This is a genomic window from Bacillus sp. SRI_025, assembly GCF_057592095.1.
Genome location: NZ_JBYEGB010000001.1, coordinates 403,090 through 460,760, shown reverse-complemented (window position 1 = coordinate 460,760; position 57,671 = coordinate 403,090). Strand labels below are relative to the sequence as shown.

At 41.6% G+C, this 57,671-nt stretch carries 49 protein-coding genes (2 of these 49 only partly in view); 38 read left to right on the top strand and 11 right to left on the bottom strand.

Annotation, left to right across the window (positions count from 1 at the left end):
• The 5 genes from pgsB to AC20OE_RS02330 all read left to right on the top strand — a co-directional run.
• Positions 1-654, top strand: partial view of a poly-gamma-glutamate synthase PgsB gene (pgsB, locus tag AC20OE_RS02350; RefSeq protein WP_039181962.1) — the 3' portion only. It extends 528 nt beyond the left edge of the window; only the last 654 of its 1,182 coding nucleotides appear in the window; its start codon lies off the left edge, out of view; it ends in the stop codon at positions 652-654.
• A 15-nt stretch (positions 655-669) separates the two neighbouring features.
• On the top strand, positions 670-1,119 hold the full coding sequence (gene pgsC / locus AC20OE_RS02345; protein WP_007497520.1) for a poly-gamma-glutamate biosynthesis protein PgsC: 450 nt from the start codon (positions 670-672) through the stop codon (positions 1,117-1,119).
• A gap of 18 nt (positions 1,120-1,137) precedes the next feature.
• The gene (locus tag AC20OE_RS02340; protein WP_106025543.1) at positions 1,138-2,304 is read left to right on the top strand and encodes a CapA family protein; all 1,167 of its coding nucleotides are present in this window, start codon (positions 1,138-1,140) and stop codon (positions 2,302-2,304) included.
• Positions 2,301-2,471: an extrachromosomal elements maintenance protein EdmS gene (gene edmS, locus AC20OE_RS02335; protein ID WP_087976066.1), complete on the top strand. Its 171-nt coding sequence runs from the start codon at positions 2,301-2,303 to the stop codon at positions 2,469-2,471. Before AC20OE_RS02340 ends, edmS begins: the two co-directional genes overlap by 4 nt.
• Before the next feature lie 108 nt (positions 2,472-2,579).
• Positions 2,580-3,803, top strand: a complete 1,224-nt coding sequence (locus tag AC20OE_RS02330; protein ID WP_151284870.1) for a C40 family peptidase — start codon at positions 2,580-2,582, stop codon at positions 3,801-3,803.
• A gap of 56 nt (positions 3,804-3,859) precedes the next feature.
• Here AC20OE_RS02330 and AC20OE_RS02325 read toward each other — a convergent pair whose 3' ends face one another.
• Positions 3,860-4,741: a Cof-type HAD-IIB family hydrolase gene (locus AC20OE_RS02325; RefSeq protein ID WP_487268263.1), complete on the bottom strand. Its 882-nt coding sequence runs from the start codon at positions 4,739-4,741 to the stop codon at positions 3,860-3,862.
• A gap of 164 nt (positions 4,742-4,905) precedes the next feature.
• Complete coding sequence (locus AC20OE_RS02320) at positions 4,906-5,871, bottom strand: LCP family protein (RefSeq protein ID WP_151284868.1); 966 nt, start codon at positions 5,869-5,871, stop codon at positions 4,906-4,908.
• Positions 5,872-6,128: 257 nt separating this feature from the next.
• Between AC20OE_RS02320 and AC20OE_RS02315 the strand changes: the two genes are divergently transcribed.
• Together AC20OE_RS02315 and AC20OE_RS02310 are read left to right on the top strand one after the other, a co-directional pair.
• On the top strand, positions 6,129-7,493 hold the full coding sequence (locus AC20OE_RS02315; RefSeq protein ID WP_144489965.1) for a sugar porter family MFS transporter: 1,365 nt from the start codon (positions 6,129-6,131) through the stop codon (positions 7,491-7,493).
• Between the two features lie 136 nt (positions 7,494-7,629).
• A complete protein-coding gene (locus AC20OE_RS02310; protein ID WP_487268260.1) occupies positions 7,630-9,030 on the top strand; it encodes a glycosyltransferase in 1,401 nt (466 codons plus the stop codon).
• Between the two features lie 186 nt (positions 9,031-9,216).
• On the opposite strand, the gene AC20OE_RS02305 is transcribed toward AC20OE_RS02310, so the two are convergent.
• From AC20OE_RS02305 to kduI, 5 genes are all read right to left on the bottom strand, one after another.
• Positions 9,217-10,362 carry a Ger(x)C family spore germination protein gene (locus AC20OE_RS02305; RefSeq protein ID WP_047201907.1) on the bottom strand — a complete coding sequence of 382 codons (1,146 nt, stop codon included), beginning with the start codon at positions 10,360-10,362 and terminating at the stop codon, positions 9,217-9,219.
• The gene (locus tag AC20OE_RS02300) at positions 10,359-11,459 is read right to left on the bottom strand and encodes a GerAB/ArcD/ProY family transporter (RefSeq protein WP_106025548.1); all 1,101 of its coding nucleotides are present in this window, start codon (positions 11,457-11,459) and stop codon (positions 10,359-10,361) included. Before AC20OE_RS02300 ends, AC20OE_RS02305 begins: the two co-directional genes overlap by 4 nt.
• Before the next feature lie 3 nt (positions 11,460-11,462).
• Positions 11,463-12,929, bottom strand: coding sequence for a spore germination protein (locus AC20OE_RS02295; RefSeq protein WP_487268257.1), 1,467 nt, complete (start codon positions 12,927-12,929; stop codon positions 11,463-11,465).
• 102 nt (positions 12,930-13,031) lie between these two features.
• Positions 13,032-13,805, bottom strand: coding sequence for a 2-dehydro-3-deoxy-D-gluconate 5-dehydrogenase KduD (gene kduD / locus AC20OE_RS02290; RefSeq protein ID WP_487268255.1), 774 nt, complete (start codon positions 13,803-13,805; stop codon positions 13,032-13,034).
• Between the two features lie 5 nt (positions 13,806-13,810).
• Entirely contained in the window at positions 13,811-14,638 is an 828-nt protein-coding gene (kduI, locus tag AC20OE_RS02285; protein WP_041115552.1) for a 5-dehydro-4-deoxy-D-glucuronate isomerase, read from the bottom strand.
• 258 nt (positions 14,639-14,896) lie between these two features.
• Between kduI and AC20OE_RS02280 the strand changes: the two genes are divergently transcribed.
• From AC20OE_RS02280 to AC20OE_RS02225, 12 genes are all read left to right on the top strand, one after another.
• A complete protein-coding gene (locus tag AC20OE_RS02280) occupies positions 14,897-15,907 on the top strand; it encodes a LacI family DNA-binding transcriptional regulator (protein ID WP_487268253.1) in 1,011 nt (336 codons plus the stop codon).
• Positions 15,908-15,993: 86 nt separating this feature from the next.
• Positions 15,994-17,010 (top strand): sugar kinase, encoded by a 1,017-nt coding sequence (locus AC20OE_RS02275; RefSeq protein ID WP_487268251.1) that lies wholly within the window; start codon positions 15,994-15,996, stop codon positions 17,008-17,010.
• Entirely contained in the window at positions 16,982-17,581 is a 600-nt protein-coding gene (locus AC20OE_RS02270; RefSeq protein WP_487268249.1) for a bifunctional 4-hydroxy-2-oxoglutarate aldolase/2-dehydro-3-deoxy-phosphogluconate aldolase, read from the top strand. The genes AC20OE_RS02275 and AC20OE_RS02270 overlap by 29 nt, the downstream gene beginning before the upstream one ends.
• 120 nt (positions 17,582-17,701) lie before the next feature.
• Positions 17,702-18,157: a GNAT family N-acetyltransferase gene (locus tag AC20OE_RS02265; RefSeq protein WP_247543816.1), complete on the top strand. Its 456-nt coding sequence runs from the start codon at positions 17,702-17,704 to the stop codon at positions 18,155-18,157.
• Positions 18,158-18,225: 68 nt separating this feature from the next.
• The gene (locus AC20OE_RS02260) at positions 18,226-19,227 is read left to right on the top strand and encodes a sugar-binding protein (protein WP_047201902.1); all 1,002 of its coding nucleotides are present in this window, start codon (positions 18,226-18,228) and stop codon (positions 19,225-19,227) included.
• Positions 19,224-20,666, top strand: a complete 1,443-nt coding sequence (locus AC20OE_RS02255) for a sensor histidine kinase (RefSeq protein ID WP_487268246.1) — start codon at positions 19,224-19,226, stop codon at positions 20,664-20,666. The genes AC20OE_RS02260 and AC20OE_RS02255 overlap by 4 nt, the downstream gene beginning before the upstream one ends.
• The gene (locus AC20OE_RS02250) at positions 20,660-22,078 is read left to right on the top strand and encodes a response regulator (protein ID WP_487268244.1); all 1,419 of its coding nucleotides are present in this window, start codon (positions 20,660-20,662) and stop codon (positions 22,076-22,078) included. The genes AC20OE_RS02255 and AC20OE_RS02250 overlap by 7 nt, the downstream gene beginning before the upstream one ends.
• 102 nt (positions 22,079-22,180) lie before the next feature.
• Entirely contained in the window at positions 22,181-23,446 is a 1,266-nt protein-coding gene (locus AC20OE_RS02245; RefSeq protein WP_487268242.1) for an ABC transporter substrate-binding protein, read from the top strand.
• A 55-nt stretch (positions 23,447-23,501) separates the two neighbouring features.
• Positions 23,502-24,473, top strand: coding sequence for a carbohydrate ABC transporter permease (locus AC20OE_RS02240; protein WP_200885522.1), 972 nt, complete (start codon positions 23,502-23,504; stop codon positions 24,471-24,473).
• Positions 24,470-25,291 carry a carbohydrate ABC transporter permease gene (locus tag AC20OE_RS02235; protein WP_024426281.1) on the top strand — a complete coding sequence of 274 codons (822 nt, stop codon included), beginning with the start codon at positions 24,470-24,472 and terminating at the stop codon, positions 25,289-25,291. Before AC20OE_RS02240 ends, AC20OE_RS02235 begins: the two co-directional genes overlap by 4 nt.
• A gap of 147 nt (positions 25,292-25,438) precedes the next feature.
• Positions 25,439-26,389 carry a mannose-6-phosphate isomerase, class I gene (gene manA / locus AC20OE_RS02230; RefSeq protein ID WP_144494032.1) on the top strand — a complete coding sequence of 317 codons (951 nt, stop codon included), beginning with the start codon at positions 25,439-25,441 and terminating at the stop codon, positions 26,387-26,389.
• Positions 26,390-26,513: 124 nt separating this feature from the next.
• A complete protein-coding gene (locus AC20OE_RS02225; protein WP_144494034.1) occupies positions 26,514-29,144 on the top strand; it encodes an N-acetylglucosaminidase in 2,631 nt (876 codons plus the stop codon).
• 17 nt (positions 29,145-29,161) lie between these two features.
• Here AC20OE_RS02225 and AC20OE_RS02220 read toward each other — a convergent pair whose 3' ends face one another.
• Positions 29,162-30,352 (bottom strand): CDP-glycerol glycerophosphotransferase family protein, encoded by a 1,191-nt coding sequence (locus AC20OE_RS02220; protein WP_487268238.1) that lies wholly within the window; start codon positions 30,350-30,352, stop codon positions 29,162-29,164.
• 11 nt (positions 30,353-30,363) lie between these two features.
• Complete coding sequence (locus AC20OE_RS02215; RefSeq protein ID WP_039181899.1) at positions 30,364-31,134, bottom strand: WecB/TagA/CpsF family glycosyltransferase; 771 nt, start codon at positions 31,132-31,134, stop codon at positions 30,364-30,366.
• 359 nt (positions 31,135-31,493) lie between these two features.
• On the opposite strand from AC20OE_RS02215, the gene tagD reads away from it, so the two are divergent.
• The 6 genes from tagD (at position 31,494) to tagH (ending at position 40,935) form a co-directional block, all read left to right on the top strand.
• Positions 31,494-31,883: a glycerol-3-phosphate cytidylyltransferase gene (tagD, locus tag AC20OE_RS02210; RefSeq protein WP_008343212.1), complete on the top strand. Its 390-nt coding sequence runs from the start codon at positions 31,494-31,496 to the stop codon at positions 31,881-31,883.
• A 97-nt stretch (positions 31,884-31,980) separates the two neighbouring features.
• Positions 31,981-33,447 carry an alpha-glucosyltransferase N-terminal domain-containing protein gene (locus AC20OE_RS02205; RefSeq protein WP_487268235.1) on the top strand — a complete coding sequence of 489 codons (1,467 nt, stop codon included), beginning with the start codon at positions 31,981-31,983 and terminating at the stop codon, positions 33,445-33,447.
• A gap of 43 nt (positions 33,448-33,490) precedes the next feature.
• Positions 33,491-35,764, top strand: a complete 2,274-nt coding sequence (locus AC20OE_RS02200; protein WP_487268233.1) for a CDP-glycerol glycerophosphotransferase family protein — start codon at positions 33,491-33,493, stop codon at positions 35,762-35,764.
• 184 nt (positions 35,765-35,948) lie between these two features.
• Complete coding sequence (locus AC20OE_RS02195; protein WP_099663721.1) at positions 35,949-38,315, top strand: CDP-glycerol glycerophosphotransferase family protein; 2,367 nt, start codon at positions 35,949-35,951, stop codon at positions 38,313-38,315.
• 171 nt (positions 38,316-38,486) lie between these two features.
• Positions 38,487-39,314, top strand: a complete 828-nt coding sequence (locus AC20OE_RS02190; RefSeq protein ID WP_099663720.1) for an ABC transporter permease — start codon at positions 38,487-38,489, stop codon at positions 39,312-39,314.
• 19 nt (positions 39,315-39,333) lie between these two features.
• Entirely contained in the window at positions 39,334-40,935 is a 1,602-nt protein-coding gene (tagH, locus tag AC20OE_RS02185) for a teichoic acids export ABC transporter ATP-binding subunit TagH (RefSeq protein WP_487268230.1), read from the top strand.
• Between the two features lie 26 nt (positions 40,936-40,961).
• Here tagH and galU read toward each other — a convergent pair whose 3' ends face one another.
• The gene (gene galU, locus AC20OE_RS02180; protein ID WP_008343198.1) at positions 40,962-41,843 is read right to left on the bottom strand and encodes a UTP--glucose-1-phosphate uridylyltransferase GalU; all 882 of its coding nucleotides are present in this window, start codon (positions 41,841-41,843) and stop codon (positions 40,962-40,964) included.
• Between the two features lie 269 nt (positions 41,844-42,112).
• Between galU and wecB the strand changes: the two genes are divergently transcribed.
• A complete protein-coding gene (gene wecB, locus AC20OE_RS02175; RefSeq protein ID WP_268473669.1) occupies positions 42,113-43,252 on the top strand; it encodes a non-hydrolyzing UDP-N-acetylglucosamine 2-epimerase in 1,140 nt (379 codons plus the stop codon).
• Between the two features lie 33 nt (positions 43,253-43,285).
• On the opposite strand, the gene tagU is transcribed toward wecB, so the two are convergent.
• Positions 43,286-44,206 carry a polyisoprenyl-teichoic acid--peptidoglycan teichoic acid transferase TagU gene (tagU, locus tag AC20OE_RS02170; protein ID WP_041087989.1) on the bottom strand — a complete coding sequence of 307 codons (921 nt, stop codon included), beginning with the start codon at positions 44,204-44,206 and terminating at the stop codon, positions 43,286-43,288.
• A gap of 182 nt (positions 44,207-44,388) precedes the next feature.
• On the opposite strand from tagU, the gene AC20OE_RS02165 reads away from it, so the two are divergent.
• The 12 genes from AC20OE_RS02165 to tuaG form a co-directional block, all read left to right on the top strand.
• The gene (locus AC20OE_RS02165) at positions 44,389-44,712 is read left to right on the top strand and encodes a LytA (RefSeq protein ID WP_487268226.1); all 324 of its coding nucleotides are present in this window, start codon (positions 44,389-44,391) and stop codon (positions 44,710-44,712) included.
• 24 nt (positions 44,713-44,736) lie between these two features.
• On the top strand, positions 44,737-46,845 hold the full coding sequence (locus tag AC20OE_RS02160; protein ID WP_126682374.1) for a SpoIID/LytB domain-containing protein: 2,109 nt from the start codon (positions 44,737-44,739) through the stop codon (positions 46,843-46,845).
• A 23-nt stretch (positions 46,846-46,868) separates the two neighbouring features.
• Positions 46,869-48,359, top strand: a complete 1,491-nt coding sequence (locus tag AC20OE_RS02155) for an N-acetylmuramoyl-L-alanine amidase (protein WP_039181847.1) — start codon at positions 46,869-46,871, stop codon at positions 48,357-48,359.
• A gap of 202 nt (positions 48,360-48,561) precedes the next feature.
• Positions 48,562-49,161, top strand: coding sequence for a prolipoprotein diacylglyceryl transferase (locus AC20OE_RS02150; protein ID WP_228280141.1), 600 nt, complete (start codon positions 48,562-48,564; stop codon positions 49,159-49,161).
• 199 nt (positions 49,162-49,360) lie between these two features.
• A complete protein-coding gene (locus AC20OE_RS02145; protein WP_034281119.1) occupies positions 49,361-50,020 on the top strand; it encodes a sugar transferase in 660 nt (219 codons plus the stop codon).
• 18 nt (positions 50,021-50,038) lie between these two features.
• Positions 50,039-51,490, top strand: a complete 1,452-nt coding sequence (tuaB, locus tag AC20OE_RS02140) for a teichuronic acid biosynthesis protein TuaB (protein ID WP_126682372.1) — start codon at positions 50,039-50,041, stop codon at positions 51,488-51,490.
• The gene (tuaC, locus tag AC20OE_RS02135) at positions 51,487-52,671 is read left to right on the top strand and encodes a teichuronic acid biosynthesis protein TuaC (protein WP_126682371.1); all 1,185 of its coding nucleotides are present in this window, start codon (positions 51,487-51,489) and stop codon (positions 52,669-52,671) included. The genes tuaB and tuaC overlap by 4 nt, the downstream gene beginning before the upstream one ends.
• 79 nt (positions 52,672-52,750) lie before the next feature.
• Positions 52,751-54,088: a UDP-glucose 6-dehydrogenase TuaD gene (gene tuaD, locus AC20OE_RS02130; protein ID WP_126682370.1), complete on the top strand. Its 1,338-nt coding sequence runs from the start codon at positions 52,751-52,753 to the stop codon at positions 54,086-54,088.
• Between the two features lie 14 nt (positions 54,089-54,102).
• Entirely contained in the window at positions 54,103-55,032 is a 930-nt protein-coding gene (locus AC20OE_RS02125; RefSeq protein WP_487268222.1) for an NAD-dependent epimerase/dehydratase family protein, read from the top strand.
• A 39-nt stretch (positions 55,033-55,071) separates the two neighbouring features.
• On the top strand, positions 55,072-56,529 hold the full coding sequence (gene tuaE, locus AC20OE_RS02120; protein WP_039181830.1) for a teichuronic acid biosynthesis protein TuaE: 1,458 nt from the start codon (positions 55,072-55,074) through the stop codon (positions 56,527-56,529).
• A gap of 72 nt (positions 56,530-56,601) precedes the next feature.
• Positions 56,602-57,279 (top strand): teichuronic acid biosynthesis protein TuaF, encoded by a 678-nt coding sequence (gene tuaF / locus AC20OE_RS02115; RefSeq protein ID WP_058837533.1) that lies wholly within the window; start codon positions 56,602-56,604, stop codon positions 57,277-57,279.
• Positions 57,280-57,303: 24 nt separating this feature from the next.
• On the top strand, positions 57,304-57,671 hold the beginning of the coding sequence (gene tuaG / locus AC20OE_RS02110) for a teichuronic acid biosynthesis protein TuaG (RefSeq protein ID WP_058837534.1). The gene runs 388 nt beyond the window's last position; only the first 368 of its 756 coding nucleotides appear in the window; it begins with the start codon at positions 57,304-57,306; its stop codon lies off the right edge, out of view.

Genomic DNA, 57,671 nt, shown 5'->3' with positions numbered 1-57,671 from the left:
TTCTTTAAAGAGATTGCGAAAAAACGCAACACAGAAGTCATTGTTGCAGATAATTCCAAGATTTCCGATGAGTTTTTGCGGAAATTTGAGTACATGGTTTTCCCAGATAATGCTTCACTGGCACTCGGTGTTGCCCAAGCATTGGGGATTGATGAAGATACGGCATTCAGAGGAATGTTAAATGCGCCGCCTGATCCAGGAGCGATGAGAATTCTTCCATTAATGGACGCGAAAACACCTGGACACTTTGTAAATGGATTTGCGGCAAATGACGCATCCTCTACATTGAACATTTGGAAGCGTGTGAAAGAAATTGGATATCCAACAGATGAACCGATTATTATTATGAACTGCCGTGCAGATCGAGTAGATAGAACGATCCAGTTTGCGGAGGATGTACTTCCTTATATTGAAGCAAGTGACCTTGTCTTAATTGGTGAAACAACAGATCCAATTGTGAAGGCATATGAGGAAGGGAAAATTCCGGCTGACCACTTACACAACCTTGAATATCAATCTACAGAACAAATTATGAATATGCTTGAGAAAAAGCTTCATAATCGAGTGGTTTATGGAGTCGGCAATATCCATGGTGCCGCTGAACCGTTAATCGAAAAAATTCAAGAATACAAAATTAAGCAGCTTGTCAGCTAGGAGGAAATATAGAAAATGTTCGGATCAGATCTTTATATCTCGTTAATTTTAGGAGTTCTACTCAGTTTAATCTTTGCAGAAAAAACAGGAATCGTACCAGCTGGACTTGTTGTCCCAGGTTATCTAGCGCTCGTATTTAACCAGCCAGTCTTCATTTTAGTCGTCTTATCTGTCAGCTTGCTTACGTATGTGATCGTTCGTTTTGGCTTATCAAAATTCATGATTTTATACGGACGCAGAAAGTTTGCTGCGATGCTGATTACAGGGATTGCCTTAAAACTGATATTTGATTTCTTCTATCCAGTCGTCCCATTTGAAATAGCAGAATTCCGCGGAATTGGAATCATCGTTCCTGGATTGATTGCGAATACGATTCAAAAGCAAGGTCTTACAATTACCCTTGGAAGCACGTTACTTCTAAGTGGTGCAACATTTGCCATCATGTATGTTTACTATCTATTTTAAGATAAGGTGTGTCCAATGATGAATAAAAAATTGAGCTTTCAGGAAAAGCTGCTGAAAATCACAAAGAACCAAAAGAAAAAGACGAATAAACACGTACTCATTGCTTTACCGATCGTCATTGCTTGTACATTTCTATTTACGTTTATCGGGAAAGCACAAGTGCCCACTGTACAAAAGAATCCAGAAAACATCCTGACCGCTTCGTTTGTCGGTGACATTATGTTTGGAAGAAACGTAGAGAAAGTAACAGACCGCTATGGTAAAGAGCATCTCTTTCGCTATGCCAAGCCATATTTTGATGTGTCAGATTATGTGACAGGAAACTTTGAGCATCCAGTCGCAACAGATAAAGAACAGGCAGCCCAAAAGAACATTCATTTAAAAACAGATGAAGATTCTGTCCAAGCATTGAAGGATTTGAATTTCTCTGTCTTAAACTTTGCGAATAACCATGCGGCAGACTATGGTGAAAAAGGGCTGAACAATACAATCGATGCCTTTGAACAAACTGACATGGATTATACAGGCGCAGGTCGTAACCTCCAAGATGCGAAGCAGAACATTTCATACAAAGAAGTAAATGGTGTCAAAATTGCTACGCTTGGTTTTACAGATGTGTATGGGAAAGATTTCAAAGCAACGAATCGCCAGGCGGGTATTCTGCCAGCCGATCCATCTATCTTTATTCCGATGATTTCGCAGGCTGCTGAAAAGGCAGATATTGTCGTTGTTCATGCTCACTGGGGACAGGAGTACAACAATGAAGTAAACGACAGGCAAAGAGAATTGGCAAGAGCGATGTCTAAGGCCGGAGCTGATATCATTATCGGTGCTCACCCACACGTCCTTGAACCAATGGAAGTCTATAACGGAACGGCGATTTTCTATAGCCTAGGCAACTTTATTTTTGACCAAGGCTGGTCAAGAACACGTGATTCTGCACTTGTTCAGTATCATCTGAATGAAGATGGAAAAGCGACATTTGAAGTTGTCCCAATGTACATCAAAGAAGCAACACCTGCTCCAGTAAAAGCAGGATCTCTTGAATCAAAAGCGATTATCCGTATGCTGACCAATGGAACGAATGCGGATTGGAAAGAAAAAGACGGACACATTTTCTTTGAAGTAGATCACGCTGATAAAGTTAAAAACTTAAAAGAAAACGGAGGGAAAGAGAAGAAATGAAATTCCTAAAAGCAAGCTGGCCGTTTGTTGCGTTAATCTTAGTCTTTGTCTTTATGTCTGCTTTTAAATTTAGTGACAGTCTGACAGATCACGAAAAACAAAAGATTTCGGTTGAAATGCAGAAAATTGAACAGCAAAAGCAGTCAAAAGCGGAAGCAGGTAAATAACCTAAATAGGAGAAAGGGCACGCACATCGCGTGTTCTTTTTTTGTCGAAAAAGGGTGTAAAATGAATGGTGTCATGCCGAAACTATAGAAGATAGGAGGGAAAGGATCATGAAATGGAAAGGAATGTTGATCGGAGGGTGTGCGCTTGTAGGGCTGATGTTCATGTCTCAACCAGCGGTATCTGCTCAAACACCATCTCTTTTGGAGCAAGCGGAAAAGCTCATTGGAACACCTTATCATAAAGGAGGAACCGATCCAAAAACGGGCTTTGATGCATCTGGGTTTATTCAATATGTGTACAAGACATCCGAAACATTTGATTTGCCGCGGAAGGTAATTGACCAATATCAAATTGGAAAAAAGGTATCATGGGATAAAGCGCAGCCCGGTGACCTTGTGTATTTCCGAAGTCTTGAAGAAACGAAGGATATCCCAACACATGTGGCGTTGTACGCGGGGAACGATCAGGTCATCCATATCACGCTTAGTCAAGGTGTGGTGAAAACGGATGTCAGCAAAAGCAAATATTGGACTGATCGATTTTATGCGGTCAAACGCTTGCCCGGCACACAAGACATTTCTGATGACCCTCTTGTGAAAGATGCGATGACCTATTTGGGTATTCCTTATGTATTTGGAGGAACCGATCCAAAGACTGGATTCGACTGCTCAGGATTTTTACAGTATTTATTTGAAAAATCACTTGGTATTTATTTACCTCGAAGTGCTGAACAGCAGTGGACTGTTGGAGAAAAAGTAGCATTAGACGATATTCGCCCTGGGGATTTTGTCTTTTTTAGCAACACATATAAGCCAGGAATTTCTCATGTAGGTATGTATATTGGAGGCGATCGCTTTATTCATGCGAGCCGTTCTGAAAGTGTGACAATTTCTTATTTGTCTGAGTCGTATTGGCGCGAGAAATGGACAGGTGCGAAGCGATTAACAGATCTGGAGCTGTCGAAAGAGGATCCTATCGTATCAAAAGCCGCTACGTATATTGGCGAAGTCCCTTATGTCAAAGGCGGTACGAACCCAAAACAAGGATTTGATACAGCAGGGTTTACGCAGTACGTGTATCAAGAAGTGCTTGGCATTGAGCTGCCTCGCTATGCATCAGGTCAAGTCAAAGCAGGTACGCCTGTGAAACGTTCTGAGCTTCAGCCGGGAGATCTTGTCTTCTTCAGCGGGACATCATTGATGCCGGCAATTTATGCAGGATCAAATCAAGTCATTCATGTGACTGTCTCAAACGGTGTTGTCTTAACCAATATGAAAACAAGTACGTACTGGAAGGACAAATATGAAACGGCTGTTAGAATCAAAAAATAAAGAAAAAGCCCGATCAATACTTGGATCGGACTTCTGGACTTCTCTATAGGCGCTGATCAGACAAGCGTCTTTTTTTCATGGAATTGATTTTGTAAAAGAAGATCAATAAAATAAGCGACACCATCTTCATGATTCCCTTTTGTGATGTAAGTGCTCTTTTCTTTAATGACATCAACCGCATTCCCCATTGCAATGCGGTGGCCTGCTTCTTCGAACATAGAAAGGTCGTTTGGGCTGTCACCAATTGCATAAATATGTGAGCGGTCTACACCATAATGGGCTGCGAGTTTTTTCAGGGCATGTCCTTTTCCAGACTCTTTTGGCAGCACCTCAATAATATGTTTTCCAGACGAGGTCAATGAAAGCTCGGGCATGTCTGCCAGAAGATTTCGTGCTTCAGTCAGTTTGTTCATATCAAACGAGAAGCAGAGTAATTTATAGGTCGATTCATTCGACTCAAAAATCTGACGGATATCATCCACTGGTTTGATGCCAAATTGTTTAAATTGCGTCATGGCTCCCTCCCATAGATCAGCGAGATCCTCATTTGGGTTTGCGCTTTCGATCAGATCAAATTCTGCTTTCAGCTTCTCTTTTCCATCGTAAGGGGAGAGGAGAGCATCGTCTGTATAGACTTCAAAGTAAATGTTTCGTTCCACTAATGCCTTAGCAGCGCGCTTGCCCGCTTCTTGGTCCAATGTGATTCGGCTGAAGAGCTCGTATCCCTCTGTATGGACAGTCCCGCCGTTTGCCGCAATAATGGGGATGTCCAAATCGCCAAGCAGCTCCTTTACATCAAAAGTTGCCCGCCCTGTACAGATGGTCACAATATATCCAGCTTCCTTCGCACGAATCAATGCCTCTCGGTTTTGAGCGGATATTTCACTTTTTGTATTTAAAAGTGTACCGTCCAGATCAATCGCAATCATTTTTTTCATCGCTGTCAAATCCTCCTTCATTCATGCAATAGCCTCTTCAAAGTATGTACGATTTCCTTTATTCTCATAAAAAAAGGATGGTTGTTTCCTCACTATCAAGGCTAAACAAAAATGAGCGAATGATCAAGGAAATAAGAAAAAGCGCCCCAAAGGGACGCTTCTATTTATGATAATTCAAGCTGCTTTTTCAATTCAGTCTTCACTTCGTTCAGCTGGTTTTGATCCAATTGGTAATAATAAACCCCGTTTGGCTGGTAATCAGATCCTTTAAGCTGGATGGTATCAACCGATTTCAATGAAGTCAGAAGCGGGAAAAGACCGACTAACTCCTTCATAGAAAGGGTGGTTGACACATTATCACCGAGTGTATCAATGATATTATCGTATGACGGAATAGATGTTAAAGATTTTGATTTATCAAAAATGGCTTTTAACACTTCCATTTGACGCTGTCCACGCATTAAATCACTATCTGCTTTTCTTGTTCTCACATATGCGAGCGCTTGATCCCCATCTAGTGTATGAGTTCCAGTTTGAAGCACAACTTTGCCTTTTGTATCTTTTTTAATCTGTTTCACAAGGTAATCATCCTTGATGTTAATAGACACACCGTTTAATTCATTGACGATTTCTTTAAATGCTACAAAATTACTTTGGATGACAAAATCGACCGGAATATCTAGTAAATCTTCAACTGTACTCACTGTTAAATCTGCACCGCCAAATGCGTGTGCGTGAGTAATTTTATCAAAACCGTGGCCTGGAATATTAACGTATGAGTCCCTAGGAATGCTTAATAATTTAACGGTTTTATTTGTGCGGTTAATGGTAGCCAACACCATTGCATCGCTTCGTGCTTGTTTCACTGTTTCGCCCGGTCTGCTGTCAATTCCAAGCAGCAAGACAGAAAAGCTGTCTTTTCCTGGATCGAATGCTTCAATCCGTTTCACTGATTGTGCGCCGCGATCAAGAGATACTTGAGCCTTTTTGGCAGCATTTGTTATTTTGTAGTAGGCATAGCCTGTGACTGAAGCAGTTGTCAGTAAAAGAATACTAATGATAAAAATAGTGACTTTCACCCATGGTTTTAAACGCTTTTTTCCTTTGCGTTTACTTCGTGATTGATCCATATATTTTAAACCCTCGCTATGATTTTATAGTAAAGATGTCCTTCTTTATGCTTACAAACTAAAACAAATATACCTTAAAACGGGATATAGTGCGACATTTTTTTCACTAACGCTTAATTGACGTATCCTTCTCGTAAAAAGTTTCAAAGATATACAAATGAAATATATTTGTCATAAAACATCGAAATGTTTGAAATGACAGGAAGTGAGGAAAATGATTTTTCATAGAGTACAGAGACAAAAGTGGGGTTATGAACATGAAAAATCGGAATGGATGGCTTTATTTCTTCGGCGCCCTTGGCGGTGCTTTATATGGCTATGATACAGGTGTCATCTCCGGCGCCATCTTATTTATGAAAGAGGATTTAGGTTTAAATGCATTTACAGAGGGGCTTGTCGTCAGCTCGATTTTAATCGGGGCGATGCTCGGTTCCTCTCTTTCTGGAAAATTGACAGACCAATTTGGGCGGAAAAAAGCCATTATCGCCGCAGCGATTTTATTTATTATCGGCGGATTTGGTACAGCTCTTGCCCCGAATACGGAAGTGATGGTCTTATTCCGAATTGTACTAGGGCTCGCTGTCGGGTGCTCGACAACGATTGTTCCATTATATTTATCTGAACTTGCGCCAAAGGAATCACGGGGGGCACTATCCTCATTAAACCAACTCATGATCACATTTGGTATTCTTCTAGCCTATATTGTGAACTACGCTTTAGCGGATGCAGAGGCATGGCGCTTGATGCTTGGAATTGCGGTTGTTCCTTCTGTTCTTTTGTTATGTGGGATTTTGTTTATGCCGGAAAGTCCCCGCTGGTTGTTTGTCCACGGACAGGCTGATCGTGCGAAGGAAATATTATCTAAACTCAGAAAAAGTAAGCAAGAAGTGGAAGAAGAAATTTCAGATATTCAAAAGGCGGAAAGTGAAGAAAAAGGCGGTTTTAAGGAATTATTTGAGCCATGGGTACGCCCAGCATTGATTGCCGGTGTCGGCTTAGCCTTTTTGCAGCAGTTTATCGGTACAAATACGATCATCTACTATGCACCAAAAACATTCACAAGTGTTGGCTTTGGGAATTCTGCGGCGATTTTAGGCACTGTCGGAATTGGTGCAGTGAATGTCATCATGACGTTTGTTGCCATCAAAATCATTGACCGTGTAGGGCGTAAAGCGCTGCTCCTATTTGGGAATGCAGGAATGGTCCTTAGTTTAATTGTCCTGTCAGTGGTCAACCGATTTTTCGAAGGGTCAACAGCTGCAGGATGGACAACCGTTATTTGTTTAGGTCTCTTTATCGTCATCTTTGCTGTCAGCTGGGGGCCAGTCGTTTGGGTGATGCTTCCAGAGCTGTTCCCAGTACATGTCCGAGGAATCGGTACAGGCGTTTCAACTTTCCTTCTTCATACAGGAAATTTAATCATCTCGCTTACATTCCCAGCTTTATTAAGCGCGATTGGTATCAGTAATCTCTTCCTCATCTATGCGGTCATCGGCGTAGGCGCCTTCTTATTTGTGAGGTACTTGGTGACCGAAACGAAGGGGAAAAGTCTTGAAGAAATTGAAGAAGATTTAAAAAAGAGAAATCGTGCCGTCGCAGGTGACGAAGGGAAAACAGTGTGAACAATGACCAGCTGCCGTATGCAGCTGGTTTTTCTATGTTAAACAAACGTTTAATCAAGAAAGGACATTCCCTCATCTTCTGAACGTGCTTCCTATCACATACATATGGAACAGGCGGGCGAAAGGTGGAAATGAGATGAAAGGGAAAACAAGCATTGTCATGCTGACGTACAACGAACTGCATTTAACGAAAACATGTATCGAAAGCATTAAACAGCATACGAGCAGCGACCAATATGAACTCATCATCGTTGATAATGCGTCAACTGACGGCACGAAGGAATATGTAAGAGAGCTGGATGATGTGATTTTCATTGATAATGAAAAGAATGAAGGCTTTGCAAAGGGATGTAATCAAGGGGCAAAAGAAGCTTCAGGAGACAGCATTCTCTTTTTAAATAATGACACGATCGTGACGGAAAATTGGCTTCCTCCATTAAAAGAGGCGCTATTCGCATCAGAACAGATTGGGATGGTGGGGCCAGTCTCCAATTATGTGAGCGGACCCCAGATGGTCCAGCCGTCGTATACAGATGTGAAGGAGCTCCCAGCGTTTGCTAAGGAATATACGTCTAAGAGAAAAGATCAGAGAACTTATGTGCACCGGCTTGTAGGGTTTTGCTTGCTCGTGAAAAGAAAGTTGATCGAGGATGTGGGGTTATTTGATGAGCGGTTCGTATATGGATCATTTGAGGATGACGATCTTTGCTTACGTTCATTACTGAAAGGATATCAGCTGCAAATTGTGCATGATTCCTTTGTGCATCATCATGGTCATGCTACCTTCAATGCCAATCAAGAAACGAACATCTCTACACTGTTTACTGAAAACAGACTTCGATTTTTAGATAAGTGGGGCATAGATCTAAATTTGATCACCCCTCATCCGTATTTTGCGGAATTACTCCCTGAGGACGCTGCATGTGTGCTGGATGTTGGGTGCGGCGCAGGGGCAACCGGGCTTGAATTGATGAACCGGCAGTCTGTAACCATGTACGGGGTAGAGGAGGATGCATTAAAAGCAGCGGTCGCAAAGGCGTATTACGAAGAAGTGATTGAGGCAAATGCAGATGAATACCCATGGTCAGAGAAAGAGGCCTTTTTTGATGCGGTCATTTTTTCAGATGTTTTAGAGCATGTGTCAGACCCTTGGCACATCATTGAGCAAGCACACGCATCTTTAAAGCCAGGCGGTGTCATCATTTGCTGCCTGCCTAACATGATGCATGCAGAGGTGCTTCTTCCTTTGATGACAGGGGACTTTACGTATCAAGATGTAGGAATTTTAGATCGAACCCATATGCGGTTCTTCACACCAAACACCATGCGTGCGCTTTTCCCAGACCAATTGTTTGAACGTGTGATCGAGCAGCGGGTCAATGTACAGATTGATCAAAACGTTCAATTGTTTTTTGATGAGGTGGCAAGAATAGGAACATCACTTGGCTTTCAAACAAAATCGTTGTCTGACCAAGTGACTTTGTATCAGCTTCTCATTGTCGTACGTAAAAAAGGCGGCTCCCCCCCATCGGGATAACCGCTTCAGCGTGTAGCCAAACCCTCGCATTCGGTGTCAGGTCTGCGCTCCGGTGCTCGTCCTTCCTAGGGCTGCAAAGGTTTTCTATCACGCTGAAAAGAAGACAAAGGGCTAAAATCAAGATCATTTTAGCCCTTTGTCAACAGTATGAGGGCGGCCCCCCACCGGGATAACCGCCTTTTGGCATTACCATTTAAAGCTTTTTGTTGCGCCTTCTGCACCAAAGTTCAAAATGCTGACTTTGACATCGTAATCGATGGCTGCTTCTTGGAATAGCCTATCCCACTCGGTACCGTGCTGATCCCAATAGTCGGGATATTTCATACGGAACTGCTGGTTTAAAAATATGGGATCAACGCCGACTTCTTTTTGCACATGATTTACTGCTTTTTGAATGCGTTCTTTAATTTTATGAGCAAAGATACGCTCAAATCGTTTGATGTACTGCTCATCGAATGAGTTTTCAGGAGGATATTGATCCTCAGACAATTTTCCATTTGTTTGTATGCTAATTTTAAAGGATACCTTTCCGTCTTTCAGATAGGGCTTGACCTTAGTTTTTGCTTTTTTTATTTCATACGTGATCGGATAACCTTTGTAGGTGGCAGGTACAACGCCGCCAGTGATACGGCCCATTACCCAGTTTAAAGATTGGACATCTTTTGCTGGGATAAAACCAATCAGCTTTCTCGTTTTCCCATGTATGATTCCTGCCCCATCATAAATAATTTCACTGTTGATCACATCTACACTTTGTACGAGGAAGCTAACGCCCATCTGAAAGTAATCAGACGACCGGCCTATACGTGTTGGCGGTGCGATCTTCCCGTTAAAGCTTCGGTTTTTGGATGTTTCAAAGATATGCTCAACCGGTACCTTCTGTTGAGACTTTAACTTTTGATTGATGACTTTTGACGCATCTCCTCGTGACACGAGGAGATAGCTGCTGCGCCGAACCTCATCATCTCGAATAAAATGATTAAGTGTTCCTTGAATATCGTGATGCTCTGCTTGATTTCTGCCAAACAAGAAGATTTTCATGTGATCACTATAGATCGGCGGGTCCTTCAAGGCGACATTACTGACAGCCTCAAGCACATTTTTTCCTTTGGAGACAACATTCACATAGCCGGGAGAATCGGCTTCTTGTGTTCCACTTGATTTCGGTACAAGGTTTTGGTAGGTCAGCTTAACTCCATTGTCATCTTCCTCATCAATACCAACCCCGCGTACAAACGATAGTTTTTCAATATCCTTTAAGTCCCAGCAGCCTGCTGATAGAAGGAAAAGACAGCAGGAAAAAAAGAATAACAGTATACGCCTGCCTCTCATGTAGAACGACCTCCCCATTTTTTGCGTATCATCAGCAGGATAGCAGTAATAAAAGGAATGGCTAAAACCGCAAACAATGCGTAGCCGAGTAAAGTAGAGTAGTAAAAGACTTCATTGATATTTCTAGGGAAAAGTGAGAGTGCTGATGTAATCAAAAATAACAGCCATAACAGTCTCGTTATATTGGTTGTTTTAAAAACAGTGAAGCAGCCTTTAATCGCAAACTGGAAAAAGCCCAGCATACAAATGAACTGCTGGCACGTCCAGATCGTCAGTAAGAAAATATCAAATCGTTCGATAAACACTCCTTCAAGTTCAAGCGCTTGAATGAGGGAAACTGTTGGCCAAGTGAGAGATTTCGTTTCACCAACGGTCATGGAGCCAATCACTATAAAGAGTGTGAGGGAATATACAAGAGAAGTAATTCCAACCCCGATTGCAGCCGCCCATTTTGCCTTAGACCATTTGTCTTTATAAATGAGCGGGACAACAAACAAAATCACTTCAAAGCCTGTAAATTGAATAAAGGTTTGAGAGAAAAGGTTACTAAAATCTTTAAAACCATGCGCCATCACAGGGCGTAAATAATCAAAATCAAATATTTTTAAACAAAACAGCATGAGCGCTATGTAAATGACCATGGTGATCGGATAAATATAGGTCACCATTTTGACGACTGGAAAGATACCGCTTTTCAAATGATAGATCGCCACGAGTAAAAAAATCATCACAATCACGGTCATGGGAGTTGATTGCAGCAGGAAAAACTGAACCACTTCCCCAAGGACACGTGCCTCAAAGCCGACAATGCCTAGTAAATAGGCGATCAGCATTAAATTAAAGATTGTGCCAAAGAATGCGCCCGCTCCTTTTGTATTTGACTCGAAAATGGTGTCTGGTGCATTCTTTTCGGCAATCCACCCCAACAAAAAAGCAACGAAAGCAAAGATGACGCCCTGTAATAATACAATGATCCAGCCATCAGGGAATCCTGAATTGGCAGAACTGCGTGGAATGGTTAAAATTCCAGCGCCTATCATTGTAGAACTGCACAGAATGGTGACTTGTAACAATGATAGCTTTTCAGGTCTGTACATCGTTTAATCTCCTTGTCTTCTGAGGTTTTTTATTTTTGCTGTTTTTGGTCTGGATTTAAATAGCCCGATTGGTAAACGAACGTACGTATCCTTTAAATCTGAAAACGGTGAAGACAACACAGGTGTGAAATAGTCAAAACCAAAGGTCTTTAACTGCATCAAGTGACAAAGCACAAATAAATAACACATGATTAAACCGTATAATCCAAACAATGCCGAACTAAAAATGGCCATAAACCGCAAAATACGCAGTGGGAAACTAAAGTCATATGACGGTGCCGTGAAGTCAGCCAGTGCGGTCAGCGACACAATAATCACCATTAAGGCACTGACGATATTGGCTTGGACAGCTGCCTGACCAATAATAACCCCGCCAATGAGCCCAATTGTCTGTCCGATGGCTCTTGGAAGCCGTAGTCCAGCTTCCCGCAGCAGCTCTATCGTAAAAGACATGAGAATGGCTTCGACAACAGGAGGGAAGGGAACATTCTGCCGGCTGCCTGCGATGGTGAGTGCCATTCTTGTCGGTAATAAACCGGGATGATAAGAGACAAGTGCAATGTAAAGCCCGGGTAAAAAAATCGTGAGCAGCACGGCAATATAACGAAGTAAACGCAAAAGAGTCGCGCTTGTCCACCTCTGATAATAATCCTCTGGTGATTGCATCAAAGCTGTAAGTGTCATAGGTAAAATGAGGGCAAAAGGAGTCCCATCGAGCAAAATCGAGACTTTGCCTTCAAGCACAGATGCAATCACCCGGTCAGGACGTTCTGTGTTTTGAATCTGTGGGAAAATGGAGATGTGACTGTCCTCAATCAACTGTTCAATATAGCCGGTTTCAGGGATGTCATCCATTTTGATTTCGGCCATGCGTGATAGAACATCTTCTACTAGTTTAGGGTCAGCAATATCACGAACATACACAAGAGCAGCGGATTTTTTATTGCGAGTACCGATACTCACCTTTTGAATCACAAGATTTGGGTCGTTTGCCCGTTCGCGGAGTAAAGCCGTGTTTTTTTCAAGATTCTCAATAAATCCGATCCGTGGGCCTCTTACAAGAACTTCAGATTGCGGCTCTTCTACTTCCCTAAATTGAAAAAGATTTGTATGGAGTGCAAGTGCTTGAGCCGCTCCATCTACAAATAAAATAGCCCTGCCGCTATATAACTGCTCGATGGCAAGGTTCATATCATCCAGCACATCACTTTGAATGCCAAAGAACGTTTTTGAAAGGGAGGAAAGTGTAGTAGAATCAACCTCAGTGAGGTCCAGTTCCTTTTGCATTGGTGAAATGATTTGCTTAGAAAGTAACTCAAATTCTGTGAGTCCTTCAATGTACACGAGACATGCAGACATAGTGGAAGGACCAAATGAAAAAGAGTGGAACACGATATCATCACTTCTTCCGGCAAAGCTTTTGACACGCTTAATGACGGACGCTATATCTTGTTCAATACGACTTTTCATAATACCTCACCCTCATCACATGTTTTTTATAGAGTGACTCGGAAGGTGGAGAATTATACAAATAGAAAAAAGAGAATCCCGGATAGGAATTCTCTCGTCTTTTTATCTTGCAAGCCAGCCGCCATCAACGGCTAAAATATGACCGTTCATATAATCAGAAGCAGGTGAGCTAAGGAAAACAGCAGCACCTGCTAGATCCTCAGGTTTTCCCCAGCGCCCGGCGGGAATTCGTTTGAGAATCTCTTCATTTCGATTTTCATCGTCACGAATGGCTTGTGTGTTATTGGTCGCAATATACCCAGGCGCAATCGCATTCACTTGTATATGCTGGCTCGCCCATTCGTTGGCAAAAGCTTTCGTCAGCCCTGCGACAGCATGCTTGCTTGCTGTATAAGCGGGGACAAAGACGCCGCCTTGAAACGATAGAAGGGAGGCGATATTGACGATTTTCCCTTGCCCGTTTTTCAGCATCTGCTGTCCAACCTTTTGCGTGAGGAAAAAGAGACTGTTGATATTCACATCCATGACCGTATGCCAATCTTCCTCTGAATAGTGAGCCGCCTGCTCTCTTTTAATGGTTCCAGCATTATTGATTAGAATATCAATCGTGTGCTTTTTTAATATGGCGTCAACATCCTGCTTTGCAGTTTGAGGATCGGAAAAGTCAACCTGAACCGCATGAAATGATCGGCCTGCCTGTTCGACAAGTGCCTTTGTTTCTTCAAGCGGTGTGTGGTGATAAGTGCCGATGATATCTGCACCTGATTGGGCAAGCGCCACGGCAATGCCTTGCCCAATGCCGGTTCCAGGACCTGTCACAAGGGCTGTTTTTCCTTTAAGGGAAAAGAGGGACGCTGCATATGATGTTGTCATCATCCTTGTTACCTCAACTGATCCATTGGGACAAAGTCCATATCTTTGAACGTATAGTTTTCGCCCGCCATTGCCCAAATAAATGAATAATTCGCTGTGCCTGAACCTGAATGGATGGACCAGGCAGGTGAAATGACTGCTTCCTCATTTGCCACAACAAGATGCCTTGTTTCAGAGGGCTCCCCCATAAAATGAAAGACTCGTGCATCCTCTTCGATATCAAGATATAAGTACACTTCCATCCGGCGATCGTGAATATGTGCAGGCATCGTGTTCCACGTGTTATTGGTTTCCAGTTGAGTGATTCCCATCATGAGCTGACAGCTTTGGATGCCGTCTGCATGGATGACTTGATACAGGTTTCGTACGTTGGAGGCAGCTGCTTCCCCTAAGTGGTTTGGTGTTAATTCAGCGATGGCTGCTTTTTGCGTAGGGTACGCTCTATGAGCCGTGGCTGAAACTAGATAGAACTTGGCCTGCTCTCCTGATGAACTAGCAAACTGTACATCTTCGTGACCAAGACCAATATATAAGAAATCTTTATGCTCCAGCACAAAGGCCTCACCATCAACAGTGACCGTTCCTTGTCCGCCGACATTCACAATCCCGATTTCACGTCTTTCAAGAAAATACTCCGTCCGTAAAAAGTCCCCAGCATCTAGTGTGATCGGCTCTGCTGCCGGCATGGCTCCGCCAATCACCACACGGTCTTCATGAGAGTAATAGAGCTTTAATTCACCACTGACAAATAGCGTAGGAATATGAAAATGACGACGAAGTTCCTCGGTTGTAAAACGTTTGACCTGTTCAGGATGTACAGCATAACGATTTTCCATTTGGATAAGCCTCCCTTTCCATCTGAAACAAATATTGATATTTATTTGGTATCGGTTTCAAGGAAAATTCTAGAGGAAAAAGAGAGCGCCGTCAACCGTTAATTTGAAATCGCTTTCTTTTTATCTGATTAGACGAATTTACGCCATCATCATGCAAAAAAATCTTCTGAAATGCCATCAATTATGATATGATCTTTTTAAGTTTATTTGAAATCGGTTTCGAACCAAATGAGAAGATCAATTGTGGGAGTTTTTTGAATGAAAGAGAAAAAGCAAACGAAAGTGACCATTAACGAAGTAGCAGCTTATGCAGGGGTCTCAAAATCAACTGTATCCAGATATATCAATGGCAGAACAAATGAAATTTCTTCAGAAAAGGTAAAAAAAATCAAGAAAGCCATTGAGGAACTCCATTATCGCCCGAGTCAGCTTGCTCAAGGACTAAAAGTCAGAAAAAGCAAGGTCATTGGGTTTATTGTAGCGGACATTACGAATCCATTCTCTGTGGCAACACTTCGCGGAGTTGAAGAGATTTGTGATGAATATGGATACAGTATCATGGTGTGCAACACAGATAATCGTCCAGAAAAAGAACGGGAAATGCTCCTTAAGCTGAATGCACATTATATTGAAGGGCTCATCATCAATACAACAGGACAGAACAATGACATTCTGGAGGAGTTTAAGAAAAACGGTGTGCCGATTGTTCTTGTGGACCGGAAATTGCCTGAACTAAAAGTCGACACAGTGACCACGAACAACCGTGATATCACAATCCGGTTGCTTCAACAAATGTATGAGAAAGGCTATGATCACATCGCATTCTTTACTGAGCCCGTCGATGGAATCAGTCCTCGTGAAGAACGAAAGGAAGCATATGAACAGACAGCTTTGAGTAAACATAAGAAGCCAATCATTGCAGAAATTGATTTAAAGCAAAAAGAACAAATGCGCGAAGAGATTGTCCGTTTTCTACAATCAAACGAACAGAAAAAAGCGATTTTAGCAGGCAATGGATTACTCATGCTGAAGCTGATTAGTGAACTTGTAGAGATTGGGATGAAGATTCCTGATGAGATCGGTATTGCAGGGTTTGATGATACAGAATGGTATAAGCTGATTGGACCTGGAATCACAACGGTTGCCCAGCCATCTCATGAAATGGGGAAAGCAGCCATGCAAAAAATCAAGACACGGCTTGAAGGGGATGAAAGTGCGCCCCAAACAATTCAACTTGATGGTGAAATCATTGTAAGGAAATCTTTATAAAGGATAGGCAGAGAAGAGTATACAGACGTGCATGCTCTCTCTTTTTCAACTGATTTGAAACCGGTACCAAGGAAGGGGAGAAATGAGTGAAAGCATTCGATGCGGTCACATTTGGGGAATCAATGGCGATGTTTTATGCAAAGGAAGTTGGGGAGCTTCATCAAGTGCATACATTTCAAAAGGCGCTTGCTGGTGCAGAAAGTAACGTGGCTGTCGGTTTGGCGAGGCTGGGTTTTCATGTGGGCTGGATGAGCAAAGTCGGAGCAGATTCACTTGGCACATTTATTTTAGAAGAGCTTCAAAAAGAAGGGGTCGATACAAGTGCAGTGCTCCGTTCAAATGATGGGTCTCAAACGGGCATCTTACTTAAATCAAAAGTGATCGATGGAGACCCTGACGTCACGTATTATCGGAAAGGCTCTGCTGCGAGCACAATGAGTCCAAGCGACTTTCCCGCCACCTATTTCAAACAGGCAGGCCACCTTCATATGACTGGTATTCCGCCTGCCCTATCCAGTGAAATGAGAGCGTTTTCTATTCGTGCCCTTCAAGAAATGAAAGCAGCGGGCAAAACCATTTCATTTGATCCAAATCTTCGGCTTCAGCTATGGGAAGAGGAGGAGGACATGATTCAGACGGTGAATCAAATCGCTTCGCAAGTGGATTGGTTTTTTCCAGGTCTTGCAGAAGGGCAAAGGCTCACGGGTTGTCACGAGCCAGAAGAAATTGCAGATGTTTATTTGCAAAAAGGCGTCAAGCTAGTGGTCATTAAGCTAGGGGCAGAAGGTGCCTTTTATAAAAGTGCAGCCGGACAAGGAATGGTGAATGGATTTTATGTGCAGGATGTCGTAGATACAGTTGGAGCTGGTGATGGATTTGCAGTGGGGGTCATCAGCGGCTTACTTGACGGCTTATCAAATGAAAAATCCGTGACAAGAGGCAATGCAGTCGGGGCACTTGCAGTGATGTCTCCTGGAGATAAGGATGGACTGCCTACCCGGGAGGAGCTTCAAGCTTTTATGAAAGAAGCCAAACGATATAAAAGGCGGGATTACATGAAAGGGGATGAGAGATATGGGGAAGTCAGCAAGTTTGAGCGTTAAAAAGCAGCTCGCGTCTTGTAAGTTGATCGCAGTGGTGAGAGCGGGTAGTGAAAGAGAAGGCATTGAAATGATTGAGCGTTTAAAGAAAAAAGGGGTCCGTGCCATTGAAGTGACGTATACCACGCCAAATGCTGAACGCATCATCGCATCCTTTCAGCAGGAGCAAGACCTCATTGTAGGAGCGGGAACGATTACGACACTGGAGCAGGCACAATCAGCTGTTGAGGCAGGCTCACAGTTTATCGTCAGTCCAGGATATCTTCCTATGATTGGAGAACATCTCTCATTTTACGACACACTCTATGTACCAGGGGTTCTCACCCCAAGTGAAATCATGCAGGCGAAAGCAGATGGCTACGGCTTGCTCAAGCTTTTCCCAAGCGGCTCCTTCGGTTTATCCTATATGAAAAACCTGCAAGGTCCATTTCCAGAGATTGAATTTATTCCTACGGGTGGCATTCATCCAGCTGATGTTCCGAAGTGGCTTAAAGCAGGCGCGGTGGCTGTCGGTGTCGGAAGTCAGCTTGAAAACAGTACAGCAGAGGAATTACAAGCCGTTCTTTCCTCATAAATACTTGTAAAACGAACAAACAATTGGCTCATAGATGCCGGTTGTTTGTTCGTTTATCTGACATAATAGCAGATAACCATTCAACTCTTCACGTACAATGATCGGGAAGGAGTGATGGAAATGTATATTCTACAAGATGAACTTACGGATGGACGAATTGATCAGCTGATTACTGCACATATAGAAGAAATGAAGGTGCATTCGCCGCCAGAAAGCATTCACGCCCTTCCATTAACTGATTTAAAAAAACAAGATGTCACCGTGTGGAGTGTGCGAGATGGAGAGGAGCTTCTTGGCTGCGGAGCGTTAAAGGAGCTGTCAAGTGAACATGGGGAAATCAAATCGATGAGAACTGCAGCCCTCCATATGCGGAAAGGTGTAGCGAGGTATATGCTGAATCATCTTCTCCAAGAGGCAAAACGGCGCGGGTATACACGTGTCAGCTTAGAGACAGGGGCAATGGCTTTCTTTGAACCAGCAAGAAAACTATATGAAAGCGCTGGCTTTCAGTATTGTCCGCCTTTTGGTACATATCAAGAAGATCCAAACAGTTTATTTATGACAAAGGAATTATAGAGGTCGAGAGAGTATGCTTATAAGCAGCTCTTTTTTTATGCGGAAATAGTGAAAAGGAGGAGGATACGGTGAAATTATCTAAGTGGATCGGAATGAGCGCATTTCTCACATTTTGTGTGGTATCTGTCATCTTTTTAACGTTATTAGGTCAAGATTTATTTAAAATTGAAAGCGCTTCCGATAAAACAGCGTCAACGTATCAATACCATTTTGTCCTTGTACCGGAGGAACTTGATAACGAATATTGGCAGCTTGTACAAAAAGGAGCTGCTGATGCGGCAGACGTTCATCACGTGTATCTAGAATATTTGGGCCCTAAGCAAGCGGATGTCGACGATCATCTGAAAACCATCGATATGGCGATCGCTGGGCATGTTGATGGCATTATGACGCAGGGACTTGATGCGAAAAAATACAAACCGCTTTTTCAGAAGGCGAGGGAAAAAGGAATTGATGTCGTCACCGTCGATACGGATGCAGAAGGGAGCAAACGTCAAGTGTATGTAGGAACGGACAATTACTATTCAGGCTTTATCGCAGGGCAGGCACTCATCGCAGATACAAAAGGTGAACAGTATGTAGGAATTGTCACAGGCAGGCTGGATGCCATTCATCAAAAGCTGCGCGTCAAAGGCTTTCGAGATGCCGTCTCCGCTGAAAAACGCATTCATATTGCTGGAATAGAAGAATCAGCCATTACGAAGTCAGGTGCCTCAGGTGCCGCTTATAAACTATTAAACGATCATGCGAAGCTCACCGCATTTTATGGCACAAGTGCATTAGATGGTGCAGGCATCATTCAAGCAATCGCACAGTATCAATCATCCACTGATTTTTATGTGCTTGCATTTGACACATTGCCTGATACGATTCAGGCGCTTGATGATGGAACGATTGATGCCGTGGTCGTGCAGCACCCTTATGAAATGGGCTATCAAGCGGTTGAATCACTTGTTCGTTTGCAAAAAGGTGAAAAAGAAGAACCGCTTCAGTACACGGGAACGAGTGTGATCCGGCGCGGGGATCTGCCTCTTCAGCAAACAGACAGAAAGCAGGGGATGCAGCCATGAGAAAGATTCGAAGTAAGCTGTTATTGGCATTTTTAATCCTTGTGCTTCTTGGCAACGTAGCCGCTTTTTTTGTCTACTGGAGCAGTTCAAAAATCACATCAGAATATAGCAGGAGCTTCCGTTCTTTTCTGCTGCTCAATGATATATCGACAGAAGCGAAAACGATGTATGAAAAAGTCAATGCCTATGCCATTGAAAAGGATCGGAAGTTTGCCAAAGAATACCTTACGTCAAAACAAAAAATGAAATCCTACGATCAAGCGCTGCGAAAGGATGCCGGGCTTCATGCTGCGATTCCATCGATTGAAAAATATCAATATATGATACGGACGCTCATCAATGAAAGTGATGCGACCATGACACATGTAAAAGAAGGGAAAATCGAAGAATATGCTGCAAGTGTGAAGGAAGTGAGAACCGTCTCCTCCTATATACAAGAGCAGACGATGACCCTGCTTGATGATGAATTATCTGAATATCAAGTACTCTATCAATCTCTTCAAAAAAGGCATCAAACCTATGCGCTCTTTACCTTGTGTCTATTTACGTTATCAATCGGGCTCGCATTATGGATGGCTTATATGATTGCTGGCGGGATATCAAGACCCATCGTTCATCTGTCCCGAAGCGTAAAAGAAGTATCAGAAGGAAATTTTGATGGAGCGAATTTGCATGTCACCTCAAAGGATGAAATTTCTGTTTTAAATGAAGCCTTTCAGCGAATGCGGCAAGAGATGAAAATGATGATTGAAGAGATCAAACAAAAGGCAGCATTGGATCAAAAAATCAAAGACATGAAGCTAAAAACGCTGCAAAACCAAATGAACCCGCATTTTTTATTTAACACATTAAACATCGTTTCACGTATGGCTTACTTAGAATCAGCCGAAGCGACATCGAGGTTGATTCAATCCGTTTCCACGCTGATGCGGTATTCGCTGTCTGCTCTGAGTACATCCGTTACATTGGAACAAGAAGTGAAAGTGGTGAAAGAGTATTTTCATATACAAGAAACGAGATTTGCCGATCGTATTACGTGCAAAACGTCCATCGATGAATCGTGTTTATCTGTACATATCCCAAGTCTCACCTTACAGCCGCTTGTCGAAAATGCTTTTATTCATGGCGTCGAGCCAAAGGAGGAAGAGGGACTTGTCGAGCTCTCAATCTATCAAGAAGGCGGCTATGTGATGATTCGGATTCGGGACAATGGGATGGGCATCAATGAATTGGAGAAAAGAAGATTGCTATCAGAAAAAGAAGAGGAAGATCCGAACATCCTGAGTAAAGGCCACTCGACAGGAATTGGTCTTCGAAATGTGATGTCAAGACTGCGTTTGTTTTACGGGGTGCAAAATGCCCTTCAAATTGATTCAAAGCCAAACGAAGGCACCACCATACAATTGGCTATTCCGATGAAGGAGGGACCGGCATGCTGAACGTGCTGATTGTCGATGATGAAAAAATAGAACGACTAGCGATGCGGAAGTTCTTAACCGAATGGGTTCCAGAGTGTCATATAGCAGGAGAAGCGGAAAATGGAAAGAAGGCGGTTGAATTCGTGCGATCTGAGCCCATTCATCTTGTGCTCATGGATATCCAGATGCCTGGCATGGATGGACTGACGGCGATCAAACAGATCAAAGCAAGCAGTCCTCATACAAAATTCATTATGCTGACAGCCTACGATACATTCGATTACGCCAAGCAAGCGATGCAAGAAGGGGTGAAACAATACCTTGTTAAACCAGCTGATAAAGACGAAACCATCGCAGCCATTCGATTTGTAGCAGCAGAAATAAAGCAGGAGGCGTCTCAGCGGCAGGCGGCAGCGGCCGATCAGCAGTCAAAGTGGCTTGAAGCCCATATCATGAACGGTCAATCCTATACCTCCATGGAGTTTCAACAACTATTTTCCGAATATGAAGCAGGTCTTATCATCGCGGTGCAGCGGACGGGCGGGGATCAGCTGTTGAACGATTTACAGAAATCTGCACAATTTCATACGGTGCCGGTTCAGATGGGGGGTGAACTGTTTACATGCTTCATTTATAGTCAGCAAGGACCAGGTCAGCTTAAGGCAGAGGTGCTGCAAGCCATTCGAGCTGCCATGACAAATGGTCAGCCTTCACCTGTCGTTGGCATAGGGCACCCAGTCTCAAACCCGCTTCATCTTCAGAAAAGTGCAGCAGAGGCGAAGCTTTCCTATTATCAGCGAAAAAAGAGTGGCGGCGTTGTTCGTTATGGTTTTTACCAAACAGACATAAAGCCCGGTCCATTGATTCATCTGCCGGAGCTTGCAGACAGCATGATGCAGGCGCTCGAGGAAGGGAGAAGAGAGGATGCGCTGGCTTTATTTGATGCCTTTCAATTAGAGGGAGCGACGATTTCACAGGTAAAGGAACTGCTGATTCTCTTCAAATCACGTCTCCGTACAGATCTATCGATATTGACAATCAGCACCGCAGCTGAATGCCGTCAGTGCTGTGAACACCTATTTGACGTGTATGAAGCGAGAACCCAGACCATCAATGACATTGAGCGGGCAAAACGTTACATCAAAACGCATTATTGTGAACAGATCACACTTGAGCAAACAGCCGCTTATGTTGATTTAAGTCCAACCTATTTCACAAAACGTTTTAAAGACGAGACGGGTCTGACATTTAAAGAGTATGTGACAACCTGCCGGCTGGATAAAATCAAAAAGCTCCTCAAGGACAGCTCGCTTAGCTTAAAAGAAATTACCTATCAAGCAGGATATACAGATCCTAATTACGTCAGCCGTGTGTTTAAGAAGATGGTCGGCTGTTCACCGAAGGAATATCGAAAACAGGCCGTAAAAAAATGAAGAATTTCATAAAAAAGTTCAGAAGTTTGCCTGAAAAAAAGCAAGGATCTGCCATTATACTTATTTTGATAACGCTTACAAAATAGGGATGGGGGATCAATCATGAAGGTCAAATTAGGCTTTACACTGCTTGCACTCTGTATGCTGATCGTTACTGCCTGCAGTTCATCGACGAACTCAGAGGCAAAAAAAGAAGGCGGAACGGAAAAGCTCGAAATTTTCTCTTGGTGGACAGGAGCGGGTGAGGAAGACGGGCTAAAGGCACTCATCCAGTTGTTTGAAGAGAAGAATAAAGATATTCCAATTGAAAATGCAGCTGTCGCAGGTGGTGCTGGTACGAATGCAAAGGCTGTTCTGACTAGCCGTATGCAGGGGAATGATCCGCCTGCTACGTTTCAAGTGCATGGCGGGGCGGAGCTGAATGAGAGCTGGGTCGCGGCAGGCAAAATGGAGCCGCTGGATGATTTATATGAAAAAGAAGGCTGGAAAGACAAATTTCCAGAATCACTGATTGATCTTGTCAGCAAAGATGGAAAAATCTATTCCGTGCCAGTGAACATTCACAGGGGCAATGTGCTTTGGTATAACAAGAAGGTATTTGATGATGCAGGCTTAGAGCCGCCAGCGACATTTGATGAATTTTACAAAACAGCAGATGCATTAAAGAAAAAAGGGATCACACCACTTGCGCTTGGAGATAAGGAGCCTTGGGCAGCGACTCATTTGTTTGAAAGTGTTTTGCTCGGTGTATTAGGTGCAGATGGTTATCAAAAACTTTGGGCTGGCGACATGAAAATGGATGACCCGAAAGTGAAGGAAGCGGCAGACATCTTTGGGCGCATGCTCGAATACGTCAATGATGATCACAGCTCACGTAACTGGCAGGATGCCTCACAGCTCGTGGCAAAAGGGGAAGCAGCAATGAATGTCATGGGCGACTGGGCGAAGGGGTACTTTGTGAATGATCTTGATTTGAAGGTCAATCAAGACTTTGGATACACGGCGACTCCTGAAACGGAAGGAAGCTTTATGGTGATCACCGATACATTTGGACTGCCAAAGGGTGTGAAACAGCCAGAAAACGTGAAGAAATTCTTATCTGTTTTAGGATCTGTGGAAGGACAGGATGCGTTTAATCCGCTAAAAGGATCGATTCCAGCACGTGTGGATGCAGATGTATCAAAATATGATGAATACGGAAAATCGGCGATGAAGGCATTTAAAGAGTCAAAGCTGGCGCCGTCTCTTGCTCATGGCTCAGCTGCTGAAGAAGGGTTTGTGACGAAAGCGAATCAAGCCGTCAATATCTTCGTGACACAAAAAGACAGCAGCCAGTTTGTATCATCTTTAAAAGATGCAATGAAATAAAGACGAAAGAGGCGGCGGCTAGGCACCGCCTCTTTTTTAAAAGGAGTGTAGCTTCATGCGCATGGACACATCGCCGATGACAAAAACATCTATGCCCAAGGTCAAACGTATGCGGAAAAAATGGAATGGAGATCAGCTGCTGGCGCTGCTCTTTTTAGCCCCGTCAGCGGTTTTATTATTCATCTTTGTTTACGGCTTTATTGGCTGGACAGGATATGTGTCATTATCAAACTGGACCACGCTTGTTCCTGATTTCTCTTTCGCAGGTCTTCGCAATTATGCCATGCTGTTTCAAGATTTCCGCTTTCAGTCAGATCTTCGAAACACGGTCTTTTTTACTCTATTTTTTATTGGGGCTGTCATTGTCTCTGGTCTTGCACTTGCGATTTTACTAGATCAGAAGATCAAGGGGGAATCTCTTTTTCGGAATTTATTCTTCTTTCCGATGGCCCTTTCCTTCGTTGTCACAGGGGTTGTATGGCAATGGATTTTAAACCCGTCAACAGGGGTGAATTTATTTTTGAAAACGCTCGGTATCCAGCCTAAATGGTACACGGATACGAACATTTTGGCCGGATTTGTCTGGGGGAAAATTGAGTTTGGTGTACCTGCGGCCATGATTGCCGTCGTGATTGCAGCTGTTTGGCAAATGACAGGCTTCTCTCTGGCAATGTATTTGGCGGGTCTGCGAGGAATTCCAGAGGAAGTAAGAGAGGCTGCTAGAATGGATGGTGCATCGGAGTGGCAGATTTACTGGAAAATCATTTTTCCTCTTTTAAAACCGATTACTGCAAGTGTTGTTATCATCATGGCTCATATTTCATTAAAGATTTTCGATTTGATTTACTCGATGACAGGACCGGGTGCGAACTTTGTCACCGATGTCCCGGGCGTGTATATGTTTGAAATGACCTTTAGAGGAAACCATTATGCAGGCGGTGCCGCCATTGCGATTGTCATGCTGGTCTCTGTTGCGGTCTTTATCGTGCCATACCTCCTGTCGAGCCGGAAGGGGGCTTCATCATGACAGCCAGATGGTTTGTCCGTCCAGTTCTTTATGCTTTATTGATTTTGTGCAGTCTATTTTTTTTGATGCCAGTTTATGTCATGCTCGTCACAAGCTTGAAGCCATTAGGTGAAGTCACCCTTGAACGAATGTGGTCGCTGCCATCCACAATCGATTTTTCAAGCTATCAAATCGCGTTTGAAAAGCTGGCGCCTAATTTAATGAATTCTCTTTATCTAGTCATTCCTGCTACTTTACTGTCAGCTGTATTAGGTGCAATGAATGGCTATGTATTATCAAAATGGCGTTTTAAAGGATCAGAAGTCGTCTTTACGCTGATGCTGTTTGGGATGTTTATCCCATATCAAAGTATTCTAATTCCACTTATTCAATTTTTGCGTGAAGTCGGATTGTATAATTCAATTCCAGGGCTTGTGCTTGTCCATGTCGTATACGGACTTCCGATCACAACGCTCATGTTCCGAAATTTCTATGTGAGCATCCCAGATGAAATGATTGAATCGGCGAAAATGGATGGCGCAGGGTTTATTGGGATTTTCAGACATATGATTCTTCCGCTTTCGATCACGGGGTTTGTTGTGGTCGCCATTTGGCAGTTCACAAATGTGTGGAATGAATTTTTATTTGCAGTCACGATGACCACTGCGGAGCATCAGCCGGTGATGGTTGCCTTGCAAAATCTATCAGGCAGTCAAATTGTGCAGTGGAACGTCCAAATGGCAGGAGCGATATTGGCTGCGCTGCCGACACTACTCGTCTATATTCTTCTTGGAAAATACTTTGTCAAAGGGCTTCTTGCAGGCTCTGTCAAAGGGTAAAACAATTTTTGTGTTATCGTTTTCATTCGGTGTACTGAAAGGATTGACTTCTCTTTAGATAGCGTCATAATAAAAGTTGAGACTTACTAGTTTTCATCAAGCTAGGTAAGGATTATCAAAGGGTAGCAAAGGGAGGAGTCATCCTGAATGAAGCAGTCACCAATTTTTTTACTGCCTGAATTGAAGGAAAGAATATGGGGAGGTACAGCCTTAAGGGATCAATTTGGCTACGATATTCCTTCTGATCAAACGGGAGAATGCTGGGCAATTTCTGCTCATCCAAACGGACCAAGTGTCGTGCAAGACGGTCCATATAAAGGGAAAACGCTGATCGAACTTTGGGACAATCATAGAGAATTGTTCGGGGGGATAGAAGGCGATCGCTTCCCGCTGTTAACCAAAATTTTAGATGCAAACCAAGACTTGTCCGTTCAAGTACATCCAGATGATGATTATGCGGAAAGACATGAAAATGGCGAGCTTGGAAAAACAGAGTGCTGGTATATCATTGACTGCAAAGAAGGAGCGGAAATGATCTATGGGCACAATGCAAGAACAAGAACTGAGCTTGTCACCATGATGAATAGCGGAGATTGGGAAGGTCTTTTGCGGCGGGTGAAAATTAAGCCTGGTGATTTTTATTATGTGCCAAGCGGTACTATTCATGCGCTTTGCGAAGGAACGCTTGTCCTTGAAACGCAGCAAAGCTCAGATACAACCTATCGCGTATATGATTATGAACGAAAAGACCAGGATGGCAACGAACGTGAACTTCATTTTGCACAAGCAATTGATGTCACGACGGTTCCTCATGTAGACGGTTATGCAGATGAATCAGTTGAAACACGCCGAGGAGTGACCATTCGTACATTTGTTGAAGCAGAATACTTCTCTGTGTATAAATGGGAAATTGATCAAAAAGTAGAGATTTCGCAGGATTATCCGTTTTTGCTATGCAGTGTGATTGATGGAGAAGGGTCTTTAGAGCATGACGGAAACACATATCCACTGCCAAAGGGCGCTCATTTTATTCTGCCGGCTGAAACAGGAAGCTTCTCAATTGAAGGATCTTGTGAACTGATTGTGTCGCATATATAAGGCAAAGAGGACTTCAGGAGGGTCCTCTATTTTTCTATTGCATAAATGACTTGAAAGAGTACTTGTTTTTGTCGATAAAGAGATTAGTAGACTATTATGCAAAGTTAAGAGAGGGACAGGGAACGTGAAAAAAACCATCAAGATTATGTTACTCGCAGCTGCCTTTGGTATGACATTACACACGGGTAAAGAAGCGCAAGCAGCCTCCTATGTCGACCAATCCATTTATACGATGAACACCACAAAGGTATTTACAACAGAAGCAGAAGTGAAAAAAGCAGTGGAAACACTGAAGAAGGACAAAAAGTGGACAGCCACTTACCAAACCTCAGGAAATACGTCGAGCTATCAGCTCACTGCCTCAGGGTATGAGTCACAAGCAGCAGCGAGTGCAAGTGCAGCTGCATTAAAAAAAGAGGTGGGCATGAGCGGTACGGTGTCTCCAGTAGGTGACCGCCTTCCTTTACAAAAGGTCGTATCTGACCCAGTTAACGATGAAAATCAGGCGAAAAAGCTCTCACTTGAGCTAACAAAAACATCTGGGCTCAATAGCTCCTATGAAGTTATCAATCAAAGCAGGCCTTCTTATCAGGTCATATCAGGAACCATTGATTCTGAAACGAAAGTGAAAAATATTCAAACCGAGTTGCAAAAGCAGGCAGGCGTCACCAGTACATACCAAACCGAAAACAAAGCTGGCACTGTATATCAGCTGATTTCAAGCGGTATTGTTGGACAAAGTAAGGCAAATACCATTCTGCAAGGTTTTCAGAAGGCATCCGGTTTAAAACCAGTGCTTCAAACGGTAACACCGGGTAAGCCGTATTACATCGTCACATCCGCTGCACAAGCGAACCAGTCGAAAGCACAGACACTCCTTACTCAGCTGCAAAAAGAAGCAAAAATCAGCGGGAAGATTCAAAAGACAGGAGCCTTAAAAAATGTCTACAGCTTGGAATCAGGCTATTTCAAAGACAACAAACAAGCAGCTTCAGCTGCGGCTCAAATTAAGAAGCAAACCGGTGCTGCAGGTACTGTGCAGCGAGTGGGAAAAACAAAAAATTATATCGTAAAGCTCAATCAATTGAACGATACAGCTTACGCAAAAACGATAGCTTTTTTCAAGAAAAAGAAATGGCGCTACACATCTAAAAAGATTTCTTCTACACAGCCATATCAAGTCGTGACGGGGAACCTTTTAGGAGATGAACAAGCGAAAAAAGCAGCGGCTTTCTTCCAAAAGAAAAAAGTATCTGCGACAACGAAAAAAACAGGCAAGGTATCAGACAGCACATATCGACTCGTCGTCAATCAAGCAGTGGACCAAGCGAAAGTGAATAAAGGTGCCGCATACTTAAAAACGCAGAAGGTGACAAGCAGCATCAAGACAAGTAAGGGACAGGCTGTCAGCAAAACATATAGTCTTAAGACAACACCTGTATATGAACAAACTAAAGTGAAGCAGGCTCAAGAGATCATCAAGAAAAATGGTATTGCCAGCAGTACAAAAACGCTGACTGAAGCGGTCAAGCAATACCGTATCACGACAGAGCCGACAGTGAATCAGACAAAACTGAATCAAGCACTCAGCTATTTGACGAAACAAAAAATGAAGGCTGTTGCCCAAAAAACAGGTGCAGTCGATTATGCTCAATATCAGATCAAAACAGGTGCTATCTCAACAGCTGCACTGCGTGACCAAGGCATGGCATTTTTCAAAAAACGGAATGAAAATGCTGCGTATACAACAACAACGAAACCAACTTACAAAATTAACATTACGCAGCAATTTACAGGATTACCAACTGTAAATGAAGCCATTGCATTTGTGAAAAGCCAATATGGCTGGACTGCCACAGCCGTAAAAATTAAAAATGGCCCAATGGTCATGCAAACGAACTACAACCTCACTGTCAATGAGATGGTAAACAAACAAATGAAGGTGTCACCACAGACAGATGGTGCGGCCTATGTCTATGCAGCATATGTAGACCAAGCAACATCGACAGTGAATACAGATGGCTTAAATGTCCGTTCAACACCTGATTCGAGCTCTGCAAGCAACATTGTCGCACAGCTGAATAAAGGAGCAAAAGTGAAACAGCTTGGAAAAGAAGGAAACTGGATCAGGATCAACCTCGGCTGGAGAAATGCAAGTGCAGCAGAGGTGCAAAAATATGTAGATCCAGCCAATATTGCAGAAGGCACGCAATCTTATTTTCAATTTCTGAAACTCTCTGAAGCTGCGAATCTCAATCCGGCAGAGGTCAATACAAAGATTTTAGCAGGCAAAGGGATTCTTGCTGGAAAAGGACAAGCCTTTATTACAGCAGCAAAAACGTATCATATCAACGAAATTTATCTTATTTCTCATGCGTTGCTTGAAACGGGTAACGGAAGTTCCATTTTAGCGAATGGTACAATGTTTAATGGAAAGAAAGTATATAACATGTATGGCATTGGTGCATATGACAGCAATCCGAATTATCTCGGTGCAAAGTATGCGTATGAACAGCAATGGTTCACACCAGAGGCTGCGATTATTGGCGGGGCAAAATTCATTGGCAACAGCTACATCAATAATGCGACATACAAACAAGATACGATTTATAAAATGCGCTGGTCTGCTACAGCAACTCATCAATATGCAACAGATATTGGCTGGGCTTCTAAGCAAGTCACTCGTATGTATAGTTTGTATAACCTGCTTGATGACTATACGCTGTATTACGATATCCCAGTGTATAACAAATAAAAAAACGTCCGTGCTTCCTATTGAGAAGCCGGACGTTTTTTTTGTAAGAGCAGCTGCTGTTCAATGAATGAAAGGAGCTGCTGACTTGATTGTCCCTTTGAATATTGGTTCCATTCCTCAGCAAAGGTTTTGATTCGTTCTTTATTGGTTGATCCGTTTAGGTGTAAAAGCTCCTGCAAGAGCATGTCTTGAGTGACGCAAGCCTTTCCAGGAATGATGTCTTCATACCGATCAACTAAGCCGCGTTTCTCCCGATAAGTGTCTAAGTCATAAGTGAAGAACAAGACAGGCTTTTCGAGCAGTGCATATTCAAACACAATCGACGAATAATCTGTCACTAGGACATCACAAGCACAAAGCAATGGATAGAGCGGCTGATCGGACACATCAAATATCCATTCACCGTCTGTTTCTGCTTTCGCTAAATGTTTGACCGCAGGATGAAGCTTGACGAGCAGAATACAATTGCCATTCAGCTCATTTTGCAATTGCTCTTTTGAAAAAGGCAGGACAAGGCTGTCCATTGCAAAGTCTCGATAGGTCGGTGTATAGAGCAGGATCTTTTTCCCTTTTGGGATATCATTCAGCTTTAAGGAAGGCTGATGCTGTTCATAGTACAGATCCGTCAGTGGTACACCAGTTGGTAAAAAGCGTTCATCATTGGCTCCAAACGAGGTCTTGAAAATCTCACGCATGTGATCTGAGCCTGTTACGATATAGTCGAAAGACGCATAGACACGTTTGAAGCGCTCGATGTCACGGGGACTTCGTTCAGAATTTGAAGCATCTTCAAGCCCGAACTTTTTCAAAGCGCCATTGGCATGCCATACTTGAATACAGGTGGTAGAAGGCCGTTTTCTAAGCACACTCGTCATGAGAAAGTAATTATCCGTCACGACAACCTTGCTTTTAAACATCGTATACATACATTGAATGAGATGGAGAGGATTTTTTTCATGAAAATAGCGAAATGACAGATGAGGCCCGTCCTTTTCTATCGCAGAAGCATGCTTCGTATAGAGGACAGTAAGCTTCATTGTCATGTTCGCCTGTTGCTGATAAGTATGAATGAGAGCAGCCGCATTCTCTTGGAACGAAACAAGCAGCGTCACCTGGTTTTCACGCGGTTTCACGCCGCTCATCAGCCATCCAATGAAAGAAATAAAAGCTGCGTAACATGAAATCATCATTGAGCGTATATTCATCATTTGTCAGTCTCTCACAGCTGCTTCGTCTGATCCTTTACCTGCTCAGGATAGTAACGTTTTTTCCCTTTGCTTTCCTTCAATACGGCAAAAGCGTACTTAGGAATATTCAGCATTCGTTTCCATCTCCATGGATTCACAATCAATCTATACAGCCATTCTGTATTTGTCTTAATCATCCAGCGTGGTGCACGCTTCACCGTTCCGCTAAATACATCAAAGCTTCCGCCTAAACCGATGCAAACAGCCTGCGGGAATAAATGGCGGTATTCGTAAATAAAGTTCTCCTGGTTTGGATAACCTAATGCAACGAACACCATATCAGGTTTCGAGCGCGCGATTTGCTTCGCTACGAAACGTTTATCTGCTTGATAGCCGTCACAGCTTCCGGCAAGGACCACATTTGGATATTCCGTATCAATTCGCTGTTTCACAGCCTCAAGCACTTCTTTTTTCGCACCATATAAAAAGATTCTTTTAGACTGCTTGTTTGCTAGATCAAGCATAGACATGAAGACATCAAAGCCGGCAATTCTTGACTTAAGCGGACTTTGGGTCATGCGAGACATCAACACGACGCCTACGCCATCCGGCAGTACATAATCCGCAGATGAGACGACTTGATGGTACGCATGATCCTTCATGACGGCATAGCCTATCTCTGGATTGACAGTCGCAATCATGGCGCCTCTTTTCTGAGAAATATGATGCTGGTTCATATAGCTGATAAATTCATCTAAGTCGCCGTTTACATAAGAAAGGTTAGAGACCACTTCTGTTTGCATTGTTTAGACCTCCTTTTTATCTTGTTATCTATGAACGTTCATTGTAAATTCATTCTTCGCCTACTCATCATTTTATCACAGATGCTCCATGAAATATTAACAATAACTTTACAAACCTTTAAATTTCATGACATTTTCATCATTTCATCTGGACGATCCTTTGTGAAACATTGATTCCTCGGACTTTTCCTCCTGCGCCCAATAAATTGGAAATAGTTTGTCTTTACATCCGCTTAACGTTTGGTGGGCGCTGTGATATAATGAGGTTCCGAAGAGCGAATCGAATATCACAGAATTACGGATAAATTACTGCACGAATGCAGTCGAATAAGGATTGAAGAAAGGAGTTTATGTTTGCAATGAAGAAAGTTATTACTTACGGTACATTTGATTTATTACACTGGGGGCACATTAAGCTGCTAGAGCGTGCAAAGCAGCTCGGAGATTACTTAGTGGTTGCCATCTCTACAGACGAGTTTAATTTACAAAAATCAAAAAAAGCTTATCACAGCTACGAGCATAGAAAGCTGATTCTTGAAACCATTCGTTATGTAGACGAAGTCATTCCAGAAAACAGCTGGGATCAAAAAGTCCGTGACGTGCAAGAGCACGATATCGATGTGTTTGTCATGGGAGATGACTGGGAAGGTAAATTCGATTTCTTAAAAGAACATTGCGAAGTCGTATACTTGAAGAGAACAGAAGGCATCTCGACAACACAAATTAAGGAAGAAATTGCGGGACTTTAATAGATCGAAAAAAAGTACTTCTTATCTTTTGGTGAGAAGTACTTTTTCATGTAAAATACAATGAGCAAGTCATCATTATTTTTAAGGAGAGCTTCCTTTGTTTCAAAATTGGATGAAGAAAAAAGTTGAAGATACATTGGATCAATCTGAACAACATGAAAAGCTGGCATCAGTGGACATGCCTGATATGGATTACTACTTTATTATGGGTGATGTGCCAAAACAGGATGAGAGCTTAACGAAATCTTTAAAGATAAGAATTAAGCCCTTGGCTGATCAGCATAAGCGTACTGCAATTTTAACTTTAAATTACGATGCAAATGTGAAAGAACGTATTCACAGCTTGGAGGAGACAATTCCTAACCAAGTGGACATCTTGAATGTATTTGAACACTATATCTTACCGCTAAGCGGAAGTAAAAGACGTTATTTAGAATTTATTGCCGGTGAATCACCACATCAGATCAATGAAGCTATTTTTCCCGAAGATGAATCCACGATTCAAGTGACGAGATATGAATTGCCTGCTTCCCCCATTTGTTATATTGATCAATATAATGAAAAGAAGCAACTAGTGAAGAGGGAAGAATACAATTGGCAGGGCGTTTTGTGCAGAGTACAAAGCTTTGTTCCACATACAGGTGCTCTATACTTAGAGGAATTAATCAGTGCCGACGGAAGCATTTATATGGAGATCATTTATTCTGGTGATGCAAAAAAGAATCCAGTTCGGCATATCAATTGGTATAAAAAAACAGGAATTCAAACATTTACAAAGAAGACGGATATTAAACAATTATGGCTATCCAGCATTCAATCACAAAATGACCGTTTGAAACTGATGATCACAGAGGACCGTGATCAAGACCGCCACCTGTTTAAAATCGATCAGCCTGAAACCACCTATTACGCTGCATTTGTGCATCACGCACATTATGAAGAAGATCTGCATCAAGTTAATTCTCAATATGGAGAATTATTTAAACAAATAAGAAAACAGCAAGTGGATGCTGTCTTTTTTGGGGATACTGAGCATAAAGAAGATGTCGAGAAAGTCTTGGGAGAACAAGCTTATTTTTATCTTGTTCCTTCTGACGAAGAGACTGTTTGGAATACGGCCATTCATCATATGCTCGAAAATCGTAAGCATAAAGATGAACTGAGAGGGATCGTTGACAGCATGAAATGGGTCCTGCGTGATTTAAGCTCTGAGCATCATGTTCTTCACCTTCAACTCGATGTAAAAGATGAAATGAGTCATGCGGATCATGTGCAAATTGATTTTGCAGGATATGATCGAGTGAATGGAGCTGAAATCATCTCTCAAACAATCGATGAAAACCATCTAGTCAGCTTCCCAATTGGCCATTTTCAAACAAAGAAAAACATTGAAATCAACCAAACGAAATTTGTGGATTTTTACATTCGTTTTAAAACAGAAGAACTTCAAGAGGTTTTGCAGCGTCTAGAAATAGAAGGCGAGCTGCTTACGAATAAACCATCGTCCATCGATGGATGGTCATATCAAACGAAGCAAGGAAACTATTCTTGGAAAGTGAAATAGCCATATAACGGTAAGATTTCTGAACAGAGGAGATTAACGATTAATGATTGAAGAGGGAATTCATAAGAAGAAGAGTGTTGTTGAAGGGTTAAAAAATCACCATGAGAAACTAGAAATGCTGATTCGCATCGATGATGACATGCCATTAACAGATAGGGAATTTTATTTGTTTATGAGGGAAAGAGTATCAAAACAAGAGCTTTTCCTTCCGCTTGTTCATCAAGAAGAGAATCTATTCAAATTGGTATTGAGTGAATCATCGCTGCCGCTTGCGTTAGAGCAAGGCCAGACATATAACTTGTATGTCACGGACTATTTAAGCACAAACCAAGAAGAGGATGAGGACGAGCTTGAGGACTCAGCTTATGATTCTGATTCCGAAGAAGAGGAAGAAGAAGTAAAAGAAGCAGATATCAATACAGATAATGAATCTGAAGAGAAAACGTCAAACTATAAACGCCGTTTAAAAATGGAAGTAGAAAAGCCTGAGCTGACTTTTTTAGAAAATAAAGACACCATGCTGTATATCATTCCATACCGCACAGACAAAGGGAATGCTTCTTTGAAAATCAAGCGTGAGCTAAAGGTTGTGAAATTCAATCAAATCGAGCTCAACAAAGGATGTATGTTATCTTTATCCGGGTATGCAGGTGTTCTAAGTGCAGAACATCCATATGAGATCAAAGAAGCAAAACTTCTATTGAAGAAAAATGGTGAAGAACCAATTGAACATCGTTTTCCGGTCAATATCACCCATATAAAAGATGAAGTGATCAAATACCGTGATGATCAACAGGTACCACAGCTTTATCAATTTTTAGCTGAAGTTCCTTTATCTGAATTAACCTATTCCTTGAACAAGCGCCTTGTATATCGCTTCTATCTTGAATTTATCTGCGACGTGAACGGAGTAGAGGAAACATTAACAACCACTTCTTTAGTGCTTGGAGACCGCTCGAACAAACTCAAAGGACTTGTTCAAATTCATAAGAGAAACGATGTACCGATTCGATATGAAGTGTACCGAAAGAAAAAAAGACAAACGCTTGGCATCCGTATTAATGACTACACCATGAAAACACGTGCCAAGTATTACGTCAAAAGCAAGTGGAAGAAATTCAAAAAGAAGATCGGTAAAATCAAAAAAGTCCGTAACCGCCTTGTGACAAGAACGTTTAAAACGACCTTTAAACTGGCGAGTAAGCTGTCTGTGAAAAAGAAAACTGTTGTTTTTGAAAGCTTTAACGGAAAACAATTCAGTTGTAATCCGCGTGGTATTTACGAGTATATGAAAGAAAATCACCCTGAATATACACTGATCTGGAGCGTTAAAAAGGGTCATGAAGCACCGTTTAAGGAAAAAGGCATCTATTATATCAATCGTCTGTCATTGAAATGGATTTTTGCGATGGCAAGAGCTGAGTATTGGGTCGTAAACAGCCGTCTGCCGCTATGGGTTCCAAAGCCAGATCACACAACATACTTGCAGACTTGGCATGGTACGCCGTTAAAACGACTGGCAATGGACATGGACGAGGTGCATATGCCTGGAACAAACACGAAGAAATACAAAAAGAATTTCACGAAAGAAGCATCGAATTGGGATTATCTCATCTCTCCTAATGCCTACTCGACTGAAATCTTTACACGTGCGTTCCAATTCCAAAAGACCATGATTGAGTCAGGATATCCGAGAAATGACTTCCTTCACAATCAAAACAATGAAGAAACGATGAGAGCACTGAAACAAAAAATGAACCTGCCGCTCGATAAAAAATTGATCTTATACGCACCGACATGGAGAGACGATCAATTTTATAAAAAAGGGCAGTACAAATTTGATTTAGACCTTGATCTGCATGAGCTCAGAGCTGCTATCGGAGATGAATATATTATCATTCTGCGTATGCACTATCTAGTTGCTGAAAACTTTGATTTAGGACCATATGAAGGCTTTGCCTATGACTTCTCTCATTACGAAGACATTAGAGACCTTTATATGATTTCAGATCTGCTCATCACAGATTACTCATCTGTGTTCTTTGATTATGCAAACCTCAAACGTCCGATGCTGTTCTATGTGCCAGACATTGAAACCTATCGTGACAAGCTCAGAGGCTTCTACTTCGACTTTGAACAAGAAGCACCTGGACCGCTTGTGAAAGAAACAGCAAGTGTTATTGACTGGGTAAGAGAAACAGAACAGCCATCTTTTACATTACCAGAGGCATTCTCGCCGTTTTATGAGAAATTCTGCTACTTAGAGACTGGAGAATCTTCGAAGCGGGTCGTTGAAGTAGTGTTTTCTGAAAAATAGTTTAAAAAAGTACCGTTCTTCGCCTTTTGAACGGTACTTTTTTTGTGTTTTTTATTCCAATGTACACATATTTAAAAGTAATGGTAAAAATAAAAAAACGTAGAAATTTAACAGTAAACATGCTAAATTTAGATAAGATTATCCGGTACTGTAAAAATGCTGAAAATAATATAGAGGTGCTTCAATGTACAAACTTTATCATAATTTTATAGAAATTCTTAATTTAGATGAACAAAAGTTAGTGTTATATATTGATGACATAGAGAAGTTGTGTACTTTTGAATTTAAAGAGCTAAATGTAAACGAATCAAAGAGGATTTGTGAAATTAATGTAAAGGATCAGATGATTTTTGAATCCTCAATAGATCATTCTAATGAAATGGTCTATCTCTATGCTAAGGATCAGAACTTGTATATTGTCAAAGAAAGCTCTGACATCCTTCAACCAAATCAAATACATCCTATTGAAATTAACAATCAATTTGAAGATATATATGTCAAACAATTAGGGTTAGATCGCTATGGCTTATATAGAGGCGAAGAGGAATTGTTATTATTCTCAGGGCTGCTGAACGTAGATGAGATTAATCAGAATTATAAAATGAACTTGAAGATTCATGGGGCTGATAGAAGATTTGTCGACATCTCCTTTATCGAATATAGTCCCTTCAACTTTGTCGTTACGTATGACTGCCAAAATAAAGAACTAAATGTAAGGAAAATTTTGTTTGATGTAATGCAGGAACATAAAGATATTGAAGTGACTGTGAATAATCGTAATCAAATCAAAATTTTAAATAAAGTGACTGAGCAAAAGAAAATCGTCAACTTTAGACTTGTTCCTAGATATCAGCCGCTCAAGGTTTTTGGTAAAGATACATTAGAGCAATTCAAAGAAGACAATATCCTTAATATTTTGGTGATTAATAAACAAAGGTATTACATATATGTAAGAACGAATGGTGTTTACTTAGTAAGAGGAAACCCTTATCTCGTTACAAAACATACATCAAGACTACGTATTTTTAGTTTGTTTAAGAGCTTTTATGTTTATGGAAGACTGACACATTACGCGTATAATTCAGACCAAAAATATGAATATCTGTACATTAGAAATTCTGATCACCAAGTGGCGAAATTTATAAGACCATTTAGAAAGATCAAATTCCTAAAAAGGTATGGTTTCTTTAAAATTTCGTTAAATGATCTTGACTTAGACAGCAGAATCCATAATAACCTATTCGTTGGAAATGATCACCGAATTATTCATAGTTTAAGGCTGAAAAAAAGAGATAAAAAGGTGAAAACATATATCACGAAAAAGAATGGGGACAAGCTTCAAGTACTAAGAACAAATTTATTTGGAAATGTGACTTCAACCATTATTCCTTATTCACAGGAATATTCTTTATTTAGTAAAGTAAAAATAAAAATAGCGAGTATCTTATCATCATTCTATAAAGACAAGAAGTATGGTGTGAATTTGTTTTTTGAGAAAAAGAGTGATAAAGCTGATGAATCCGCTATTAGAGTGTATGACTATGTACAAGAGAATTGTCAAACAGACTCAAGAAATTACTTTATTCTGAATAAGAAATCAAGTGCTTATCCGGCACTTAAAGCTAAGTATGGAAAGGGTATCATTCCTAAATATAGTCTGAGACATTATTTAAGTATCTTCAATGCCAGCTACTTTATTTCAAGTGAGTTATCCAACCATGTTCTGAATGATCGATTATACATTGATCATCTTAGAGAGAGAATTATGAGTGTTCCACTTGTCTTTTTGCAGCATGGAATAATGTTTGCGAAACCAGTTGATAATCCAATGGCCTTTGGATTCCATAAAGACAAGAACCAATATAATATTTATAAATCAGTCATCAGTTCTGAACTAGAGGCTGGTGAATTCTACAAAATGAAATATGACCGTGAGGATTTGATTTTGACAGGTCTCGCAACTTTCGATCATGCCAAATTAGTAGACGGTGCAGATAAGATCGCCTTTATGCCAACTTACCGCTATTGGGAAGAGGGGCTAATATATACTAATAGAATCGAAGAAACATCTTACTATAGAGTTCTGATTAAAATCATTAAAAGCTTTGAAGAAGCAGGTCTTCTTGATCGACTGTTAATTGTACCGCATAACAAATTTTCTCAGTACGTTTATCAAAACCTGCCTCAGTATAAACATATTATTTCTGATAATCCATCAGAAGCGCTAAAAGTATCAAAGGTGTTTATCACTGATTACTCTTCTGCTATTTATGATGCACAATATAGAGGAGCATACCCTATTTTTTATTGGGAAGAAAAAGATTACTTGATTAGACAGTATAAAGCGATTCCTCCTGTAAACGAAGAAAATGCACCAGGACCGATTGCATACAATACTCAAGAGCTCATTCGTATTGTCAAACATGCGATTGAGAATGAGTATGTTGTGGAAGATGAATATCAAGAAAAATATTTGAAAATTAACAGCTTTAACGATAATCAAAATACGAAAAGAATTACAGATTTCTTAAAAGAGCATCAAATTATCTAATGTCTTATGCCCCCTGAATCTATGATTGTAACGATTCAGGGGTTTTTTGTCTTCTAGTTTGACGTGCATGACTTTTGTTATAAGATGAAATGTGCATCGTTATCTGTTACAATTATGAGCGGTGCTTTTTAAAAAAGTAATCCCAAAAACTTATATCTAAGGAAGATTAGAATGAACGCAATGTTGACGATACTAAAGGAGCAAATCAGTTCATTTCCGCTGATTATGCGACTTGCTGTTTATGAAACAAAATCAAAATATCAGATGAATTATTTAGGTGTTTTATGGCAGTTTTTAAATCCATTGATTCAAATGCTGGCTTACTGGTTTGTTTTTGGTATGGGTATTCGCGGAGGACAGCCAATTGTCATTGGCGGCGTGGAGGTTCCATTTATCATCTGGATGCTTGCCGGATTAATCCCTTGGTTCTTCATTAGTCCGACCATTCTTGATGGATCAAACAGTGTGTTTAAACGCATTAATATGGTATCGAAAATGAATTTTCCGATTAGTGCGCTGCCGTCTGTGGTGATTATGTCCAACTTGTTCAGCTACTTTGTTATGATGGGCGTCTATTTGATCGTGCTGATTTCTTATGGCATCTATCCTGACGCGCATTGGCTGCAATATATATACTATCTTATTTGTATGATCGCGTTTATGTTTTCGTTTAGTTTGTTTAATTCCACAATTAGCGTACTCGTGAGAGACTATCAATTTCTTTTACAATCCGTGACACGATTACTTTTCTTTTTGCTGCCGATTTTTTGGAATATCTCAGAAAAGCTCACTGGAGACAAGGCGTGGATTGGGGACATATTAAGATTGAATCCTCTTTTCTACATTATTGATGGTTTTAGAAATAGTTTATTAAAGGGAGAATGGTTCTTCCATGATGTCAAATACACACTTTATTTTTGGCTGATCACGCTTCTTCTTTTAACAGCCGGTTCATTGCTTCATATGAAATTTAGGGATAAATTTGTCGATTTTCTTTAAAAAGTAAGGAGATTATACGATGAAACTAAAGGTTTCGTTTCGAAACGTATCCAAGCAATACGTCCTATATAAAAAGCAGTCAGATAAGATTAAAGGGCTGTTTTTTCCTAATAAAAATGAAAAAGGTTTTTTTGCTGTCCGTGATGTGTCCTTTGATGTATATGAAGGCGAGACCATTGGTTTTGTGGGGATTAACGGATCTGGAAAATCGACAATGTCGAACCTTCTAGCGAAAATCATTCCACCGACAAGTGGTGAAATTGATATGGACGGCCAGCCTTCGTTAATTGCCATTGCTGCAGGGCTGAACAATCAATTAAGCGGAAAAGACAACATTCGTTTAAAGTGCTTAATGATGGGACTGACGAATAAAGAGATAGACGAGCTTTATGAAAAAATCGTAGAGTTTGCGGATATTGGCGACTTTATTGACCAGCCTGTAAAAAGCTATTCGAGTGGAATGAAATCCCGTCTTGGTTTTGCCATTTCAGCACATATCGATCCAGATATCCTCATTATTGATGAAGCACTGTCTGTTGGAGACCAAACCTTCTATCAAAAATGTGTGGATCGCATTACAGAATTCAAGGAACAAGGCAAAACGATCTTTTTTGTCAGTCACTCCATTAGCCAAATCCAAAAAATCTGTGATCGGGTGGCTTGGATGCATTATGGTGAGCTTCGTATGTTTGATGATACGAAAAAAGTTGTGAAAGAGTATAAGGAGTTTGTTGAGTGGTTTAACAAGCTTTCCAAGAAAGAGAAAAAAGAATATCAATTGAAACATAAGGAAGGCCGCAAAGGGGTACAGAAGACAGAAAAGGTGTCTCGTTATCAAGAGAACGGCAAACGGCGTTCACTGTTCGGACCCGCATTTCAAGTGACAGTTTTAGCGGTCTTAACGATATTGCTGGCTTTATCGATGTTTTCAGATCGCCCGCTTCGTACACTGGCGACATTTGGTGCAATTCCATCAGATAAGATAGAAGCGCCTCAGTCGAAGAACCCGGAAACGAAGGGGGCGCCCGATATGAAAAAGCTGGATCAACAGATGATTGTCACAGCTGATCCACTCAAGGTTTACAAAGACCAAGCCATGAAAAAAAAGGTGGATGTCACTTTGCCATTTGGACAAGAAGTACAGGCTGTGGCTGAAAATAAACAAACCGTTCAAATTAAAACAGCGTCAGAAACGTATTTTGTTAAACCTGATGCGCTTCAAAATGCAGAGGATTTAAAGCCATTATCCATTGGACCAGGACAGTTTAATTCCTATGTATCGCCTGCATCAGCAGGTTCGTATGAGTATCTACTTTCTTTCCTTGGAAAAGAAGAATCTGTGCTTAAACAGAGAATGCAAACGCTGAGCTCATTGAAAAATGATCAAGGAGATACGATTGAACGATTGACCACAGAGAAAACCGACTATGTCATTCAAAAGGGTCAGGCAAACACCATTGTGTTTCGCGAGATTATGTCAATCTCTCCTTCGACACTTGGGCTGACAGAACAGAATGTCTGGATGAATAAGAAACAAACGAAATTCGCAGTGAAGGGCGAAAACAATCTGTTTGTCATTGATAATGAACAGCATACACTGACTATTTCAGTCATGAATTAAAAAAGCTGCCGATGCCGGCAGCTTTTTTAGTTCACTTCTTCTTTTTCGAGAAGCTGTTTCATAAATGGAATGAGCTTCTTTTTCAATTCTTCATCCTGAAGAGCAAACTCAAGCGTTGTTTCAATGAAGCCTTGCTTCTCGCCGACATCGTATCGTTTCCCTTCGAAATCATAGGCAAATACGCGCTGAATGTCATTCAGCTTTTGAATGGCATCTGTCAGCTGAATTTCTCCGCCTGCACCAATTTCTTGCTGATCGAGGTACATAAAGATCTCTGGCGTGAAAATGTAGCGCCCTAAGATGGCTAGGTTCGATGGTGCTGTTCCTTGCGGCGGTTTTTCAACAAAGTTTTTGACTTGATAGCGGCGCCCTTCTTGTGTAAGAGGGTCGATGATCCCGTAGCGATGCGTATCGCTGTCTGCTACCTGCTGAACCCCGATGACAGATGAAAGAGTTTTTTCATATTCATCCATTAGCTGACGCAGCCCAGGTGTTTCGGCTTGAACAATGTCATCACCTAATAAAACAGCAAAAGGCTCATCACCGATAAAGTTACGTGCGCACCAAACGGCGTGTCCGAGTCCTTTCGGCTCTTTTTGACGTATGTAATGGATGTCAGCAATGTTAGAGGATTTTCTCACTTTCTCTAAAAGCTCGCTCTTTCCCTTTTCTTCAAGATTGCGCTCTAGCTCTGGTGCAAAATCAAAATGATCCTCAATGGCTCTTTTTCCTTTTCCAGTGACGATAATAATGTCTTCGATTCCTGATTCAACAGCTTCTTCAATAATATATTGAATGGTTGGTTTATCAACGATTGGGAGCATTTCTTTAGGCATTGCTTTTGTTGCAGGGAGGAAACGTGTTCCGAGACCTGCAGCTGGTATAATGGCTTTACGTACTTTTTTCAATGAACTTTGCACCTTCCTTACATAGATAACCGATTTCATATTTCAATGTTTGTTCTTGGTCGTCTGTTTAAAGTGTAACTTACAAATCATAGGAAAGACAAATGATTTCACTAAAATGACTTTTAGATAATTCATATTTTATATGTTAAATGTAAAGAAAAGAGAAATTTAATGTTAATTCAATGTAAATTTCTTTTTTTATATCATTAATTTTATCCTCCCAATTGTGTATAATTGAAAGTATTATACTAGGAAAGAGGCATAAACAAGTGAAAAAACTAAATGTAATGACTATTTTCGGTACTAGACCTGAAGCAATCAAAATGGCACCACTTGTCCTTGAATTGAATAAACATCCACAGATAAATTCGATTGTTACTGTAACAGCTCAGCATAGAGAAATGCTTGATCAAGTCCTTGAGGCTTTTTCTATTACGCCAGATCATGATTTAAACATCATGAAGCAGCGCCAGACATTATCTGAAATCACATCAAATGCACTATTGAAACTAGATCAATTATTCCAAGAGGAAAAACCTGATATTGTCCTTGTTCATGGAGACACAACTACAACCTTTGCAGGAAGCTTGGCCGCATTCTACCACCAAATTTCTGTCGGTCACGTTGAAGCGGGTTTAAGAACACACAATAAATACTCGCCGTTCCCTGAGGAATTGAACCGACAAATGACAGGCACAATTGCTGATATTCATTTTGCTCCTACAAAAGAGGCAAAGCAGAATCTTTTAATTGAAAATAAAAAAGAAGAGACGATTTGTGTGACGGGGAATACAGCGATTGATGCATTGCAAACAACGGTTACAGAGCAGTATCAACACCCTATTTTAGAGAAAATAGGCACAGATAAAATGATTTTGTTAACGGCTCATCGCAGAGAAAATCTCGGCCAGCCGATGAAAAACATGTTTAGAGCGATTAGACGTATTGTAGAAGAGTTTGAAGATGTTCAGGTTGTCTACCCTGTACATTTAAACCCTGCTGTTCGTGATGCGGCTCAGACAGAATTCAGTGATCTTGATCGTGTGCACTTAATTGAGCCGCTTGAAGTTGTTGATTTCCATAACTTCGCTGCTGCCTCACACTTTATATTAACGGATTCTGGCGGTGTACAAGAGGAGGCGCCTTCTCTAGGGAAGCCAGTACTAGTGCTGCGCGATACAACAGAACGCCCTGAAGGTGTGAAAGCTGGTACGCTTAAGCTCGCGGGTACAGATGAAGAGACCATCTACAATATGGCAAAACAGCTGCTAGTCGATCAGAAAGAGTACGACAACATGTCGAAGGCGTCTAATCCATATGGTGATGGACAAGCGTCAAAACGAATTGTCGAAGAGCTTCTCCATCGTTTTGGATTAAGCGAAGAAAAACCAGTTCCATTTCAATCATAAAAAAAGAAGACTACATTTCTGTAGTCTTCTTTTTTACTGCTCTAGACTTTCCTTCAATTCCTTCTTCACTTTAGCCAGACTGCTGTCATCAAGCTGGTAGTAATAAATGTTATTGATACGTGCGCCTGATCCTTTCAACTCGTGCTGCTCCACATGCTGTCTTGCATCACGATAATCATTCATCATCGTCCACATATCGTCAAATGACATGTTTGTCTTCATATTATTTTCCACGACTTTGAACATATCGCCGAATTTCGTAATAGATGAAATGTTGGCACCTTTTGCAATGATGCCTTCAATAACTTGGCGCTGTCTTTGCTGACGTCCGAAATCACCTTTTGGATCTTGCTTTCTCATTCTCGTATAGGCAAGGGCTTGATCCCCGTTCAGGTTAATCTCTCCTGTACCAAATGAGTGGCCATCATAGCTAAATGCAAACGTGCTGTTCACCGTAATGCCGCCAAGTGTATCGACAATATCCTTAAAGCTTTCCATATTGACTTTAACGAAGTAATCAACAGGTACATCAAGCAGTTCCTCTACAGTATCTGCTGCCATTTGTGTACCGCCGAATGCGTAGGAATGGTTGATTTTATCCATTGTGCCTTTTCCGACAATTTTCGTATACGTATCACGCGGGATACTCACCATTTCGGTCGTTTTCGTTTTTGGATTTACTGTCATGTATATTAATGTGTCTGCACGGCCTCGGTCATTTTTTCGTTCATCGACACCCATGACTAAAATAGAAATCGGGTCTTTCTTATTTAAATCGACATCTTTGTCACGCTTATCTGACTTCTTTAAATTCTCCTGAATGCCTGCGACGGTCGATGCTGCTGTGTTCCAAAGATGATATGCGTATCCGCCAGTTGCTAATACAAATAAGCCAATAATCGATAAAACAATCCAAAGAACCTTTTTCTTCTTTCTTTTTCTTTCAGCTCTCATAATGTCCCTCACCTTTTCTATGATTCTTCCATGATTATAGGTTTACGAATCTTGATAAACAAGTTATTTTTTTACTCTGAACCTAGATATAGACGTTGTAACAAAAAAAAGGTTTCAAAAAACCTTAAATTTACCTTAAAATAATAAGTTATAAGACGATACAAAGACATGAGGTGAAAAAAATGAAGAAAATCGTCGTTTTACCGTTCTTAATACTGCTACTAGGTATCGTGCTCACTGCATGTGGAACGGCTGAGCAGTCCACAGGAGAAAACAAGACAAGCAGTTCAACTCCTCAGGTGCTGGAAGAGAAAGCTGAATTTATTGGAATGGCTGATGCACATACAGTCGAAGTGAAAAAAGTGAATACAACCTTAAGCTATGAATTTACGGAAAATTTTAAAGATGTGTTAAATGAATTTAAACCAGGAAACACAGTAGAAATCTCTTACTTTATTAATGACAATGGTCAAAAGGAAATCCAGAAGATTGAAAAACAGAAGTAAAAACGATGGGCGGGATGAACAAAATTGAAGAAAACAGGCGTTACACTAATCGTTCTCATGATACTGACTCTACTAGTCGCACCCTTTCAGTCTGCCATGGCAAGCTCGGCAATTTCAGTGAAATTGTCTAATTATATCGGAAACAAAACAAGCATGGATATTTCAACAACTGGGGAATACAAGCTATCAGGATCAAATGTTGCTGTGACGAAAAGATATGACGGCAAAAATCGCTATGAAGTAGCCAATAGCATTGCATCTGCTGGCTGGAAAAATCCTTCAACTGTTGTCATTGTCAGTCGTGATGCATTTGATCATGCGATTTCTGTATCACCGTTAGCATACAAATTGGGCGCACCTATTTTGTATACGAATATTGAAAAACTGACGAAAACAACAGAAAACCAGCTGAAGAAAATGAAGCCGGATAACATTCTGATTGTCGGAAATACGAAAAGCATTTCAACAGCTGCTGAGAAATCTATTAAAAAGTATGGTAAAGTCAGACGTATTAGTGGAAAAGACAAGTTTGAAATCTCCCAAAAAATCGCTAAAGAAATGGGTAACTATAAGCAAGCTGTCGTTGTCGGCGGGAACTCATTTATGAATGGGATTGCCATTGCATCCTATGCATCGAGAAAGGGATACCCTATCCTGTTAACAAAAAAAGATTCCATTCCGTCTTATAGAATGCCAAGTAAAGTGATCATCATCGGCAGTACGAAAAGTACTGGACAAAAAGTTGAAAATCAAATCAAAAAAACCTCACAGGTGACAAGAATCAGCGGTGCCAATCGCTATGAATTATCTGTGAATATTATAAAGAAATTAAATATTAATGCAGATAAAGTTTATTTGGCGAAAGCTTCGAGCTATATTTATGCTATGCCGCTGTCGCAATTGGCTGCAAAATCTAACAGTACCGTTGTGTATGTGAAACCCGATTCTGTCACAGCGTCTTTAAAAGCACTGTTGAAGGAAAAAGGTACATATGCTTATCATCTTGCGGGCAGCACAAGTGCGATTAAAGATAGCTTGAAAAATTCCTTAGCCAAACAAGTTTATCTGAAAAAAAATCAAAACTACCAATTGAATATTTCTAACGGAAAAATTTCATTAAAAGGCATAAAAACGTATAGCACAGTAAGAGTTGTTCCTGAGAAATATTCAACAAAAAATGTCCTTCAAATTGCAGGAAAGCCGTATTTAGGCAGCGTAAACTTTGCAATTGAATCAGGGTATATCAGGCCGACTCTCGAAAATATTCCATTTGAAGACTATCTAAAAGGCGTAGTGCCTAATGAAATGCCTGCAAGCTGGAATGTTGAAGCGCTAAAAGCACAGGCGGTTGCCGCTAGAACTTATTCTGTGAAAAGTATTGGAAAAGTCGTCCCTGATACAACAGCCTTCCAAGTCTATGGAGGATATAACTGGTACACAAATTCGACAAAAGCTGTCGATGCCACAAAAGGAAAGGTTCTGAAATACAACAATCAACTCATTTCAGCAACCTATTACTCTAGCAATGGCGGTTATACAGAGGCAAGTGAAGAAGTATGGGGAAATGCACTGCCATACTTAGTGGCCAAAAAGGATCCAAAAGATCCAGTCAATCCATGGACACTGAAACTCTCTAAGAAACAACTGAGCACGACATTGACTGCTAGTACAGCAGCATCTCAATGGTCTAAAGCAAAAGAGACAAATGCAGCTGACCTTGCTGGCCTGAAATCATGGCTGCTTAAAAACAAAGAAACTGCTGCATCTGATATGAAAATCGCATCCATCTCAAGCCTGACGTTTTCAGGGAAAACAAAAGGCCAGCGTGCGAAGACGGTATCGATCAAACTGACATACCATCTGAAAAACAAAACAGGCACATATTCGGTGAACAAAAGCACAACGGCAAGTATGAAGATGACCGAGTTTCGATCAGTCATGGGCGCAACAAAAGTGAAAAGCACGTTTGCGTCAGTCAAAAACAACACAAATGACTTCACGATTTCAGGAAAAGGGTATGGCCACGGCATTGGTATGAGCCAATACGGAGCCAAAGCGAGAGCTGAATCTGGAAACTCATATTCTTCCATACTCTCGTTCTACTATCCAGGTACAAAACTAACAAACTATTAAAGGATAAAAGGAGGACATAGAAGATGCGCTCATTGATGAAAACAGCCATCCTCAGCCTCATCGCTATTTTCGTTATCGTTCCAACAGCTTTGGCAGACAATTCAGTCTCACGAATTGATGGCGGTAGCAGATATGCTGTAGCGGCAAACGTAGCGAAAAAAGGATGGGGAACTGCAAGTACAGTCGTTTTAGTAGGGAAAACTGCGTATGCAGATGCAACAGCAGGAATTCCACTTGCACATCAAAAAAATGGACCAGTTCTTTACACAAACAGTAAAAGCCTTTCGGGTGATACAAAGAAAGCCTTAACTTCATTAAAAACAAAAACGGTGATCGTTTTAGGCAGCACATCAAGTGTGTCAAACAACGTGGTCAACCAAGTGAAGAAAATGGGCATCTCCACACAGCGTATTTCAGGAAAAAACCGATATGAGCTATCTGCTAATATCGCGAAAAAAATGAAAAAGCCAGCAGGCGTCGTTGTCGTTGAGGGTTCTTTCTATGCACATGGGATTGCAATTGCACCTGTAGCCGCTCAAAAAGGATTCCCGATTCTATACACAGATAAAAAGGGACTTCGTTCTGAAATCGCTTCTGTTGCAAAAGCAAGCAATGTCAAACAAACCATTGTAGTCGGCGGAGAGAACTACGTCACAAAAGCAGCTTATAACCAATTGAAGTCTCCAACACGAATCAAAGGATCGACTCGTTATGATGTCGCGGCAAATATTGTGAAAAAATACAATATGAGCGTCAATAATACCTATGTAGGAAGAGGATTTGGCTATGCCACTTCATCTTCTGCTGCTGGCATTGCGGCGAAGCAAAACAAAGCATTGCTTCTAACGAATGAAAAGACGCTGCCAAAAGTAACAAGAGCAACAGTGAGCAGCAAGAAAATCACTAAATTTACTGTTGTAGGCAGTACAAATACTGTCACTCCAACTGTTGTAAACCAGCTGAAAAACCCGGCTGTTGGGAAAAAAGTATTCATTGATCCAGGTCATGGCGCGCATGATTCAGGAGCTGTAGGTTACGGATTATATGAAAAGAATTTGAATTTAGACGTAGCAAAGCGTTTAAATACGAAATTAAACAACGCTGGTGCACTTGTGACCATGTCAAGAACATCAGACACATTTGATAGTCTTCAAACACGAGTGAGCAAAGGTGCCAATGCGAAAGCGGATATCTTCATTAGTGTCCATGCGAACTCAAATGATAACAGCAGTGCAAATGGAACAGAAACATACTATGACAAAACATATGCGGCTGCAAACAGCCTGAAGCTGGCGCAAAACATCCAGCCAAAAATGGTTAGTGCACTAGGGACAAGAGACCGTGGTGTGAAAACAGCTGGCTTCTACGTCATTAAATATTCTAAGATGCCGAGTGTTCTTTTAGAAACTGGTTTTGTTTCTAGTCCAGTTGATTCAAACATCTTGAAATCTGCTACGTATAAAGATCGTTTAGCGTCAGGTATTTCAAGCGGTGTGTCAGGTTATTTTAGATAAGAAAACACAAACCTGAGGGGTGCCTCAGATACTCCTCTTAGGCTGCTCGAGTAAGAACTCGGCAGCCTTTTTTTAAAAGTCCACGAAGAAACATTGTCAAGTTAAAAATACATTTCATTTTTGGCTATGTTTGTTATAATTGAAACATAGAAGGTGAATGGTTTACGCATAAATCTTCAGCAAACCGACAAATCATGAAGAGGTGACGATCTTGAAAAAATTAATCACAATGCCGTTTCTAGTATTGCTTCTAGGAGTATTGCTCACAGCGTGCGGCACAACAAATCAATCAAGCGATAACAAAAAGGATGACAGTCAAAAAGAAACAACTGAAGCAACCGATCAAAACAAAGATAAGGCTGCAGACGAAAAATCAGAAGATGATCAATCATCAAAAAATGAAAAATCAGATGATCAAAGCAAAGAAACAGCTGCTCAAACAGAAGAACCAGCAGGTCAATCTGATGAAGAAGCAAAAGACAGCTCAAGCAAAGAAATTACAAAAGAAGAACCTGCTAAAGACCAATCAAAAACTGACTCAAAATCTGACTCTAAAACAAAGAAAGAATCAACAACTAGTAAGAAAAATGAAGTCACCAAAGAAGGCACATATGTCGGTTTGGCTGATGGACATACAATTGCTGTCAACATTGATGGAAAAGAAGTAGCGATTCAATTCGGAAATACCTTTTCTAAACAAGTGAACAGCTTAAAAGAAGAATCAAAAGTAAAAGTAACCTATACAAAAGATGCAAATGGAACACTTCGATTGAAAACGATCGAATCTGTAAAAGCAAAATAAAGAAAAGACCCGGAGACCCGCAGAATTGCGGGTCTTTTTTACGTTGAAAAGGGCATAACTTGATATAAGTGCACATTCTTAACACAGTTTTACAAGACTTAACAACCCATTTACATTTGCTTAATGTTGCTCTGCTAAACTGACTTTCATAGAACATCTCTTTACACAACAACTACTTTGAATGGTGAGGTGCAGGTCAGTGAGTGCAGAGAAAGCGATGAATCTTTACAGAGAATATGAAGTGAGACGAAATCACTCTTTTGCCTTAACAGAACATATGGTTCGTTATTTATTTGCAAAACGTTTCATAGATTTAATGTTCTCGTTCATCGGATTGATGTTGAGTACGCCAATCATTTTGCTGTTTGCTCTTTTGATTAAGCTGGAAACACCAGGGCCAGCCTTTTATATGCAGGAAAGGGTCGGGAAAGACGGTGTTTACTTTAAATTATGGAAGCTCAGATCGATGAGAACTGACGCAGAAAGCGGAGGAGCAAAATGGGCTCAAAAAAATGACCCGCGTATCACCAAAGTGGGGGCATTCATCCGTAAAACAAGAATTGATGAACTTCCGCAATTTATCAACGTGTTAAAAGGAGAAATGAGTATCGTAGGTCCTCGTCCGGAAAGACCGATGTTTACCGCAGAATTTAATCGGACGATTCCAGGCTTCACAAAAAGATTGGCAGTAAAGCCGGGGCTGACAGGTCTTGCTCAAGTAAATGGCGGATATGAAATGAGTCCAAGTGAAAAATTAACACATGACTTACAGTATATTCAAAACTTGACATTTTCTCTCGACACGAAGATTATGGTAAAAACGTTAAAAGTCATCATGACTGGTGACGGAGCCAGATAAGTAAAGTAGGGAAGAGAAATGGCAAGTATAAAAAAACGCATGCTAGGCGGGGCAAAATGGACAAGCTTGTCCGCATTGATCATCACCATCATCCAAATTGCACAGTTCGCCTTTTTAGGGAATGTGATGTCACTCAAGGAATTTGGACTCGTTGGCATGATCACAACTGTCACAATATTTACGCAGATTTTACTTGATCTAGGAATTGGGGCAGCGATCATTCAAAAGGAACAAACGACAGAACGTCAATTATCTACATTATATTGGATCAACTTGCTCACAGGGATTATCTTGTTTTGTCTGCTCATCCTGCTAAGCCCAATGATAGCCGCTTTTTATAACCGGCCAGAGCTAGAGGGTCTGCTCAAGCTATTATCGATCATGTTTCTGATTGCACCGATTGGCCAGCAGTACCAGTATATGATGCAAAAAGACTTAGCCTTTAAAACATTAAGCACCATTGAAGCTATTGCGACCATCATATCGCTGCTCGTTTTACTCGTTTTCGCCTTCTTCATGAATCCGATTATCGCCTATGTCATTTCACAAGTGCTGCTGCAATCAGGAAAAGGTCTCATGTATGCAGCGGCTTATTGGAAGAAGTGGCGTCCAGCACCTGTTTTTGCATTAGGAGAGGTGAAGGAATTTTTCTCATTCGGTGCATTCCAGCTCGCATCCAGACTGGTCAACCGAGCAGGATCAAACATCGACATGATTTTAATCGGCCGATTTCTTGGAGCGGAGGCGTTAGGTATTTACAGCTTGGCGTATCAAATTGTGACGATACCCGTACTGAAGATAAATCCGATTGTGACGAGAGTGGCTTTCCCAGTTTTCGCAAAAAGTCAGCGTGATCACTCCATGCTGCGTGAGGGCTTCCTCAGTATGACAAATATGCTCGCATTGGTTAGTTTTCCATTATTAATCGGCCTTGCTGCCGTATCAGACAGTTTTATAGAAGTCGTGTTTGGAGAGAAATGGCTAGTAGCGGTTCCGGTTTTAAATATATTGTGCATTGTCGGCCTGCTGCGTGTGTTGATGAATCCAAACGGTTCCATACTTCTTGCAAAAGGGAGAGCGGACTTAGCCTTTTATTGGGATACGGGGATGCTCATCGTGTATGGCTACGCATTATATGCAGGTGTCATGACAGGCAGTCTGCTCACAGTAGCTTGGATTTACTCAGGTGTCAGCCTGCTCAACTTTATTGTCGGTAGATGGCTCATGGCATATGTCATTCAGCTTGATATGAAGGTGTATTTAAAATCACTTGGAAAGCCTGCTATCATGACACTGCTTATGGCGATCTGTGCGATAGCTTTACATCAAGGAATGAAGCTGACATCAGCAGATATTTCACTTCAATTACTTCTGACTGTTTGTGTCAGTGCTGCATTGTATGGCTTGTTGCTCATCAAAATGTATCCCCAGGCTGCAGGCAAATTATTGAGAAGAGGTCGTTCGTCATGAAGGTACTATGGCTGACAAGTGTATATCCTAGTGAAAAACATCCGAGTGAGGGCGTATTTCATGAAACGCAAGTCCAGGAGCTGCTCAAACAAGGAATAGAAGTGACTGTCATTTGTCCTAATCCAGAGAATCCGCCGGTTTTACGGATGCTCAAGGCATCCTATAGGCAGAAAAAAGAGCTGCCTGAACAGGAAGTGCGGAACGGAGTGACAGTTTACAGACCGTCTTATCGAGCGCTCCCTGGACAGCTGAAATGGGCACAGCCGAGTAAACGAATAGCGGCTTCCGTTCTCCGGGCAATGCAGCATCATCAGCTGTCACCAGATTTCATCCATGCGCACTTTGCCATGCCGTCTGGCGGAGCGGCGGCTGTCATTCAGAAAGAAACGCAAATCCCTTATCTTCTGACCTTACACGGCAGTGATGTGAACGTATATCCGAGCTATAGCAAAGGGGCACAGGCAGCCTTTGAAACGGCGGTGAAGCAGGCGTCTGTTGTTCTGACGGTGAGTGAGGAGCTCGCTAAAAAGACAAATGATATGACGAAGGTAGAAGCAAAATGTCTTCCGCTTGGTATACCGCTCCAATCATTTTCAAGAACGGAAGAAGATCAAAAAGGCATCAGAAAGCACTTAGGTTTACCGCTTCAAGATAAGCTCGTTGTTTTCGTCGGGCGTTTAGTGAAAGAGAAGGGCTTGCTTGAATTAGCTGATGCTGTCAGCAGCATGGATGGTGTGAAAGCAGTCTTTGTCGGAAAAGGCCCCCTTGCAAAGGAGCTCACGGAACGGGCGGGAGCATCTATCATACTTCCAGGGCAGGTGCCGAATGAGCAGGTAAGAGACTACTTAATGGCAGCTGATCTGTTTGCACTCCCTTCCTACAGTGAAGGAATGCCAACCGTCGTTCTAGAAGCGCTCGCTTTAAAAGTACCTGTCATTGCAACACGGGTTGGCGGTCTCCCATCCTTATTTTCTACCTATCAACACCTGCTCGTTGAACCACGTTCGGCGAGTCAGTTGAAAGAGGCGATTCACGCCTGCCTTTATGAAAACAGATGGAATGAGCAAGTGAAAAGCGATCTTCATGAAATGGTTCATACAGAATATTCATCAGAACATAATGCGAAGCACCTCATTCAGCAATATGAGAAGGTGCTCAATCAATCAACATCCATCGTTTAAACAAGATGAAATGTGCAAAGAATGATAGATAGATAAACAGCTTGGAACGGACAATATGCTTTTACTGAGAGGATGAAAAATGTTGAAGAAAATTGCTGTGATTGGAACAGGGTATGTCGGGTTAGTATCGGGTACTTGTTTTGCTGATATCGGAAATCGTGTCATCTGCTGTGACATCGATGAATCAAAAATCAACAGCTTAAAAAGTGGTGTCGTTCCCATTTATGAACCAGGTTTAAAGGAATTGATTGAAAAGAATACAGAAGAAGGAAGACTGTTTTTTACAACGAATATTCCTGCCGCTATTAGGGAATCAGAGATTATCTATATTGCTGTAGGGACACCGATGACACCACAAGGGGAAGCAGATTTAACGTATGTGAAAGCCGTCGCTCAAACGATCGGTGAACACCTGAATGGCTATAAAATCATCGTCAATAAAAGCACAGTGCCCGTTGGAACAGGCCGTCTCGTTCAAGCCATTGTGGAAAAGGCATCGCGCAGCAAATATCCCTTTGACGTCGTATCCAATCCAGAGTTTCTCCGAGAAGGCTCTGCAATTCAAGACACGATGAATATGGAGCGGGCGGTCATTGGTTCAACAAGCACTCATGCTTCCACTACCATCAAAAGGCTGCATGATCCGTTTCAAACAGAGGTTGTGGAGACCAACTTAGAAAGTGCTGAAATGATTAAGTATGCTGCAAATGCCATGCTTGCCACAAAAATCTCTTTCATTAATGACATTGCAAATATTTGCGAAAGGGTAGGCGCTGACGTTGAAAAAGTCAGTGAAGGAGTTGGATTAGACAGCCGCATCGGGCATAAATTTTTAAAAGCAGGCATTGGATTTGGGGGTTCTTGTTTTCCGAAAGACACAATGGCTCTTCTCAAAATTGCCGAAACATCCGGGTATCGGTTCAAGCTGATCGAATCTGTCATTGAAACGAACAACAACCAAAGAGCCCACCTTGTCAGCAAACTGATGAGTGTGTTCGGTGATATTAAAGGAAAAACCATTTCTGTCTTAGGTCTTGCATTCAAACCGAATACGAATGATATGCGTTCCGCACCTGCATTAGATATTATCCCAATGCTGAGAGAGCTAGGTGCTTTTGTAAAAGCCTATGATCCGATTGCTTATATGGAAGCTGAGCGGGAGCTTGGTCCGCAGGCGGTTTTCAGCAATGACCTGTATGAAACAGTAAAAGATACGGATGCCTGTCTCATTCTAACAGAATGGGACGACGTACAGAAGATGGATAAAGATCAGATCAAGCAGCTGCTTCGTTCGCCAATTGTAATTGATGGAAGGAATTTGTTTGATCCAGCAGAAATGAAAGAGAGAGGATTTATTTACCAGTCTATCGGCCGCCCAAGTGTATGGGAAGCAGAATTGGTATCGAAGGCACAATAACAGGGGGAGCTTGGATGAAGAAAGTATTGGTTACTGGGGGAAGCGGATTTATTGGATCACATACGGTAGAGGCTTTACTAGAAAAAGGCTATGAGCCCATCATTCTTGATAACTTTTCAACTGGATCTCGAGAAAATATTGCCCATCTTTCCGTGCAATGCATAGAGGCAGATGTCACAAAGCCAGCGACGATTGATTTGATCAAACAAATCGCGCCGGATTATATTATTCATCTTGCAGCACAAGTAAGTGTAGCCATTTCCGTTCAGGATTTCGTTTTTGACGAAGAGGTCAATGTCAAAGGATCTCTGCACGTCATGAAAGCTGCGGCTGAAGCAGGAGTGGAAAAAGTCATCTTTGCCTCATCAGCAGCTGTCTATGGAGACCCGGTGTATCTGCCAGTAGACACCGCTCACCGGCTGAAGCCTGGTTCACCTTATGGCTTAGCAAAACTGACAGTAGAGCGGTATTTAGAAATGGCAAAATCACTTTATGATGTGGACTATTGTATTCTTAGGTACAGCAATGTATATGGTCCTCGCCAAGACGCACTTGGCGAAGGTGGTGTTGTTTCTATTTTCTCTGATAAGTTTGCAAAGGATGAGGCCCCTTTTATCTTTGGAGATGGGGAACAAACAAGGGACTTTATCTATGTGGGTGATCTAGCAGCAGCGAATGTTGCGGCATTAACAGCCCAATCAAACGTTTGTTTAAATATTTCGTGTGGTCATTCCATCACTGTGAATGAACTGTTTCAAACGATGAAACGGGTAACGAGTTCACAGCTTGAACCGATTTACAAGCCGCAGCGTGCAGGAGATATCGTGCATAGTACACTAGCAAATGAGGAAACGAAACAAGTCTTAGCTTGGGAGCCTGTTGTGAGTTTACAGGAAGGTTTGGCTCGTACCATTTCCTACTATAAACAGGAAGTCAAGGCTTAATCCCTCAAATCGGATGGGTTGCTTAGGAGGAAAATGGGTATGAGCGTGAAACAAACAGCATGGCAAATCATGATCGGATGTATATTATTTGCAGCAGGGCTAGGACTTGTACAAATGGCGTCTGCGCAGCCCATCGGGTTAAAAAAGATCGTCACCATTCCGGTCCTGCTTTTGATCCTGACGGCTTTTCTCGTGTTAATGAAGCTATACATGAACGGTGAGCAAGTGTTCATGTCAGCCATTTATCTTTTAATTGCATTGACCTTTCTCAACAACGCTTTCTTTTCAATTAGTGCTGGGTTCTTTAGTCTTTTTCTCTACCGTATTATGCTCATTGCTGCCTTTGCATTATTCATATGGCGGATGAGAGATAAGGGGACGTACATATCGCAGTGGCAGCAGATTCGTGTAAAAGGGATTCTTGGTTTTTTCGCTGCATGGTTTCTTTATGGGCTCATCTCACTGCTGTGGGCTCATTCGGTGACAGACGGTCTCAAATATATGTCCCTGCTTGCGATGGGGATGGGGTTTGTCTTTCTTGTGGTCATGTACATCCAGCGAATGGATCAAGTGGTCACCTTTTATAGCATTTGGCTCATCATGACTGTATTTGTAATGGGGATAGGGTTTTATAATCACTTTACTTTGAACCATTTACCGAATACTTCATTGTATCTTGGGCCGGCGTATAAACAGCACTATCCTACAGCTGTCTTTTTTAATCAAAATGATTTTGCGACGTTTTTATCGATTAGCTTTTTCTTATATTTAGCGTGTATGCGTCAAATGAAAAATGGTTATCTCAAAGCATTTGGATTATTTGGCGCCATCGCAGCACTGTATCTCATTTTGTTAACAGAATCCCGCGCGAGCCTGCTTGGCATATTTGCAGGAGTCGCCATCTATGTGTGGCTGCTCATGCCGCGCTTTCTCAAAAAGTGGTCACTCATCGCAGCAGGTGGACTTGGTGTCATCTGTATCGCGGTTTTTTCAGCCAAGATTTATTCAGTCTTTTATGACTTGTTTCTCGCTTCTCAGGTCGCGCATTCTTTTAGTGAACCACTCCCATCCAACATTGCGAGAGCGAATTTGATCAAAAATGCATGGCATTTCTTTACGGATTCATACGGATTTGGTGTCGGAGCGGGGAATGTGTCTTACTACTTAGCCCACTTTTCAATCTTTGATACAGATCAAGTGGTTGAAGTGCACAATTGGCTGCTGGAAGTGATGACGAACTTTGGATTTGCGGTCATGCTGGGCTATATCTCCGTCTACGCTTATCTCATGTTCACACTGTATAAACAATACCAATGGGCTGACACAAGATCAGCAAAAATGATCATTGAAGGTTTGTTCGCTGCCATGCTGAGCTTTCTCGTTTCAAGTATCAGTCCTAGTTCTGTCTCGAATTTATATTTCCACTGGGTCTTTTTAGGCCTCGTGATCGCAGCGGTGAATATGTTGAAAAACAAACAGCGGTTTAAGACTTGGTAAACCGTGTGTGATGCTGCGCTGGTATGGCTACACTAGTGAAAAAGCAAATACGTCAATGTTGGGAGAATGAACATGTCTGGTTTCATATCTAGAATAGGGAAGCGAATCAAAAAGTATATCGTATGGCTCGTACTGCTGCCTGTCGTATTAGGCGCTTTTGGATTCTTTTTTGCCAAAGGAACAACGCAGCAGTCTAGTTACACAGCTGCTGTTACTCTCACGCTTGGTAAATATGATGACGGAGTGTATAACAATATGGCTGAAGTGACATCTCTATTAAAAAGTGATGCCTTTCTGAATGAAGCACTCAGTGACATCAAAGAAGAAGAAAGGCAGGATGTGAAAAGCCGCCTCATCCTCACCAATCAATCAGATACACAATTACAGCTGTCCTTCACAGATGCTGAGAAGTATCATGCTTTAGCTGTCGTGAAGCAGGTGTCGGATACATTTCTGAAGCAAGATAAAGCATTATTTACAAAAAGGCAGCAGGTGATTGAAAGTAGATTATCTGCTCTGGAAGACGAATCTGTCAGCAACGATTCCAAAGTAGATAAAGAACGATTCTTATATGAATTGGAGTCTACAAAGCTTGGAATGAAGCAGGCGAAGATTGTTGACCCTGCTCAAGTTCTTGATGAAGGCAATAAAGGCATGTCAGCGAAAAAGCGTGCACTGCTTGGACTTGTCATTGGCTTTAGTATCTCGCTCATGTTTGTGGTCTTGCCCGAAGTGTTCAAAGAATCTTAATGATGAACTGGAGATGAGTCTTAGGTGAACAATCAACCGTTAGTATCAATTATTACACCGGCCTATAATGCGGAACGTTATTTAACGGATACAGTTCATTCCGTCCTTGCCCAAACCTATTCCAATTGGGAACTGATCATCGCAGATGATTGTTCAACAGATGGAACAAGGAAGCTGCTTGGGGACTTAAGTGAAGCAGACGACAGAATCAACGTCATTTATTTAGAGCAAAATGGGGGAGCCGCCATCGCTAGAAATACAGCCATCAAACAGGCAAAAGGCCGCTTTATTGCTTTTTTAGACAGCGATGATAAGTGGAAAGAGACGAAGCTCGAAAAGCAGGTAGACTTCATGCTGACAAACGATTATGCCTTTACATTCACAGCATATGA

Bases quoted from the DNA above. Each gene is read 5' to 3' on its own strand.
- pgsC (WP_007497520.1), top strand. From the start codon at position 670: ATGTTCGGATCAGATCTTTATATCTCGTTAATTTTAGGAGTTCTACTC.
- AC20OE_RS02340 (WP_106025543.1), top strand. From the start codon at position 1,138: ATGAATAAAAAATTGAGCTTTCAGGAAAAGCTGCTGAAAATCACAAAG.
- edmS (WP_087976066.1), top strand. From the start codon at position 2,301: ATGAAATTCCTAAAAGCAAGCTGGCCGTTTGTTGCGTTAATCTTAGTC.
- AC20OE_RS02330 (WP_151284870.1), top strand. From the start codon at position 2,580: ATGAAATGGAAAGGAATGTTGATCGGAGGGTGTGCGCTTGTAGGGCTG.
- AC20OE_RS02325 (WP_487268263.1), bottom strand. From the start codon at position 4,741: ATGAAAAAAATGATTGCGATTGATCTGGACGGTACACTTTTAAATACA.
- AC20OE_RS02320 (WP_151284868.1), bottom strand. From the start codon at position 5,871: ATGGATCAATCACGAAGTAAACGCAAAGGAAAAAAGCGTTTAAAACCA.
- AC20OE_RS02315 (WP_144489965.1), top strand. From the start codon at position 6,129: ATGAAAAATCGGAATGGATGGCTTTATTTCTTCGGCGCCCTTGGCGGT.
- AC20OE_RS02310 (WP_487268260.1), top strand. From the start codon at position 7,630: ATGAAAGGGAAAACAAGCATTGTCATGCTGACGTACAACGAACTGCAT.
- AC20OE_RS02305 (WP_047201907.1), bottom strand. From the start codon at position 10,362: ATGAGAGGCAGGCGTATACTGTTATTCTTTTTTTCCTGCTGTCTTTTC.
- AC20OE_RS02300 (WP_106025548.1), bottom strand. From the start codon at position 11,459: ATGTACAGACCTGAAAAGCTATCATTGTTACAAGTCACCATTCTGTGC.
- AC20OE_RS02295 (WP_487268257.1), bottom strand. From the start codon at position 12,929: ATGAAAAGTCGTATTGAACAAGATATAGCGTCCGTCATTAAGCGTGTC.
- kduD (WP_487268255.1), bottom strand. From the start codon at position 13,805: ATGATGACAACATCATATGCAGCGTCCCTCTTTTCCCTTAAAGGAAAA.
- kduI (WP_041115552.1), bottom strand. From the start codon at position 14,638: ATGGAAAATCGTTATGCTGTACATCCTGAACAGGTCAAACGTTTTACA.
- AC20OE_RS02280 (WP_487268253.1), top strand. From the start codon at position 14,897: ATGAAAGAGAAAAAGCAAACGAAAGTGACCATTAACGAAGTAGCAGCT.
- AC20OE_RS02270 (WP_487268249.1), top strand. From the start codon at position 16,982: ATGGGGAAGTCAGCAAGTTTGAGCGTTAAAAAGCAGCTCGCGTCTTGT.
- AC20OE_RS02265 (WP_247543816.1), top strand. From the start codon at position 17,702: ATGTATATTCTACAAGATGAACTTACGGATGGACGAATTGATCAGCTG.
- AC20OE_RS02255 (WP_487268246.1), top strand. From the start codon at position 19,224: ATGAGAAAGATTCGAAGTAAGCTGTTATTGGCATTTTTAATCCTTGTG.
- AC20OE_RS02250 (WP_487268244.1), top strand. From the start codon at position 20,660: ATGCTGAACGTGCTGATTGTCGATGATGAAAAAATAGAACGACTAGCG.
- AC20OE_RS02245 (WP_487268242.1), top strand. From the start codon at position 22,181: ATGAAGGTCAAATTAGGCTTTACACTGCTTGCACTCTGTATGCTGATC.
- AC20OE_RS02240 (WP_200885522.1), top strand. From the start codon at position 23,502: ATGCGCATGGACACATCGCCGATGACAAAAACATCTATGCCCAAGGTC.
- AC20OE_RS02235 (WP_024426281.1), top strand. From the start codon at position 24,470: ATGACAGCCAGATGGTTTGTCCGTCCAGTTCTTTATGCTTTATTGATT.
- manA (WP_144494032.1), top strand. From the start codon at position 25,439: ATGAAGCAGTCACCAATTTTTTTACTGCCTGAATTGAAGGAAAGAATA.
- AC20OE_RS02220 (WP_487268238.1), bottom strand. From the start codon at position 30,352: ATGATGAATATACGCTCAATGATGATTTCATGTTACGCAGCTTTTATT.
- AC20OE_RS02215 (WP_039181899.1), bottom strand. From the start codon at position 31,134: ATGCAAACAGAAGTGGTCTCTAACCTTTCTTATGTAAACGGCGACTTA.
- tagD (WP_008343212.1), top strand. From the start codon at position 31,494: ATGAAGAAAGTTATTACTTACGGTACATTTGATTTATTACACTGGGGG.
- AC20OE_RS02200 (WP_487268233.1), top strand. From the start codon at position 33,491: ATGATTGAAGAGGGAATTCATAAGAAGAAGAGTGTTGTTGAAGGGTTA.
- AC20OE_RS02195 (WP_099663721.1), top strand. From the start codon at position 35,949: ATGTACAAACTTTATCATAATTTTATAGAAATTCTTAATTTAGATGAA.
- AC20OE_RS02190 (WP_099663720.1), top strand. From the start codon at position 38,487: ATGAACGCAATGTTGACGATACTAAAGGAGCAAATCAGTTCATTTCCG.
- tagH (WP_487268230.1), top strand. From the start codon at position 39,334: ATGAAACTAAAGGTTTCGTTTCGAAACGTATCCAAGCAATACGTCCTA.
- tagU (WP_041087989.1), bottom strand. From the start codon at position 44,206: ATGAGAGCTGAAAGAAAAAGAAAGAAGAAAAAGGTTCTTTGGATTGTT.
- AC20OE_RS02165 (WP_487268226.1), top strand. From the start codon at position 44,389: ATGAAGAAAATCGTCGTTTTACCGTTCTTAATACTGCTACTAGGTATC.
- AC20OE_RS02155 (WP_039181847.1), top strand. From the start codon at position 46,869: ATGCGCTCATTGATGAAAACAGCCATCCTCAGCCTCATCGCTATTTTC.
- tuaB (WP_126682372.1), top strand. From the start codon at position 50,039: ATGGCAAGTATAAAAAAACGCATGCTAGGCGGGGCAAAATGGACAAGC.
- tuaC (WP_126682371.1), top strand. From the start codon at position 51,487: ATGAAGGTACTATGGCTGACAAGTGTATATCCTAGTGAAAAACATCCG.
- tuaD (WP_126682370.1), top strand. From the start codon at position 52,751: ATGTTGAAGAAAATTGCTGTGATTGGAACAGGGTATGTCGGGTTAGTA.
- AC20OE_RS02125 (WP_487268222.1), top strand. From the start codon at position 54,103: ATGAAGAAAGTATTGGTTACTGGGGGAAGCGGATTTATTGGATCACAT.
- tuaE (WP_039181830.1), top strand. From the start codon at position 55,072: ATGAGCGTGAAACAAACAGCATGGCAAATCATGATCGGATGTATATTA.
- tuaF (WP_058837533.1), top strand. From the start codon at position 56,602: ATGTCTGGTTTCATATCTAGAATAGGGAAGCGAATCAAAAAGTATATC.